The following is a 57671-nucleotide window of genomic DNA, read 5'->3' on the forward strand; positions in this document are numbered from 1 at the left end:
TCATCAATGCGCGGCATCACCTGCAACTGCACGACTACCCTGCCCTGCACGCCTGGAGCATCGACCAGCGCGAGGCATTCTGGCAGGCCATCGTCGATTTCTTCGAGATTCGCTTTCACCAAGCCCCCGACGCGGTATTGGTGGAGGGTTCGCAAATGCCCAGCGCCCGATGGTTCCCAGGCGCCACGCTGAACTTCGCCGAACACCTGCTGCGCCGCCGTGATGACACCGTCGCCGTGGTGGCGCTCGACGAAAACGGCGGTGAGGAACAACTGACCTGGAGCGAACTTGCCGCCCATGTCGCCGGCCTGCAAGCGAGCCTGAAAGCCGTTGGCGTAACACAGGGCGACCGGGTGGCCGCCTGCATGCCCAACACCTGGCAGACCCTGGTGGGCATGCTCGCCACCACCAGCCTGGGGGCGATCTGGTCCTGTTCGTCGCCGGATTTCGGTACCCAGGGGGTTATCGACCGCTTCGGCCAGATCGAGCCGAAGGTATTGATCACCTGCGCCGGTTATCGTTATGCCGGCAAGGTCATCGACCAGCGGCCCAAGGTCAACGAAGTCCTCGAGCGACTGCCGTCGTTGCAGCAGTTGATCGTGCTGCCCTATGCCCGACCCGATGCAAGCGTCGACGATTTCAAGACCCGGGCCAACGTCGCATTGTGGGACGCGTTTTATCAAAGCGGCGGCGAACCGCAGTTCACTGGCGTGCCCTTCGATCATCCGCTGTACATCCTCTACTCCAGCGGCACCACCGGCGTGCCGAAGTGCATCGTCCACGGCACCGGCGGCGTGTTGCTGCAACTCGTCAAGGAACATGGCCTGCATGTCGACCTCGGCCCCGAGGATCGGCTGTTCTACTACACCACCTGCGGCTGGATGATGTGGAACTGGTTGGTGTCGGCCCTCGCCGTCGGCAGTGCGGTGGTGCTCTATGACGGCTCACCGTTCCATCCCAGCCCCGAGCGCCTGCTCGACCTGATCGACCAGCAGCGCATCAGCGTGTTCGGCACCAGCCCCAAGTTCCTGGCCTCACTGGAGAGTCAGGGCTTCAAGCCTCGGCAAAGTCACGACCTGGGCAGCCTGAAGACCATTCTGTCCACCGGCTCGGCCTTGGCGCCCCATAGCTACGATTACGTGTACCGCGACTTCAAGCCCGACGTCTGCCTGGCCTCGATGTCCGGCGGCACCGACATTGTCTCGTGCTTCGTCAACGGCAACCCGCTGTCGCCGGTGCGTCGAGGCGAGATGCAGGGCAAGAGCCTGGGCATGGCCGTGCAGGTCTGGAACGAGGCCGGCCAAACGGTCATCGGCGAAAAAGGTGAGCTGGTGTGCACCCGGCATTTTCCGGCGATGCCCATTGGTCTATGGAACGATCCACGACAGGAGAAACTTCGCGCGTCCTATTTCAGCCAGTTTCCCGGTGTGTGGGCCCAAGGCGACTACGCCGAAGAACTGGCCCACGGTGGCTTCCTGATCCATGGCCGCTCCGACGCCGTGCTCAACCCCGGTGGCGTGCGCATCGGCACGGCGGAAATCTATCGGCAGGTGGAGAAGGTCGAGCAGGTGCTGGACAGCGTCGCCATCGGCCAGCAATGGCAAGGCGATGTGCGGGTGGTACTGTTTGTGCGCCTGCGCGATGGCGTGATGTTGGATGAGGCCTTGGAGCAGCAGATCCGCCAAGTCATCCGGGCCAACACCACGCCACGGCACGTGCCGGCGAAAATTCTGGCGGTGACGGACATTCCCCCGGACTATCAGCGGCAAAGTCGTCGAACTGGCGGTGCGCAATGTGGTGCATGGCGAGGTGGTGAAGAACACCGATGCCCTAGCCAATCCGGAGGCGCTGGAGCAGTTTCGGGGACGACCAGAACTGGCCACTTAAGCGCAGCAACTCCCGTGGCGAGGGGATTTATCCCCGCTGGGCTGCGAAGCAGCCCTAAAACCTGACATCTCGGTGTGTCAGACGGAGTGAGTTGACTGAACGTGGGACTGCTTCGCAGTCCAGCGGGGATAAATCCCCTCGCCACAGGGGCGGTGCCCACCACAATCAATCCATCAACCCCCACTCACCCGCCGCCGGATCGGCGGGTGGCGCCGCGCCCGACTCGGCATGCAACTTCAGCCGCAAGCGCAGGTTGTTCGCCGAATCAGCGTTTTTCAGCGCTTCTTCCTCATCGATGGCTCCCCTCTGCCACCAGGTTGAACAAGGCCTGGTCAAAGGTCTGCATGCCCAACTCTTCGGACTTTTCCATGATGCCCTTGAGCTCGCCCAGCTCATTGCGGCGGATCAGGTCGGCCACCGTGGGCGAGCCTAGCATTACCTCCACCGCCGCACGACGCTGGCCGGTACGGGTGCGCACCAGGCGTTGGGAAACGAAGGCCTTGAGGTTGTTGCCCAAGTCGTTGAGCAACTGCGGCCGACGCTCTTCCGGGAAGAAGTTGATTACCCGGTCCAGGGCCTGGTTGGCGTTGTGGGCATGCAACGTGGAAATCACCAAGTGCCCGGTGTCGGCAAACGCCAAGGCATGCTCCATGGTTTCCCGGTCGCGGATCTCGCCGATCAGTACCACGTCCGGCGCCTGGCGCAGGGTGTTTTTCAGGGCGGCATGAAAACTGCGGGTGTCGACACCGACCTCCCGCTGGTTGATGATGGATTTCTTGTGCCGATGGATATACTCCACCGGGTCTTCGATGGTGATGATGTGGCCGCTGCTGTTGCGGTTGCGGTAATCGATCAGCGCCGCCAGGGAGGTCGACTTGCCCGACCCCGTCGCTCCGACGAACAGCATCAGCCCTTGCTTCTGCATGATGGTATCGAGCAGCACCCGTGGCAGTTTCAGGTCTTCGAAACGCGGGATGTCCAGCTTGACGTTGCGTATCACCATGGACACGTCATTGCGTTGTTTGAAGATATTGACCCGGAAACGCCCGACGCCGGCCAGGGAGATCGCCAGGTTCATTTCCAGCTCCCGATCGAACTCAAGGCGCTGTTCGGCGTCCATCAAAGACTCGGCGAGCCTGGCAATGTCGCCGACCTTGCATGCTTCATTACCCAAGGGCTTGAGCACGCCCTCGAAACGCGCGCACGGTGGCGCCCCCGTGGACATGTAAAGGTCGGAACCATTCTGGCTCGCCAGGATTCGCAACAACGGATCGATTTCCATGGACTGAAACTTCCGCGAGACATCAATGAAACAAGCCGAGCCGAACATGAAACCCGTCAGACCAACCTGCACTTACCTTTCCCTGAGGATAGTAGACGCCGTGGCACAGACACGACAGCCAGGGATTGCATGATGAGCGCGACACCCGCCGGCAGCGATACACAGCGCCTGCTCAGCCAAGTGGACTGGGCCATGACCCCGCTGGGCACTGCCCAAACCTGGCCCCAGAGCCTGCGCACCGCCGTGGACATCGTGCTCCACTCGCCCATGCCGATGGCCTTGCTGTGGGGACCGCAACTGTCGCACCTCTACAACGACGCCTTCGGCCGCCTGACCGGTGACAAGCATCCCCGGGCGTTCGGCCAGCCGACCCATACAGCATGGCCCGAACTCAAAGGCGCGACCGAAGGGATTTATCACCGCGTGTTGCAAGGCCAGACGCACACCTGCCGTGATCAACAATGGCGCGTGCCCTTCGCCGGGCGCCTCTGCGATGTCTGGCTGGACCTGACCTACAGCCCGGTGCGCGACGAAAGCGGCACCGTCGCAGGCATCCTGGTCACCGCCATCGAGACCAGCGAACGGCGCCGCCTGGCCATGGAGTTCGAACGACGCTCCGAGGCCAGCCTCAAGGCCCAGCACGAAAGCGAAGAACGCCTGCAACTGGCCCTGGCCGCCGCTGACGCGCTGGGCACCTGGGACTGGGACATCAGTGAAGATCGCTTTATTGCCGATGCACATTTCGCCCTGTTGCATAGCGTCGATCCCAGCCTGTCACGCCAGTTGCCCATCAGCGCCTACCTCGAAGGCGTGCACCCCGAGGACCGGGCGATGGTTGCCCGCAGTATCAAGCACTGCATCACCCACGGCACCGAATACGCCGAGGAATACCGGCTGTTGCAGCCCGACGATCAATTGCGCTGGGTGTACGTGCGTGGTCGCTGCTACAAGGATCGCCACGGCCGGCCCAAGCGCTTTCTTGGCGCCGCCCTGGACCTGACCGAACGCAAGCGCACCGAGCAAGCCCTGCGCCAGAGCCAGACCGAGCTGCAGCTGATCATCAATGCCATGCCGATCCTCATCAGCTACGTGGACCGCGAAGAGCGTTTCCGGCTGAACAACAGCGCCTACCTGGACTGGTACGGCCTGACCCCGCAGGAACTCTACGGCAAGAGCATCCGCGAAGTACTTGGCGAAGAGGCCTACGCCGCCCGCGCCCAGCAGATCGCCGACGCCCTGGCCGGCAAACCGTGCAGCTTCGCCGTGCAGTCAAACCATCGCGACGGTCGCCCACGCCATGCACTGATCAACTACCTGCCTCGCCAGGGTTCGGACGGCACAGTGAACGGTTTCTACATCTTTGTGATCGACGAAACCGAGCGCAAGAAAACCGAGGAAGCCCTGCGCAACCTCAACGAAACACTGGAAGAACGCGTCATCGCCCGTACCCACCAACTGGCCGAAGCCAACCAACGGCTGCAAAGCGAGATGTTCGAACGCGAGCGCGCCGAAGAAGCCCTGCGCCACGCCCAGAAAATGGAAGCGGTGGGCCAGCTCACCGGTGGCATTGCCCATGACTTCAACAACATGCTCACCGGCATCCTCGGCAGCCTCGACCTGATGCAACGCTACATCGCCGCCGGTCGCGCCGCCGAGATCGGGCGCTTCACCGAAGCGGCGGTGTCTTCGGCCAACCGCGCCGCCGCCCTGACCCATCGGCTGCTGGCTTTTTCCCGGCGCCAGTCCCTGGACCGCAAACCGCTGGACGCCAATGACCTGGTGCGCTCGCTCGAAGACCTGCTGAGCCGTACCACCGGCGATCACATCGTGCTGCGGCTGCAATTGACCCACGAGCTATGGCTGGTCAGCACCGATGCCAGCCAGTTGGAAAACGCCCTGCTCAACCTGGTGATCAACGCCCGCGATGCGATGCCCGACGGCGGCGAATTGATCGTCGAAACCGCCAATGTCTATCTCGACGGTACTGACATCAACAGCCTGGAGCCCGTGAAGGCCGGGGACTATGTGATGATTGCCGTCAGCGACAACGGTAGCGGCATGACGCCCTCCGTGCGGGCCAAGGCCTTCGATCCGTTCTTCACCACCAAACCCATCGGCCAGGGCACTGGCCTGGGCTTGTCGATGATCTACGGGTTTGCCCAACAGTCCGGCGGGCACCTCAACCTGGACAGTGTGCCGGGCGAGGGCACGCGAGTGCAGCTGTACCTGCCGCGCTTGCACATTTCCCCCGCCCAACAACCCGCCACACCGGAAGCGATCGACGCACCGCCGGCCATCGCCGGAGAAACCGTGTTGCTGGTGGAGGATGAACCCGCCGTGCGCATGCTGGTGCTCGACCTGCTGCAGGCCCTGGGCTACACCGCCCTGGAAGCCCGGGACGCCGTGACCGCGCTGCCCGTGCTGGAATCGGACCAGCGCATTGACCTGCTGGTGACCGATGTCGGGCTGCCGGGCATGAATGGCCGGCAACTGGCGGAAATCGCCCGCCAGCACCGGCCCGGGCTGAAGGTGCTGTTCATGACCGGTTACGCGCAGAAAGCCGCCGAACGCCAGGGCTTCCTCGAACAGGGCATGGATATGGTCGCCAAACCGTTCACCCTCGATCTGCTGGCCAACAAGATTCGGACGATGATCAACCATGACAGCTGACTTGAGGCATAATCGCCGCCCCGTCGCACCGCTCAGGTCACCGCTGCAATGAAAGCCCAAGCCCGCCATATCCTGGTGAAAACCGCCGAAGAAGCCGAACAGCTCAAGCAACGCATCGCCAAGGGCGAAGCCTTCGATGTGCTGGCCAAGAAATACTCCACCTGCCCCTCCGGCAAGCGCGGCGGCGACCTGGGTGAAGTGCGGCCGGGGCAGATGGTCGGCGCGATTGATGCGGTGATTTTCAAGAAGCCGCTGCGGGTGGTGCATGGGCCGATCAAGAGCAAGTTCGGGTATCACTTGGTGCAAGTGTTCTACCGGGATTGAATTTAACTCCAGACGCCCTGTAGGAGACACTTGTGGGAGCGAGCCTGCTCGCGATGGCGGTACATCAGCCGATGCAAATATGGTTGATCCGACGCCATCGCGAGCAGGCTCGCTCCCACAGGTTCTGTGTATCCTGCGTTACCGAGGCATCAACGCCCCAGGCACCTGGATCACCTGGCTCGCCAGCAGATGCCCGGCCTCGGCGGCCTCCTGCGGACTGCCGCCCAGCAAGCGACTCGCCAGGTACGCGGCGCTGAAGGAATCCCCCGCCGCCGTGGTGTCCACCACCCGTTCGACCCGCTGGGCAGGCACTTCATAAAACTGGCCATCGCAACGGATCAGACAGGCCTCGGCACCGCGCTTGAGCACAACTTCCGGCGTGCCAAACTGCGCATAGGCGGCGAACACCGCCTCACTGTCGGCATAACCGAACAGCGCCTGCTCGTCCTCCACCGTCAACAGCGCCAGCTCCACGTAGGGCAGCACGCCGCGATAAGCCGCGCGGGCCGCTTCGACCGAGGCCCAGAGCCTTGGCCGATAGTTGTTGTCGAACACCACCTGGGCCCCGCGCCGACGCGCTTGGACCAGGGTTTCGATGAGCTTGAGCCGCCCCTGCTCGCCGAGCACCGCCAGGGTGACGCCGCTGAAATACAGCACATCGTAATCCAGCAACGCGGCCAGGATCGGCCCGGCGGCCGGAGTGGTAAAGCAATCACGTACCGCCGCCTCGTTGCGCCAGTACAGGAATCGCCGCTCGCCCGTCGCATCGGTCTGGATGCAATACAAACCCGGCAGGCGTCCAGGCAAGCGCTGGACCCGTTGCAACCCGATGTTTTCTTCGGCCCAGCGCTCACACATGGCGTCGCTGAAACTGTCGTCGCCCAGGGCAGTGACGTAATCCACCGCGCCGCTGTCACCCAAGGCGCGGGACAGGTACACCGCCGTGTTCAGGGGTGTCACCGCCGAAGCTTTGTTGCAGGCTGCCATCGGCGCGTTGTTGCAGTTCGATCATGCATTCGCCGATCAGGGCGATGCGGGGTTTCTGGGTGGGATTGCTCATAGGTGATCCTGATATTCGGTGGTGTCTGGCAGGGCGCCATCGCGGGCAAGCCTTGCTCCCACAGGGGATCCTGGGTGAACACCCATTTTGTGTTCACAGTCGATCAGTGTGGGAGCAAGGCTTGCCCGCGATGGCCACGACTCGGTCCAAAGGCTAGAAACACGTCTCCATGCTCTCCACCACCCGCAACTGCTCATCCACCAGACAACCCACCCGCCACTTGTCGAAGGTCAGGCACGGATGGGAAGTACCGAACGAAATGATGTCCCCGACCCGCAACTCAACCCCCGGCGCCACACTCATGAACGCATGCTGGTCCATCACCGCCGTCACCTTGCAACCGCTGACGTCTTCCCCCCGCCGCCGAATCCGATCCGGGCTTGTAGCGCTTGAGCGGCACCGGCAATCCGGCGTCGTAGGCCACGTCGCGCTTGCCCAGGGCGATTACCGCGAAACCCGGCTCCGGCAGCGATTGCACATGGGCCCAGACTTCCAGGGCCGGGCGCAGGCCTTCGTGCAGGTCGCTGCGACGCTCCAGCACGCAGCACTGGGCTTCTTTGTAGATGCCATGGTCATGGGCCACGTAACTGCCGGGACGCAGCACACTGAGGAAACGCCCGTGGGCATTCTGGGCCTCGAAGGATTCGGCGATCAGGTCGTACCAGGCCGAACCCGAGGCGGTGATGATCGGCTTGTCGATGGCAAACGCGCCGCTGTCCTGCAACTGCACCGCCAGCCGCACCAACGATGCAGCGAACGCGCGGATGCCGCTGATGGCATGGTCACCGTGGATCACCCCTTCGTAGCCTTCGATACCGGTCAACGCCAGCGCCGGTTGCGCCCGGATCGCCTCGGCCAGGGCCAGCACCTCGGCCTCGGTCCGGCAACCACAGCGACCGCCGACCACCCCGTACTCGATCATCACGTTCAGCTTCACGCCACGAGCGGCGAAGAACGCCCCCAGGTCAGCCACGTTGTCGGGATGATCGACCATGCAATGGAATTCGAACGTCGGGTCGGCCAGCAGATCGGCGATCAACGCCATGTTCGGCGCGCCCACCAATTGATTGGCCATCAGTACCCGACGTACGCCGTGGGCATAGGCTGCATGGGTCTGCACAGCAGTGGCGAGGGTCAGGCCCCAGGCGCCAGCGTCGAGCTGGCGGCGAAACAGCGCCGGGGTCATGCTGGTCTTGCCGTGGGGCGCCAGTTCGGCACCACTGCCGGTGACGAACGCCTGCATCCAGCGGATATTGTGCTCCAATGCCTGGCGATGCAACACCAGCGCCGGCAGGCTGACGTCCCGTAGCAAATGTGCACCGACGGTGGCGGCACCTTTCTCGACGCTGGCATTAGGAATGGCGGATGACATGTTCGAACTCCTCGCACACGGCCGCTAGTGCCGTGGCTGTCTATTCATTGATGCGCCTGGCCAGGTTGTTGGCGCTTTCGATCAGCACCCGGCGGTAGTCGGCGTAATTGTTCTTGGCGTCGGCCCGTGGGGCGACGATGCACAGGGTTGCGATGGCCACGCCATTGGGGTCTTTGACCGGTGCGGCGAAGCAATGAGTGAAGGTGTCGGCGACACTGTCGAAAGAGAAAAATCCATCGAGGCCGGCCTGGCGGATTTCCTTGAGGAATTGCTCCAGGGGCAGGCGCTCGCCATCCGGCAGGATGAAGTCGTCGGGGTCGATCAGGTCGACGATCTGCTGGTCACTCAAATGCGCCAGCAGCAGGCGTCCGGACGCCGTCCACGGGATCGGCGCGTTCTCACCGATGTCCGATGAAATGCGGAAATGCCGCTCGCCTTCCTTCATCAGCGCGACGGTGTATTTGCGCCCGTTGAGCAGGCACATCTGCGCCGTTTCCCGGGTCTGGCGCACGATCTCCTGCAACGCCTGGTCAGCCTCGCGGCTCAAATCGAAATGCCGCAGGTGTGCCTGCCCGAGAAAATACAACTGGCGGCCCAGGTAGACGTGGCCGTCCTTGCCCACGGGTTCGAGGATGCGTCGCTCCAGCAGCGACGCCACCAGTTCATAGACCGTGGACTTGGGGCTGCCGATGCCACTGGCAATATCATTCGGGCGCAGCGGCTGGCCGATTTCCTTGAGGAAGTCGAGGATATCGAACGCCCGATCCAATCCCCGGGCCCGGCGTTTGATGGTGTCTTCGGTCATGTTTTCGGTTCCCATTCAATTGGCCGGGAGTTTAACCAGACTGCTGCGCCGCCTGATAGATCGCTATCGCGGGCAAGCCATGCTCCCACAGAAGAATGTGTTCCCTTGTGGGAGCAAGGCTTGCCCGCGATGAGGCCCCCGTAGTTCAGGCCTTTTTCTTGTAGGCAATGCAATCGATCTCGACCTTGCAATCGACCATCATGCTGGCCTGCACGCAGGCCCGGGCCGGGGCGTGTTCCGGACTGAAGTACTCGCCGAACACCTTGTTGAAACTCCAGAAGTCCCGCGGATCTTCCAGCCACACGCCACAACGCACCACGTCCTTGAGCTCGTAACCGGCCTCTTCGAGAATGGCGACCAGGTTCTTCATGGTCTGGTGGGTCTGCTCGACGATCCCGCCGACAATGATCTCGCCGTTCACCGCCGGCACCTGACCGGACACGTGCAGCCAGCCATCGGCCTCGACGGCGCGGGCGAATGGCCGTGGCTGGCCGCCGCCTGCGGTGCTGCCGGTGCCGTATCGGGTAATGCTCATGGGTTATCTCCTTATTGAATGGAAAGTTAAAAACGCGTGTTCTTGAGAAATTCCGCCAGACGCGGCGATTGCGGCCGCTCGAACAGTTCTTTGGGTGGCCCTTGCTCTTCGATCCGGCCCTGGTTCATGAACACGATCTTGTCGGAGACCTCGAAGGCAAAGCGCATTTCGTGGGTCACCAGCAGCATGGTCATGCCGTCTTCGGCCAGGCCCTTGATCACGTTGAGCACCTCGCCGACCAGTTCCGGATCCAGGGCCGAAGTGACTTCGTCGAACAGCATCAGGCTGGGGTTCATGGCGATCGCACGGGCAATGGCCACACGCTGTTGCTGGCCACCGGACAACTGGCCGGGAAAATGATTGCGTCGCTCCAACAGGCCAACCCGCTCCAGCCATTTCTCGGCCAGGGCCACCGCTTCGTCCTTGGGCAGCTTTTTCACTTTGAGCAGGCCCAGGGTAACGTTCTGCAACGCGGTCAAATGCGGGAACAGGTTGAATTGCTGGAAGGCCATGCCGGTCATGGCGCGGTGCCGGGCGATGACTTTCTCGGGGTGACGCACGCGCTTGCCGTCGATGTCGTCATAGCCGATGGACTCACCGTCGAGCATGATCTGCCCACCCTGGAATTCTTCGAGCATGTTGACGCAGCGCAGCAGCGTGGTCTTGCCCGAGCCGCTGGAGCCGATCAGCGTGACCACGTTGCCGCGCTGCATGCTCAGGTCCACGCCCTTGAGCACTTCCAACGGGCCGTATTGTTTGCGCAGACCGCGAATGTCCAGCAGCGGCTGGGTGTTGGAGAGCTCCGTATTGGAGAGATTCGAAACGTCAGTCATGGCAAGGCCACCCGCTTTTCAATGTGCCGCCCGAGCAATTCGATGGCGTAATTGATGATGAAAAAGAGAAAACCGGCGAACAGATAGAACTCCAGGGTCATGAAGGTCCGGGCGATGATCTGTTGGGTGCTGAGCAGCAGTTCGGCGACGCCGATCACCGATAGCAGGGTCGAGGCCTTGACGATCTCGGTGGAGGAATTGACCCAGGTCGGCAAGATCTGCCGCAACGCCTGGGGCAACAGCACATAGCCCAGCGACTGATAGAACGTCAGGCCGATGGCCTGGCTCGCCTCCATCTGCCCACGGGGCAATGCCTGCAAGGCGCCGCGCACGATCTCGGCGACGTGGGAGCCACAAAACAGCGTCAGACCCAGGACACCGGCCTGGAACGCGCCGATCTGCCAACCCAGCGCCGGGGCCATGTAGAAACAGGCCAGCACCAGCACGAACACCGGCGTGCCGCGGATCAGGTCGACGTAGAAGCGAAATGGCGCACGCATCCAGGTTCGCCCGTAAGTCAGCACCAGCCCGGCGACCAGGCCGATCAAGGTGCCCAACAAAATCGCCAGCACCGAGCACTGCACACTGGTCAGGAAACCGGCCCACAGGGTGTCCCGGGCGACCCACAACTCATGCAACCAACTGGGGGATTCGTACATGGAACACTCCTAACGGCGGATCGCCAGGCGCTGCTCGAAATACCGCAGCACCATGGCAATGAGGTAACAGGCCGCGACATACAGCGCTGTGGTCACCAGCCAGGTTTCGATCACCCGGTAACTTTCCACGTTGATCTTGCGGGCGTAATAGGTCAGCTCCGGCACGGCAATCGCCGCCGCCAGGGAGGTGTCCTTGAACAGCGAGATGAAGTTGTTCGACAAGGCTGGCAACACGTTGCGCAGCATCACCGGCACGGTGACGTAGGCCTTCACCTGCCACTCGCCCAGGCCGATGGCCAGCCCCGCTTCCCGCTGGCCCTTGTGAATGCTCAGCAGCCCGCCACGGAACACTTCGGTCAGGTACGCACCGGCGTACAGCGACAGGGTGATGACGAACGACGGCAGCTTGTCCAGGCGAATGCCCAGGCTCGGCAAGGCGAAGTAGATCAACAGGATCAGCACCAGGATCGGCGTATTGCGGATCACCGTGACATACACCGACGCCAGCACCCGCAACAGCCGATGCTTGCTCAGCAGCGCGAACGCCATCGCCAGGCCGATCACGCAACCGATGGCGATCGACACCAGCGCCAGGGACAGCCCCAGGCCGAGCCCCGCCAGCAAGGTGTCGAAATCGCGCCAGACGGCGGCAAAGTTCAACTGATAATTCATGGTCGACAGTACCTTCAACGGGGCGCCCGAAAGTGGCGCCCCGGGCTCACAGGGTCATTTGAATTCGACAGGGAAACCGATCGCTGGCGATGGCAGCTCGACGCCGAACCACTGTTTGAACGACGCCGCGTATGTCGGGAACTCCACGCCGGTCATGGCTTCATGCAAGGTGGTGTTGACGAAGTTCAGCCAGTCCTGGTCGCCGCGCTTGACCGCGCAAGCATAGGTTTGCGGGCTCCAGGCGTAGGCCGGGCTGCGATAGCGACCAGGGTTCTGCACCATCAGGTACTTGACCGAGGATTGGTCGGTGGCAGCGGCATCGGCACGGCCGGAGTTCACCGCCTGATACATCAGGTCGACGCTGTCGTACTGGTCGACCTTGGCCTTGGGCAGCGCCTGATGCACCAGTTCTTCGGCGTAGACGTTCTGCAGCACCGCCACGGTGACGCCGTCGCCGGCGGCCTTGAGGTCTTCGATTTCCTTGTACTTGCTGTTGGCCGGCAGCAGCAGGCCCACGCCTTCGCGGTAGTACGGCAAGGTAAACGCCACTTGCTGGGCACGGCTGGCGGTGACGGTGATGAACTGGCAACTCATGTCGACCTTGTCGGTCAGCAGGTTGGGAATGCGCGCATCGGAAGACTGCACCACGAACTCGACTTTTTCCGGGTCATTGAACAAGCCCTTGGCGACCATCCGTGCGATGTCGATATCAAAGCCCTGCAACTTGCCATCCGCTCCCTGGAAGTGCCACGGCGCATTGGTACTGCCCGTGCCCACGATCAATTTCCCGCGCTGCAGCACGCTGTCCAGCTTGCTGTCGGCCGCCTGGGCGACACCCACGGCGGCCGTCGTGGCCGCGAAGAGAAAAACACACGCTTTGAACAAGGAAGGTCGGCGTTGCATGGCAAGCACTCCAGAGTGAGTTTATTCCGCTATACCGGAACATGGTATGTAACAACGGAATAGACAGCAGAAAGTGTGCCACAGGTTTGATACCCATGGGGGGAAGAAATGGAAAGCGAATGAAATCAGAGGGATGGGAAAACGCAGGGAATAACGACGCCCGAAGGCCGAGGCTTGATTGCTACCATTGGCCACCGCGTGCGGGTAGCAAGGCCCCAAACCGGGGCTGGCGCACCGAAACGGCGCCGTTGTGGAATTGTAAATACATACCCTGTGGGAGCGAGCCTGCTCGCGATAGCGGTGTATCAGTCAATAATGCCGCTGACTGACCAGACGCCATCGCGAGCAGGCTCGCTCCCACAATGGTTCAGTGGTGTTCCTGGGCTATTTGCGCTTGTAGCTCTTGCTGCCACCAGGCGTGAGGCAATAGACCCCACCCCGCGGGGGCCGACGCAGTAATTGCCGCTGCCGCATTGGCAACCGTCGGCGGACTTGAGCAACGACTGCGGACGGGCCTCGTTCCGAAGCCCCAGCACAGCGGAACAGGACCTCTTCGAAGCACTGATGGAGCCGTCGTTGCACAGAAAGGTATCGCCGTCACACCCGGCAATCCCGCCCTTGCGCCCCGAGCACGGTTGATTGCCGGCGATGGCCGAAGAACACAGGGCCAACAACAGAACCGCAACACTGGTGCGAAGTAAAGCAGACGGTCCGTGACAGAGATTCATGGCAGCTTCCAGGCTGATAGATGGCTCTATGCTAGCACCGCATCATCCACCGCGCCTAACGCCCGCAAAACCTCACCCTGGACAGCATCCGCAGATCCCCCTCGCGGTAATAGTCATCGCTCCAGCTGTCATCCACCGCCAGCGGCTTGACCTGCTTGAGGGCGAGTTTTTTCGCGAAGTAGCGAAAACGGTAATGCTCATAGAAACGCAGTAGCTCCAGCCCGTAGCGGTCGGCCAGGTCGGTATTGCCCTGAATGATCAGGTAATTCTCGTCGTTGCCGCTGCTGGCCGCGGCGCTCAGGTTATGGCTGCCGCTGAGGATGGTCGGCGTGTCGCTAGTGAAGTCGGTGACGATGGCTTTGGTGTGCACCAGCAGGTTGCCCTTCTGGCCTTTCATGGTTTCCTTGAGCCAACCTTCCAGGCCGGTGTTGAGCAGCGCGGTGGCGGCGAATTCGGCGGTGCGGTCGGCGTGAAAGCCGGTGATGCGGCTCTTGGTGTTTTGCAGCCCGTAGCGCAACACGTCGTCATTGGGTGCGCCGAGCAAGGCGTCGAGAATGCGGTCGGGCAACACAAAGGCAGTGACGAACAACAGGTCCTTTCGCGCCCCTTTGATGATGTCGACGAAGCGATCCAGATCGCCCTCCCCGGTGCGCGGCGAGAACCCGGCGAACAACGCCTCTTGCGGGGCCATGGCATTGTTTTGGGTCAGCCACTGGCGAGTGGCATCGACGTCCTGGGGCGCGGCCCAGATTTGCTCGAATACCTTAAGGTAGCTGCTGCTCACCCGAGGGTCGTCCAGCACATGAACCACGTTGGCCTGGCGGTAGACACCGTTGGCGGTGAAGTTGGTGCTGCCGCACAGCACGGCTTCGGGTTGTCGTGAACCGCTGCCCTCCACCTTGCTCAGCACGATGAACTTGTTGTGGAAAATGTTATGGGTGACTCGTCCGCGCTTGTTGGCTGCTGGCATTTTCTCGAGGCTGGCTTCGTTGCGCGCCGTGGTGTCGTCCCCCGGCTCGGCGTGGTACAGCACTCGCACCTGGGCGCCGCGAGCGTGAGCGGCGGTCACCGCGTCGACGATCACCGGCAGTTCGTATTCATAGATGGCGACATCCAGCGCCCAGTTGGCATCCAGCGCCCGATCGATAAAACCGGTCAGGCGCCCCAGTAAGCCATTTTCCAACCAGCGACGCGGCGCGTCGGGCCAGTCATCGATGGACAGGTGCTTGTTGGCGCCGATCAGCGCGTCCACTTCAGGAAACTTGCGCTGGAACGCCTGGCTGGCGGCCACGGCACGATTGAAGATCACCCGCTGATTGGCCGGCTGCCCGTCGTCACTGGTGACCGTGACTTCCAGGGACTCGCCCAACTGCGGTGCATCGGGGCTGCCGTAGGCCAGGTGCACGCGGTAGTGGATCGTCACGCCGGGGTTGACGGCGTAGTCGGCCCAGCGAAATTTCTGCAACGGTGCCTTGTCGCTGGGAGTGGCGTGGAACTGGGGGAAGGTGTGGGCCTTGTCAGGAAAGGTCAGGCTGTTGAACAGGAACAGCCAGGGTTTGTCGCCCTGCTGCTTCTCGATGGCAAAACCCAGCAAGCCCTTGCGCCGGGGTTCGGCCAGGTCCATGGCGAGCAGCACACCGTTGGTGCCGGCATAGGCCTTGACCCGAAAATCGTCCTGGGCGTTGGTGACGAGTACGCGCATGGTTCACTCCTGTGAGGGGGCCGCCTGAGCATAGTGCAGTGATGCGGGTTAAGGGGGCAGATCCGGGATCGAGGTGACGCTCATCGCGAGCAGGCTCGCTCCCACAAGGGGCCATTGGTGGTAAGTCGTCATGTGTTCAAAACACAATCCATGTGGGAGCGAGCCTGCTCGCGATGAGGCTCGATCCAACACCGTAAATCTCAGCTAGATAGCCCTTCATCGATATGCCGATACTCCGCCCCCAACTGCCCCGCCAGTTGCCGGGCCCGACCCAGGCGAATCGGGCCGCGCTCGATGTCGATCAACAGGCACGGGCAATCCAGGCATGGCAGTGCCAGCCCTTCTTTCACTCGCCCATCCGTCATCACCAACACCCGCTGCTGCTCCGCAGGGAAACGCTTGCGTCGCGCCGTCAACCACCGCCCGGCCTCGTTCAGCGCCGCCAGCAACGGCGTACCGCCACCGGCGCCCAGGCCATCGAGCCAGTTGCGCAGGCCGGCGGAGGCCTTGAGCCCTTGCACCCGCCAGTTCGGCGCAGTGCCGCTGGCCGTCAGCAGGGCCAAGCGGGCGCGTTGTCGGTAGGCGTCGTCGAACAGTTGCGCCAGCAAGCCTTTGCCATCGCTGAGGGCTCGATGCCGACGGGTCGAGGCCGAGGCATCGACGATGACCAGCCACAGCTCATGGGCCGAGCGGTGGCGACCGTGAAAACGCAGGTCTTCATGCAGGCGTGGACGGCCATTGAGTAACGTGCCCGGCCAGTTCACCACACCACTGGTCGTCGCTTTGCTCCGGCCCTGGCGCCCCTGGTCGAGCCGTCCGGCACGGGGTCTGGCATTCGCCCCCGCCGGTGAACGGGGGCGAATGCCTAGGGCTTTTTTGGCCAGCTCGGCACTTCACGCCGGGCACCCGTCGGCAATGCCTGGGCCGGCAAATCACCCCACTGGCCCTGGCCTTCGCTGGGCTGAGCCGTTGCATTGACAGGTGTTTGCGGCGCCTGGGACGGTGTCGGTGCCGAATGCCCGCGTCGACGGTGACGCAAGGCAAACTCGGCGACAGCATCGATGTCTTCAGCGGCGATGACATCCGCTCCACGCCAAGCGGCATGGGCCCGGGCAGCCCTTAGCCAGACCAGATCGGCGCGCAAGCCATCGACCCCGGCGGCAAAGCAGCGCTCGGTAATCTGCGCCAGCGCCGCGTCATCCAGGGCAATCGCGGCCAAGCGGTTGCGCGCCTGCTGGCAACGTTCGCGCAGCTGCTGCTGGGCCATCTCCCATTCCGCGCAGAACCCCGCCGGATCACTGTCGAAATCCAAGCGGCGCCGAATGATCTGCCCGCGCTCGGCGGGTGCGGTGTGACCGTCGAGAGCCACGTTCAGGCCGAAACGGTCGAGCAATTGCGGACGCAGTTCGCCCTCTTCCGGGTTCATGGTGCCGATCAACACAAAACGCGCCGGGTGTCGGTGGGAAATTCCGTCGCGTTCGATCAGGTTGGTGCCGCTGGCGGCCACATCGAGCAGCAGATCCACCAAGTGATCGGGCAGCAGGTTCACTTCATCGACGTACAACACGCCGCCGTCGGCCTTGGCCAGCACGCCGGGAGAGAACTGCGCGCGCCCTTCTCCTAAAGCTGCGTCCAGATCGAGGGTCCCCACCAGCCGCTCTTCAGTGGCACCGAGGGGCAAGGTGACGAACTGACCACTGGCCAGCAGATCCGCCAGGCCTCGGGCCAACGTGGACTTGGCCATGCCTCGCGGGCCTTCGATCAGCACGCCACCGATTTTCGGATCGATGGCGGCCAGGCACAGGGCGAGCTTCAAGTCATCGGCGCCGACCACAGCGGAGAGCGGGAAATGGGGGGTGTCGGTCATATTGAATGTCTCATGAAATGTGCGAGGTTCCCTGTGGCGAGGGAGCTTGCTCCCGCTGGGGCGCGAAGCGGCCCCCAGAATCTGAGGTCCCAGTGCTGTTTCAGAATGACGACTGCTGCGCAGCCGAGCGGGAGCAAGCTCCCTCGCCACAAATGCGCGCCTGTCATCCTCATGTCAGTTCTCTTCTTCTATGTCCAACAACAAACTCTCCAGCGCCTGGCGATACTCGCCCGGCTCCTGCCACATCCCCCGCTGCTGCGCTTCGAGCATGCGCTCGGTCATGTCCCGCAGGGCATCGGGGTTGTGCTGGCGGACGAAATCCCGGGTGTCCGGGTCGAGCAGGTAGGCATCGGCCAGCAAGGCGTACTGGTGATCGTCGATCAATTGCGTGGTGGCGTCGAACGCGAACAGGTTGTCCACCGTCGCCGCCAGTTCGAACGCACCTTTATAGCCGTGACGCTTCACGCCGTCGATCCACTTCGGATTCGCCGCGCGGGAGCGGATGACGCGGTTGAGTTCTTCCTTCAGGGTGCGGATCTTTGGCAAATCCGGCTGGCTGTGATCGCCATGGTAGCTGGCCGCCACGTCGCCACTGAGGGTCTCCACCGCGGCCAGCATGCCTCCCTGGAACTGGTAGTAATCGTTGGAATCGAGCAGGTCGTGCTCGCGGTTGTCCTGGTTCTGCAACACCGCCTGCACCTGGCTCAAGCGCCGGGAGAACTGCTCCCGGGCGACAGTGCCTTCATCGCTGGTGCCGTAGGCGTAGCCGCCCCAGTTCAGGTACACCTCGGCCAGGTCTTCGCGGCTCTGCCACAAGCGCCCGTCGATCGCGCCCTGCACGCCCGCGCCATAGGCACCAGGCTTGGCGCCGAAGATCCGCCAACCGGCCTGGCGAGCCGCAACCTCTGGTTCGAGCCCCGAGGCCAGCAGGGCTTCGCGCTCGCCACGCACCTTGGCCGCCAAGGGGTTCATGTCGTCCGGCTCATCGAGGGCGGCGACAGCCTGCACCGCCGCATCGAACAGGCGGATCAGGTTGGCGAAGGCGTCACGAAAAAAACCTGACACCCGCAGCGTCACATCGACCCGCGGTCGGTCCAACAGGCTCAACGGCAGAATCTCGAAATCATCGACCCGCTGACTGCCGGTGGCCCACACCGGACGCACGCCCATCAGCGCCATGGCCTGGGCGATGTCGTCGCCGCCGGTGCGCATGGTGGCGGTGCCCCACACCGAGAGGCCGAGCTGACGCAAGTGGTCACCATGATCCTGCAAGTGCCGCTCAAGGATCAGGTTCGCCGATTGGAAACCGATACGCCACGCCGTGGTGGTGGGCAGGTTACGCACGTCCACGGAGAAGAAGTTGCGCCCGGTGGGCAACACATCCAGGCGGCCACGACTCGGCGCGCCGCTGGGGCCGGCCGGGACGAAGCGCCCGTCCAGGGCGTCGAGCAAGCCGCGCATTTCCGCCGGGCCGCAGGCGTCCAGGCGTGGGGCCACGACGGATCGCAGGTTTTCAATGATGCTGCTGACCGCCTCCCAACCCGAGACATTCAATTGTTCGACCGCGCCATCCAGGGCCTGCTCGATCAACTGCGCAGCGAACAACTCCAGGCGCTCTCGGGTATCGCCAGCGGTGCGCCAAGGCTCGGCGCTGACCCGGCGCAACGCCTCGGGACAGTCGCCAGTCCAGGGCTCGGCCAAGGCACAATCCAGCGGATCGAAACCCAGCCCGAACGCCTTGGCCAGCGCTCGCAGCAGGCTCGACTGCGCGCCCTTGCCATCGCCACGGGGTATGCGCAGCAACGCCAGCAGCGTGTCGATACGCAGGCGACCGCTGGGCGACTCACCAAAAATATGCAGGCCATCGCGGATCTGCGATTCCTTCAAATCACACAGATAGGTGTCCAGGCGCGGCAGCCAGATCGCTGCGTCGGCATCGCTGTCGAGCGCGGCATCGAGTTGCAGCTCGCGGTCGATGTGCGTCTCACGCACCAGGTTCAGGATGTCCCGTTGCAGTTCCCGGGCGCGGCGCGGATCGAGCAATTGCGCTTCGTAGTATTCGTCGGCCAACAGCTCAAGGTTACGCAATGGACCGTAGGTTTCGGCGCGGGTCAGCGGCGGCATCAAGTGGTCGATGATCACCGCTTGAGTACGACGCTTGGCCTGAGCGCCCTCACCCGGGTCGTTGACGATGAATGGATAGATATTCGGCAGCGGTCCCAACAATGCATCGGGCCAGCAACTCTCCGACAGCCCGACGCCCTTGCCCGGCAGCCATTCGAGATTGCCGTGCTTGCCGACGTGGATAACCCCGTGGACGCCGTAGGTGTGGCGCAACCAGAAATAAAACGCCAGGTAACCGTGGGGTGGCACCAGGTCAGGATCGTGGTACACCGCGCTTGGATCGACCTGATAACCCCGGGCCGGCTGGATGCCGACGAAGGTCAGGCCCAGGCGCAGACCGGCGACCATCAGGCGCCCGTCGCGGAACATCGGATCCTGCTCGGGCGAGCCCCAACGCTCCAGCACCGCCTGGCGGTTGGCCTCGGGCAATGCCTCGAACAGGGCCTGGTAAGCGTCGAGGGCCAGGCTCTGGTGACACGGGCGCAAGTCGAGGCTGTCCAGGTCGTTGCTGACGCCACCGAGCAATTGCTGGATCAGCGCGGTACCGCTGGTTGGCAGTTCGCCCGGCAATGGATAACCCTCGGCCTGCATGGCGCGCAGGATATTCAGCGCCGCCGCCGGGGTATCCAGGCCGACACCGTTGCCGATTCGCCCGTCCCGGGTCGGGTAGTTGGCAAGGATCAGCGCCACGCGCTTTTCGGCGTTGGGCAGGCGCGCCAGGGTGGTCCAGCGCCGGGCCAGTTCGGCGACAAAATCCATGCGTTCGGGCACGGCCCGGTAACAGACCACATCGCTCTGGCTGCGCTCGCTGCGCCAGGCCAGGTCCTTGAAACTGATGGGGCGGCTGATGATCCGTCCGTCCAACTCCGGCAAGGCAATGTGCATCGCCAGGTCCCGCGGGCCCAGGCCCTGTTCGCTGGCGCGCCAGCCGGGTTCGTTGTCCTGGGCACAGATCGCCTGGATCACCGGGATGTTGCGGCGAAACGGCCGCAGGTGCGGCGCTTCAGGGCTGGATTGGGCGAAACCGGTGGTGTTGAGAATCACGCCGGCTTCGACCTCATCCAGCCAATCTTCCACCAGCGCGAGGCAACCGGGTTCCTTGAGGCTGGCCACGGCAATCGGCAACGGATTGAGCCCCGCCCCTTGCAGGCGCTGGCAGAACACGTCGATGAACGCGGTGTTAGCCGCTTGCAGGTGGGAGCGATAGAACAGCACCGCCGCCACCGGTAGATCGGCCTGCCAGTCGGCTTGCCAATCGCCGAGGCTGGCGTTGGTGTTTGCGGGGTGATAGATCGCCGTGCGCGGCAGGGTTTGCGGTTCCCCCCACGGATAATCGCGGCCGAACCATAGGCTGCCCAGGTTGTGAAACAGGTCCAGGGCATTGCCCAACCCGCCCTGGCGCAAGAACTGCCAGAGCCGGTCGCGATCCTCGATGGGCACGTTGCTCAGGTCGCTGAGTTCCGGGTCCGGGCGATCGTCCCCCGGTACCAGGATCAGCTTCACCCCACGCCCGGCCAGCTCCATCAGGCGCTCGATGCCGTAGCGCCAATAGCCGATACCGCCGTGCAGCGACAACAGGATGACCTTGGCGTGGCGCAGTACATCCTCGAAGTACAGGTCCACCGAGGCGTGGTTCTGCACCTGCATCGGGTTGGCGAGACGAAACTCCGGGTAATCGTCCGGCAATTGCCTGGCCGCCTCGGCCAGCAGCGCCAGGCTGGAGTCGCCGCTGCACAGGATCACCAGTTCAGCGGGGGTTTGCCCCAGGTCGGCAATGTTGTCGTCCGATACAAAGCCGCCGGGCTGGGTCCTGAGCAGGTGCATGGCTTAGGCGCTGAGGGCGGCGCGCAACTGCGCTTCAAGCAGCGCGGCATCGAGCGCCTGGCCGATCAGCACCAGCCGGGTGACCCGCGCTTCGTCGGCGCCCCACTGGCGGTCGAAATGCTTGTCGAACCGCGTACCAACGCCTTGGATCAGCAAGCGCATCGGCTTGTTCGGGATCGCCGCGAAACCCTTGACCCGCAGCACGCCGTGCTGGACCACCAGTTGCGTCAGCGCGTCCAGCAACAGGCTTTCGTCGGCCTGGGGCAACTCGATGGAAATGGAATCGAAGGCGTCATGATCATGGTCGTCATCGTCACCATCGTGGTGATGGTCGTGATGGCTGTGGCGGCCGTCGATGTGCTCTTCGGAACCGGCGCCCAGGCCGATCAGCACGTCCAGCGGCAGGCGACCGCTGCTGGCTTCGATGACCTTGACCGCCGGCGGCAGCTCTTCGGCCACTTCCAGGCGGACTTTGGCCAGGTCTTCCGGACTGATCAGGTCGGCTTTGTTGAGGATCACCAGGTCGGCGCTGGCCAGTTGATCGGCGAACAGCTCGTGCAACGGTGATTCGTGGTCCAGGTTCGGATCGAGTTTGCGCTGGGCATCGACCTGGTCAGGGAAGGCAGCGAAGGTACCAGCGGCCACGGCCGGGCTGTCGACCACCGTGATTACCGCATCGACGGTGCAAGCGCTGCGGATTTCCGGCCATTGAAAGGCCTGGACCAACGGCTTGGGCAGGGCCAGGCCGGAGGTTTCGATGAGGATGTGGTCGAGATCGCCGCGCCGGGCCACAAGTTCGCGCATCACCGGGAAGAACTCTTCCTGCACGGTGCAGCACAGGCAGCCGTTGGCCAGTTCGTAAACGCGGCCGTTGGCTTCTTCTTCGGTGCAACCGATGGAGCACTGCTTGAGGATCTCGCCGTCGATGCCCAGCTCGCCGAACTCGTTGACGATCACAGCGATGCGGCGGCCCTGGGCGTTGTCGAGCATGTGCCGCAGCAAGGTGGTTTTGCCCGAGCCGAGGAAACCGGTGACGATGGTGACGGGAAGTTTGGCCAGTGTTTTCATCCGATGCCCCTTGGCAAAGTGGCGGGCAAACGGGACGACAACCGCAGGCAAGGCACGCGCGGAAGATTTCGCCACCGGATCACCCCGCCCGGTTGTAGTGAGAATCTGTGTCGAGGCAGGTCTCCTGGCTGACGGCGGGCCAGTCATTGACTGGCGATTGCTGCGCCTTCCCGTGCGCCTGTTGTAATGGGCATGCACAGTGGCCTTGCAGAAACAGCACCGTTCACAGTTGCGGGGGCAGCCGCGGCTTGGACCGCGTTCCCTTCTTAGCTTCGGCACAGGCCGAAGAACCTCGAAGGCGCAAGGCTACGCAGGGTGTGGGGGGCGGGTCAATCTCCAGAGCGTTCTGCGGTGCATGGGCTGCCGTCATCGCGAGCAGGCTCGCTCCCACAGTTGATCTTTGTTGAACATAACTGTTGTGTCCGACGCGATTCATTGTGGGAGCGAGCCTGCTCGCGATGGGTTCAACTCGATGTCAATCTGGAAACCCCTGCCAATTGACGCCCCGCCCCCGCCCATGCTCTCCTGTGCGCCTAGTTTTGGGTGCCCTTCACAGGGTGAAACGGGAAACCGGTGAATCGTGTGCTTTACTTCAAAGCCACGTCAGTCCGGTGCTGCCCCCGCAACGGTAAGCGAGCGAAGCGTCTGAACCACTGTGTCTTTCGACATGGGAAGGTGACGCTTGCAGGCCAGGCACAAGCCCGGCCCCTCGCAAGCCCGGAGACCGGCCCATGACTCATGCATCAACAAACCCGCGGTGGGCGGGCGCTGTTCGAACCTTGGCGGGCTTTCGCCCGGGGTTTCATTGCGCTCGTATCACCCACTGAACAAGAACAGAGGGAAGCGCCATGTCGACTATCAGCAGCACCGCCCGCACCGCCAGCAGCACCACCACCCTGAGCCAACGCCTGAGCGCTGCGATCTTCGCCTCGATCCTGGGTGCCGGCCTGGTCTATTTCGCCGGTTTCTCCCACATCGAAGCGGTGCACAACGCGGCCCACGACACCCGCCACAGCGCCGCCTTCCCGTGCCATTGAGAACCGACGACATGATCAAGCGTATCGCGCAGACCGCCGGTTTCAGCGGCTTGCTGGCCGCCCTGCTGCTGACCCTGCTGCAAAGTTTCTGGGTATCGCCGCTGATTCTCCAGGCGGAAACCTTCGAGAAGGCCCCGGCGACCGAGGTCCATGAACACGCCGACGGCGTGGCTCACACCCATGATGCCGAGGCCTGGGAACCGGAAGATGGCTGGCAGCGCGTGCTGTCCACCACCGGCGGCAACCTGGTGGTCGCGGTGGGTTTTGCCCTGATGCTGGCGGGCCTGTACACCTTGCGCGCCCCGACTCGCACCTCCCAGGGCCTGCTCTGGGGCCTGGCCGGTTATGCCACCTTTGTCCTCGCGCCGACCCTCGGCCTGCCGCCGGAACTGCCTGGTACGGCGGCGGCCGATTTGGCCAAGCGGCAGATGTGGTGGATCGGCACCGCGGCGTCCACGGCGGTGGGCATTGCCTTGGTCGCCTTCGGTCGGCATTGGCTGCTCAAGGTGCTGGGGGTGGCGACGTTGCTGGTGCCCCACGTCATTGGTGCGCCGCAGCCCGAAGTCCACTCGATGCTGGCGCCCGAAGCGCTTGAGAGCCAGTTCAAGATTGCCTCGCAGTTGACCAACGTCGCGTTCTGGCTGGCCCTGGGCCTGATCAGCGCCTGGCTGTTTCGCCGCGATAGCCAAGCCCACCACGACGCATGACCACCGCGCCGATCCTGGTGATCGGCCTGGGCTGCCAGCGCGGCTGCCCGGCCAGTACGCTGCGGGCCTTGCTCGATGAGGCGTTGCTGGCCCACGGCATCGCACTTGATCAAGTGCAGGCCCTGGCGAGTATCGACCTCAAGCGTGACGAACCGGGCCTACTGGAACTGGCCGGGCAACTGGCACTGCCACTGACGTGCTTCAGCGCCGAGCAGTTGGCCGGTTACCAGGGGCGACTCAGTCACCGCTCGGAGATCGCCTTCGAGCGGACCGGTTGCTACGGCATCGCTGAAAGCGCCGCCCTGGCCCTGGCCGACCAATTGGGCGCCACGTCCGCAACGCTGCTGATCGCTCGCCAAAAAGGCCCCAAGAGCACGTTGGCATTGGCGGTTGTGGAGTAAATCCCGATAATCCGCCCCCAGGATCATGAGCGATTTTCATCTGGGCAACGCTCACCCACCTTCTACAGGAGCCGGTCATGACCGTTTACTTCATCGGCGCCGGCCCCGGCGACCCGGACCTCATCACAGTCAAAGGCCAACGACTGATCCGCAACTGCGCGGTGATCATCTACGCCGGCTCCCTGGTGCCGACGGCCGTGCTCGAAGGTCATTGTGCAGAACAGGTGATCAACAGCGCCGAGCTGCACCTGGAACAGATCATCGAATTGATCAAGAGCGCCCATCTCAAGGGCCAGGACGTGGCCCGGGTGCATTCCGGCGATCCGAGCCTGTACGGCGCCATCGGTGAGCAGATTCGTTGCCTGCGGGAACTGGACATCCCTTTCGAGATCATCCCTGGCGTCACCGCGACCTCAGCCTGCGCCGCCCTGCTGGGCGCCGAACTGACCTTGCCGGACATCTCCCAAAGCCTGATCCTCACCCGCTACGCAGACAAAAGCCCGATGCCTGCTGGGGAAGAACTCAGCAGCCTGGCGCAGCACGGGGCGACCATGGCGATTCACCTGGGGGTCAATCATCTGGAAAAGATCGTCAGTGAACTGCTGCCCCACTACGGCGCCGATTGTCCAATCGCGGTGATTCACCGGGCCACTTGGCCGGATCAGGATTGGGTGCTGGGGACGCTGGCCGATATCGCCGAGAAGGTTCAGGCCAAGGGTTTTCGCCGTACGGCGCTGATTCTGGTGGGGCGCGTGCTGGGTAATGAGGTGTTCAGCGAATCGTCGCTGTACCGCGCCGGACATGCGCATCTCTACAGGCCCTGACTCGATCAGCAAGAGCCAACCGGGATCCCCTGTGGGAGCGAGCTTGCTCGCGATAGCGGTGGATCAGCCAGCAGCGATGTTGAATGTGCCGACGCCTTCGCGAGCAAGCTCGCTCCCACAGGGATTGGCGGCGGTCGGATCTGCGCCCATAAAAAAACGGTGCTCACGGGCACCGTTTTTTATATCCGCAGCGAACACCTATCAGTAGTAGGCGTTTTCTTTCTGCGTATGGTCGGTCACGTCGCGCACGCCCTTGAGCTCTGGAATGCGCTCGAGCAAGGTGCGCTCGATGCCTTCCTTCAAGGTCACGTCAGCCTGGCCGCAGCCCTGGCAGCCGCCGCCGAACTGGAGCACGGCGATGCCGTCTTCCACCACGTCGATCAGCGAAACCTGGCCGCCGTGGCTGGCCAGCCCCGGGTTGATTTCGGTTTGCAGGTAGTAATTGATGCGCTCGTTGACCGGGCTGTCGGCATTGACCATCGGCACCTTGGCGTTCGGCGCCTTGATGGTCAACTGGCCGCCCATGCGGTCGGTGGCGTAATCGACCACCGCATCGTCCAGGAACGCTTCGCTGAACGAGTCGATGTACGCGGTGAAGCTCTTGAGCCCCAGCGCGGTGTCTTCGGCTTTCTCTTCCCCCGGCTTGCAGTAGGCAATGCACGTCTCAGCGTACTGGGTGCCGGGCTGGGTGATGAAGATGCGGATCCCGATACCCGGGGTGTTCTGCTTGGACAGCAGGTCGGCCAGGTAATCGTGGGCGGCATCGGTAATCGTAATAGCGGTCATGGGAACTCCTCGCAGGCTTGCCCGCAGTTTACGCCAATCGACGCGCCGGACAAAGTCCCAGTATTTTTGTCGGGAAAGCAGCCAGCGGCGACGGGTTCCGTCGCCGGGCCTCCCGATCAGAGGTTCTGGTAGCGATTCATGTCCAGCACGCCGCTTTCCACCGGCTCCGTCTCCTGGATGTACTGGTTCAGGTCATGGAAGTAGTACCAGAACTGCGGGTGGCTGCGGCGAATGCCCCAGCGCTCGACAATCCGCTCGAACGCCGGCGCATCCTGGGCGTTTTCCATGGCATCGACGAACGTCGGCACTTGCCCGGCGGGGATGTTGAAGATGAAATTCGGGTAGCTGCTGAGCACGCCCGGATAGACCGTCAGCGTGTCCAGACCCGGCTGGTAGCGTGCCTCCTCGCCCAGCAGGAACGCCACGTTGCTGTGGGCACGGTTGCGCAGCAGGCTGTAGACCTCACGATGGCCGCTGGCGGTTTCGATGCGCAGCAGGGTCGCTTCCGGCAGTTGGTCGATCACCTTGAGCCCCGCCGCCGGGCGCGACACCAGCCGACTGAGGGCCTGCTCGGCGTTTTGCAACGTCGGATCGATGTTCGGCCGCGAGCAGTAGGCGCCGTCGCAACGGTTGATCGGATCGGGCCGCGCATTCAGGTCGCCATAACGGGCCAGCAGTTGCCGGGCGAAATCGCGCTTGGGGTCGCGTTCGTCGAGCTTGAGGGCGGTCGGCTTGTCGTCGTCGATGGACTCATAATCGAGCCACATCTTGAACTTGCCGCCGGCCTGATACCAGTCGTCGAGATAGCCTTCCCGGGAGTCGGCCGGCATCAGGCGCAGGAAATTCTGCTCCGCGCCGTTGCGGATCAGGTCGAAATACAAGCGGGTCTGGGCCTGGTGGGAGACGTTGCCGAACACATCGAAATTCACTGCCAACTGGTAATAGGTACGCTCCAGCAACGGGAAATCGAACAGCCACATCGTCTGCGGCACCTCCCCGATCAACCCCTTGGTGACCGAAGCACTGTCGAAATGCCGGAAAATGCTCAACAGCGCATTGTCATTGCCAGCCCATAGCGTCGACCAGCTCGGCGCCGGAAGCTCGGCGTAATTGTCGCGGCGCAAGGCTTCGTACTCGTTGCGTTTGTCCCGGTAGTCGAGCCAGAGGCTGAGGACGCTGCCCACGTCATCGTTCTGCCCCGGCATCGCCAGCAACGGCGTGGCCTGGCCGCGGTAGTTCGGGTCGGTGATGTACAGGTCGTGTTCGGGAGCCTGGAACAGCGCCCAGAAATTGTCACGGATTACGTCCGTGGCGATCTGTCCCCGGCACACCGGTCCGCGAATGAAGGTGCGCACGAAATACTCGGCGTTATCGAGCATGAACTGGTAGCGGGCCTGCGCCGGAATCGCTTCAAACGTGGAAAACGGATTGGCCCGGCGCTCCGGCCCATAGCCCGGCAAGGCGCTGACCTGCCATTTGCCGCTGTAGAACAGGCTCTTGATCCGCGCCATCTTCGCCGCGCTCAAGCCATAGGTGATGTGGGTCTTGTGCACGATCACCCCTTGCACCGGCCAGAGCCGGTAATAGATGCGGGTGCCGGGATCGTCGTTCGGACGGCGGGTGTTGATCAGGTCGATGGGCTGGCCGGTGGGCGTGCGCGAACGCACCCATTGAAAGAAATGCCCCGGTTCGCCGTCCTTGAAATAGATATGCGCCAGAAACCAGTGCTCGAACAGCCAACGGCCCACCAGGCTCTCCCGGGCACCCGGGGCGTTGAGCAGGTTTTCCCATTGCACCACTTGCAAGGCTTCGGCGGCGCTCGGGGCCAGGGCCTGCTGATCGATGGGAGCGCCGGCGGCCAGCCAGCGCTGCAGGGTCTGGTATTGCTGGTCGGTCAGGCCGGTGACGGCCAAGGGCATGCCTTCCCTGGGATGGGCGCCTGCGTATTCGTCGAATTGATCCGGCAGCGCACAGCTGTTTTCCCGATTGAGGCCCAGCACGATGTCTTCCGGCAGCTTGGCGTTGGGCTGCAGCGGCGTGCGGTGGCCCAACTCCAGCATGCGTGCCATCAGGGCCGCCTGGCTGCCTTGGGCGTCGAGCACCGAATAGAAGCCCTTGCGCTGCCAGGCGCGCTGCCCGGAGGCGTCATAGAACAAACGGGTCGGATCGGCAGCCTGACGGCGCTCGCCGTCATACACCGACAGCTTGCTCGCCCCCCGTGCCGCGCCTTCGCCGCTGCCCAGGTTCAACTGGCAGGCGGAATCGTAGCAGGCATGGCAGGCCACGCATTTTTCCGTGAAGATCGGCTGGATGTCGCGTGTGTAGGAGATCGCGGGAGCGGGACTCCCGGCGGCTGCGGCAATAGACAACAGCAGCAACAGACTGCCGAATAAGACGCGGTACGGCATGTCTCGGGTCCCTAAGAGATAGTCCGGCGATTCTACCGGGCCAGCATCGCCTTGCAAACATGAGCGATATTCATGCAAAACCCCATCATGATCAAATCCTGCACAGGTTTGCTATCATCCCGGCCTTCGTAATGGTCTTTTTTTCCAGGTAGTCCTATGTCCGATCGCAGCGCTCGCCTTTATCTTCTCCAGCAAGCCCTCAAGGAACGCATCCTGATCCTCGACGGCGGCATGGGCACGATGATCCAGAGCTACAAGCTGGAAGAACAGGACTATCGCGGCAAGCGTTTTGCCGACTGGCCGAGCGACGTCAAGGGCAACAACGATTTGCTGGTGCTCAGCCGTCCCGACGTGATCGGCGCCATCGAAAAAGCCTACCTGGATGCCGGCGCCGACATCCTGGAAACCAACACCTTCAACGCCACCCAGGTGTCCCAGGCCGACTACGGCATGCAGGGCCTGGCCTACGAGCTGAACCTGGAAGGCGCGCGCCTGGCCCGCAAGGTGGCCGACGCCAAGACCCTGGAAACCCCGGACAAACCGCGCTTCGTCGCCGGCGTGCTCGGCCCGACCAGCCGCACCTGCTCGCTGTCGCCGGACGTGAACAACCCCGGCTACCGCAACGTGACCTTCGACGAACTGGTGGAGAACTACACCGAGGCCACCAAGGGCCTGATCGAAGGCGGCGCCGACCTGATCCTGATCGAAACCATTTTCGACACACTGAACGCCAAGGCGGCGATTTTCGCCGTACAAGGGGTCTACGAAGAGTTGGGCGTTGAGTTGCCGATCATGATCTCCGGCACCATCACCGACGCCTCCGGCCGCACCCTCTCCGGGCAGACCACCGAAGCGTTCTGGAACTCCGTGGCCCACGCCAAGCCAATCTCCGTGGGCTTGAACTGCGCCCTGGGCGCCAGCGAATTGCGCCCGTACCTCGAAGAGCTGTCGAACAAGGCCAGCACCCATGTCTCGGCCCACCCGAACGCCGGCCTGCCCAATGAGTTCGGTGAATACGATGAGTTACCCGCCCAGACCGCCAAAGTCATCGAGGAATTCGCCCAAAGCGGTTTCCTGAACATCGTCGGCGGCTGCTGCGGCACCACCCCGGCGCACATCGAAGCCATCGCCAAGGCCGTGGCCGGCTATGCACCGCGACAGATTCCGGAGATCCCCCGGGCCTGCCGCCTGTCGGGCCTGGAACCGTTCACCATCGATCGCAGTTCGCTGTTCGTCAACGTCGGCGAGCGGACCAACATCACCGGTTCCGCCAAGTTCGCCCGGCTGATTCGCGAGGACAACTACACCGAAGCCCTGGAAGTGGCCCTGCAACAGGTCGAGGCCGGCGCCCAGGTGATCGACATCAACATGGACGAGGGCATGCTCGATTCGAAGAAGGCCATGGTGACCTTCCTCAATCTGATTGCCGGCGAACCGGACATTTCCCGCGTGCCGATCATGATCGACTCGTCGAAATGGGAAGTGATCGAGGCCGGCCTCAAGTGCATCCAGGGCAAGGGCATCGTCAACTCCATCAGCATGAAGGAAGGCGTCGAGCAGTTCATCCATCACGCCAAGCTGTGCAAGCGCTACGGCGCCGCCGTGGTGGTGATGGCCTTCGACGAAGCCGGCCAGGCCGATACCGAGGCACGCAAGAAGGAAATCTGCAAGCGCTCCTACGACATCCTGGTCAACGAAGTCGGCTTCCCGCCGGAAGACATCATCTTCGACCCGAACATCTTCGCCGTCGCCACCGGTATCGAAGAGCACAACAACTATGCCGTGGACTTCATCAACGCCTGCGCCTACATCCGCGATGAGCTGCCCTACGCGCTGACCTCCGGTGGCGTGTCCAATGTGTCGTTCTCGTTCCGCGGCAACAATCCGGTGCGCGAGGCGATCCACTCGGTGTTCCTGCTCTATGCGATCCGCGCGGGCCTGACCATGGGCATCGTCAACGCCGGCCAACTGGAGATCTACGACCAGATCCCGGTGGAGTTGCGCGACGCCGTGGAAGACGTGATCCTCAACCGTACCCCCGAAGGCACCGACGCCCTGCTCGCCATCGCCGACAAGTACAAGGGTGACGGCAGCGTCAAGGAAGCGGAAACCGAGGAGTGGCGCGGCTGGGAGGTGAACAAGCGCCTGGAACATGCGCTGGTCAAGGGCATCACCACCCACATCGTTGAAGATACCGAGGAATCGCGACTGTCTTTCGCCCGGCCGATCGAGGTCATCGAAGGCCCGCTGATGGCCGGCATGAACATCGTCGGCGACCTGTTTGGCGCCGGCAAAATGTTCCTGCCCCAGGTGGTCAAGTCCGCCCGGGTGATGAAGCAGGCCGTGGCCCACCTGATCCCGTTCATCGAGGCGGAAAAAGGCGATAAGCCGGAGGCCAAGGGCAAGATCCTCATGGCCACGGTCAAGGGCGACGTCCATGACATCGGCAAGAACATCGTCGGCGTGGTGCTCGGTTGCAACGGCTATGACATCGTCGACCTGGGCGTGATGGTTCCGGCGGAGAAGATCCTGCAGGTAGCCAAGGAGCAGAAGTGCGACATCATCGGCCTGTCCGGCCTGATCACCCCGTCCCTGGATGAGATGGTGCATGTGGCGCGGGAGATGCAGCGCCAGGACTTCCACCTGCCCTTGATGATCGGCGGCGCGACGACGTCCAAGGCCCACACGGCGGTGAAAATCGAGCCCAAGTACAGCAACGACGCAGTGATCTACGTCACCGACGCCTCCCGCGCCGTGGGCGTGGCGACCCAATTGCTGTCCAAGGAACTCAAGCCGGCATTCGTCGAGAAGACCCGCCTGGACTACATGGACGTGCGCGAACGCACGGCCAACCGCAGCGCCCGCACCGAACGCCTGAGCTACCCCGCCGCCGTGGCCAAGAAGCCGCAGTTCGACTGGAGCAGCTACCAGCCGGTCAAGCCGACCTTTACCGGCGCCAAGATGCTGGACAACATTGACCTGAACGTCCTGGCCGAATACATCGACTGGACGCCGTTCTTCATTTCCTGGGACCTGGCCGGCAAATACCCGCGCATCCTCACCGACGAAGTGGTCGGCGAAGCGGCCACCGCGCTGTACGCCGACGCCCGGGCGATGCTGCGCAAGCTGATCGACGAGAAGCTCATCAGCGCCCGTGCGGTGTTCGGCTTCTGGCCGGCCAACCAGGTGCATGACGATGACCTGGAAGTCTACGGCGACGATGGCAAGCCACTGGCGCGCCTGCATCACCTGCGCCAACAGATCATCAAGACCGACGGCAAGCCGAACTTCTCCCTGGCTGACTTCGTTGCCCCCAAAGACAGCGGCGTGACCGACTACGTCGGCGGTTTCATCACCACCGCCGGCATCGGCGCCGAAGAAGTCGCCAAGGCCTACCAGGAAGCCGGCGACGACTACAACTCGATCATGGTCAAGGCCCTGGCCGACCGCCTGGCCGAAGCCTGTGCCGAATGGCTGCACCAACAGGTGCGCAAGGAGCACTGGGGTTATGCCCAGGACGAGAGCCTGGACAACGAGGCGCTGATCAAGGAGCAGTACACCGGCATCCGCCCTGCCCCCGGCTACCCGGCCTGCCCGGATCACACCGAGAAAGCTACCCTGTTCCGCCTGCTCGACCCCGAGGCCAGCGAACTGAAGGCCGGACGCAGCGGCGTATTCCTCACCGAACACTACGCCATGTTCCCGGCGGCAGCGGTCAGCGGCTGGTATTTCGCCCATCCCCAGGCGCAGTACTTTGCCGTGGGCAAGATCGACAAGGACCAGGTCCAGAGCTACACCGCACGCAAGGGTCAGGACCTGAGCGTGACCGAACGCTGGCTGGCACCGAACCTGGGTTACGACAACTAAGTCCGCAGCAATTGACTATGCTCTCCACATACGACCTTGTGTATGGAGAGCATCATGGACGAACCGACCGAAAATAAGGCGCCCACCCTCTGGCAAATGCTGCACAGCGTGGGAGCTGCGGCCTTTGGCGTGCAAAGCGGGAAAAACCGCGCCCGCGACTTCACCCATGGCAAGCCGAGCCACTTCATCATCCTCGGCATCCTGTTTACGGTGATTTTCGGGTTGACGTTGTATGGGATCGTCAATCTGGTGTTGTACTTTGCGGGCGTATAGAACGTATCTGCACAGTATGGAACCAGATCTCTCTTTCGAACCGAAACAGTCATATTCCCCGTCTCGCCAGCCTCGATCTGAGCCGCTCTAGCGCCGCCCCAGCGCATCGAGCGAAAAGGCATAGCGCTCGCCATCCGGGTGGGACACCAGGCTGAAGCGCTTGAAGTCCAGGCGGTAGTCCTTGGCAGGATTCATGTTCAGCCACGCGCGGGCGCGGGCCGGATCGAGCGATTGCATCAGGTCGAGCTGCTGGTTGTAGCCGCCATGACGCGCGAGATCGACGCCCTGGGCATGATCATGGAGCATGACCATGGCCCAGCCGCCCAGGCTGAAATGCCCGGTGAACAGGACGCTCAAGCGCCCGTCGATACGAGCCTGGAGCGCCGCCCTGGAGCTGTTCATCGCGCTGAACAACACGTCCTTGCCTGGCTGGCGACCGGCCTCCTCGAATGCCTGCATGGCGCCCAGGGCCATTTCATCGTTGGCCGACCAGACCAGCGCGGTCTGTGGATAACGCTTGACCAACTGGCTCGCCTGCTCATAAGCCCGCTCGCGATTCCACTCGCCATAGACCAACTGGCGCAGATGCACTTGCGGGTGCTCGGCCAGCGCCCGCTGCAAGCCTTTCTCGCGCAGTTGCGCCGAAGGGGTGAGTTTCTTCCCGGAAAATGCCAGCAAGTCGAGGGTCTGCCCAGGCGCCAGCGGCCCGTACTGACGCAACAGCTCCTTGAGCATCAGGTAGCCGCTGCGCTCATCGTTGGGCACCAGGCTGCCGAGCAACTCGGCAGGCAGGGTACCGCCCTCCGCCAACAGGCGACTCTGATCGCTGGTCAACGTGTTGTTCACCAGAAACAGCTTGACCCCACTGCCCTGCGCCAATTGCAGGATTCGCGGGGCGACATACTGTTCGTTGACCAGCACCAGATAATCCGGACGGTCTTGCGCCGTAATAACCTCGCGCGCCTGGCGAATCATGAGCTGGGGGTCGCGTTCGGCATATTCCACACGCAGCCGCAAGCCCAGTCCGCTGGCCGCCGCTTGCATGAATTCGGTATAGCTGACCCAGAAGGTTTCGGTGGAATGCCCCGGGTTAAGGAATACGACTGAAGGAGCCGCCGGCCTGGCAGCCACAGCCTCGATCGAAGAAGACGCCGCATTGGCGGCTTGGGCGTGCGCCCAGAATGACAGGCATAACAGCCCCAGTAGCCTGCAGATAAACTTCGACATCCCGCCCGCCCCAAACAATACGCCACCCAGTATAACGACCCGGGTGGCGAACGGGCACATGCACGCGAGACCTTCATGTAGCCTGCAACGACTCGAACTTATTGATGACTGACCCAGAACACTGCGGTGCCCACCACCAGGATAATCAGGAACAGAATGGCCCAGGCATCAACGGTACTGTCGCTTTTCCTTGCTTTGGTCGGATTGCTCATTGCATCGCCTCTTGTCGGTTTTGTAGGTGATTGCATAGGGACTCGTCCACAGTTAAGACGATGATTGCCCGCACGACAAATGTGGGTTAGGCAATAATCAATCTCATTAGTCGATTTGGTTCTTTACATATACTCAAACATCACTTTTGCGCATAACTCAAAACAGGTATCGTGCACCGGCTCCTCTAGGAGTGCGCGGCCGTGCGCGCAGAATTGCCGAGGCAGAACCCGATTCCAGCGAGCCAACATGCAGCTGTTTCTGATCGGCCCAAGCCTGAGACCGAGACTTATATGTACGTATATGACGAGTACGATCAGCGGATCATCGAGGACCGCGTCAAGCAGTTCCGTGATCAGACCCGACGCTATCTGGCAGGCGAGCTGAGCGAAGAAGAATTCCGCCCTCTGCGCTTGCAGAATGGCCTGTATATCCAGCGCTTCGCCCCGATGCTGCGGGTGGCCGTGCCTTATGGCCAACTGACCTCGCGTCAGGTGCGCAAGCTGGCGCAAATCGCCCGCGACTACGACAAGGGCTATGCCCACATCAGTACCCGGCAGAACGTCCAGTACAACTGGCCTGCCCTGGAAGACGTGCCGCAAATCCTGGCCGAGCTGGCGACCGTGCAGATGCACGCAATCCAGACTAGCGGCAACTGCCTGCGCAACGTCACCACTGACCAGTTCGCCGGTGTCGCCGCCGATGAACTGATCGATCCGCGCCCGTGGTGCGAGATCGTCCGCCAGTGGACCACGTTCCACCCGGAATTCGCCTACCTGCCGCGCAAGTTCAAGATCGCCATCAACGGCTCGAGCTCGGACCGTGCGGCCATCGAAGTCCACGACATCGGCCTGGAGACGGTCTACAACGCGGCCGGTGAGCTGGGTTTCCGTGTGCTGGTGGGCGGCGGCCTGGGGCGTACGCCGGTGGTCGGCGCGTTCATCAACGAGTTCTTGCCGTGGCAGGACCTGCTGAGCTATCTCGACGCCATCCTGCGGGTGTACAACCGCTACGGCCGTCGCGACAACAAATACAAGGCGCGGATCAAGATCCTGGTCAAGGCCCTGACGCCTGAAGTGTTCGCCGAGAAGGTCGAAGCCGAGATGGCTCACCTGCGTGGCGGCCAGACCACCCTGACCGAAGCCGAAGTGCATCGCGTCGCCAAGCATTTCGTCGACCCGCAGTACAAAGCGCTGGGCAACCAGGACGCGGAACTGGCAGCCCTCGACAAAGAACATCCCGGCTTCGCCCGCTGGCGTACCCGCAACACCCTGGCCCACAAGAAGCCGGGCTACGTTGCCGTGACGCTGTCGCTGAAACCGACCGGCGTCGCGCCGGGCGATATCACCGACAAGCAACTGGACGCCGTGGCCGACCTGGCCGAGCGCTATAGTTTCGGGCAACTGCGCACCTCCCACGAGCAGAACATCATCCTGGCGGACGTTGAACAGAGCCAGTTGTTCACCCTGTGGGGCGAGCTGCGCGAGCAAGGTTTCGCTACGCCGAACATCGGCCTGCTGACTGATATCATCTGCTGCCCTGGCGGTGACTTCTGCTCGCTGGCCAACGCCAAATCGATCCCTATCGCCGAATCGATCCAGCGTCGCTTCGACGACCTGGACTACCTGTTCGACATCGGCGAGCTGGACCTGAACATTTCCGGCTGCATGAACGCCTGTGGTCACCACCACGTCGGCCACATCGGCATCCTGGGCGTGGACAAGAAAGGCGAAGAGTTCTACCAGGTCTCCCTGGGCGGTAGCGGTAGCCGCGACGCCAGCCTGGGCAAGATCCTCGGCCCGTCGTTTGCCCAGGAAGACATGCCTGACGTGATCGAGAAGCTGATCGACGTGTACATCGAACAACGTACCGAAGACGAGCGTTTCATCGACACCTACCAACGTATTGGCATCGACCTCTTCAAGGAACGCGTCTATGCAGCGAATCATTAAGAACAACGAGGTCATCGACGAAACCTGGCACCTGCTGCCCAAGGACGCGACCCTCGATGGCATCTCCAATTGTGACGACCTGATCGTGCCCCTGGCCCTGTGGCGCGATCATGCCCACGCCCTCAAGGCCCGCGACGGCGGCCTGGGCGTGTGGCTGGACGCCGACGAGGAAGCCGAGGAAATTGGCGAGGATGCCAACCAGTTGCAGGTCATCGCCCTGAACTTCCCGGCCTTCACCGACGGGCGCAGCTACTCCAACGCCCGCCTGCTGCGTGACCGTTATGGTTTCAAGGGTGAATTGCGGGCAATTGGCGACGTCCTGCGCGACCAGCTGTTCTACATGCGCCGCTGCGGCTTCGACGCCTTTGCCTTGCGCGCTGACAAAGACCCTTACGAAGCCCTCGAAAGCCTCAAGGATTTTTCGGTGACCTACCAGGCCGCCACTGACGAGCCGCTGCCGCTGTTCCGTCGTCGCTGACACCTGAGACATGAAAAAGCCCTGACCCGGGTTGTACCGGTTCAGGGCTTTTTTGTTTCCGATGACTTGAACCCACCTCGCTCCCACAAAGGGATGGCGGTGACTCGGAGCTTCAGCCCACCTCAGAACCACTGTGGGAGCCTGCTCGCGATAGCGGTGGGCCAGCTTGCATCTATGTTGAATGTGTCGCCGCTATCGCGAGCAGGCTCGCTCCCACAGGGGTTAGCGGTGAACCCGCTCCCGAATTACCAGAAACGCTGCTGGGTAAGGCGGCTCCACCAACTCAGCAGCACCCGATCAACAGATCCGCTGGCCGCCATACCGATGCGTTCCTGCAGGCTTTTGCGTTCGGCGTAGTGCAGGTGGTACAGCTCGGCACTCTTGGCCCGCTCGGCCAGGTATTCATCGCTGGTTTTCAGCTCGTCCACCAAGCCCTTGCCCTGCGCCGCGACACCCAGCCAGACTTCACCGGTCGCCACTTCATCGATAGCCAGTTGCGGGCGGTAGCTGGACACGAAGTTCTTGAACAGTTCATGGGTGATGTCCAGGTCTTCCTGGAATTTCTCCCGGCCCTTCTCGGTATTTTCGCCGAACACCGTCAACGTGCGTTTGTATTCGCCAGCGGTCAACACTTCGAAATCGATGTCGTGTTTCTTCAACAGGCGGTTGACGTTGGGCAATTGCGCGACGACGCCGATGGAGCCCAGGACCGCGAAGGGAGCGCTGATGATCTTCTCGCCGATGCACGCCATCATGTAGCCGCCGCTGGCCGCCACCTTGTCGATGCACACGGTCAGCGGCACGCCGGCCTGGCGGATCCGCGCCAGTTGCGAAGAAGCCAGGCCGTAGCTGTGGACCATGCCGCCGCCACTTTCCAGGCGCAGCACCACTTCATCCTTCGGCGTCGCCAGGGTCAGCAGCGCGGTGATTTCATGACGCAGGCTCTCGGTGGCCGAAGCCTTGATGTCACCGTCGAAATCCAACACGAACACCCGCGGCTTGGCCGCCGACTTGTCCTTGTGCTTCTTCCCGGCCTTTTCAGCCTTGCCTTCGGCCTTGCGCAAGGCCTTGAGCTGATCCTTGTCGAGCAACGTCTGTTCCAGGCGCTCGCGCAGCCCCTTGTAGAAATCGTTGAGCTTGCTCACCTGCAACTGGCCGGCCGACTTGCGCCGCCCCTTGCTGCGCAACGCAGCAAAACTGGCCAGCACCACCAGGATGGCGATCACCAACGTCACGGTCTTGGCCAGGAAACCGGCGTATTCGATGAAAAACTCCACAGCAACTCCTTAAATGCAATGCGCCACTGAACGCAGGCGCGTAACGGCCCCAGCATACCCATGCGTCTGCGCCGCGACCAGCCAAGAAACCTGTGGTTACCTTGATGCGAGCGAGACGGGGCAAGGCTGCAACGGGCATTTCAAACAAGCGTATGTTTTTTCATTGACAGCTCACCGCCATCCCCATAACCTCGCCAAACCTTCAACGTACCGGGATGACGCGGACGTGGGCAGTATCTATCTGATTCGACATGGCCAGGCCTCCTTTGGTGCGGACGACTACGATGTCCTTTCGCCCAATGGCGTACGCCAGGCGCAAGTGCTTGGCGGCCACCTCGCAGAACTCGGTGTCGTATTCGATCGCTGCCTCTCGGGTGACCTGCGTCGTCAACAGGATACCGCCATCGGTGCGCTGGGCCAGATGTCCGCCGCCGGATTGCCGGTTCCCGGGCTGGAAATCGACGCCGCGTTCAATGAGTTCGACGCTGACGCGGTCATTCGGGCCCTGCTGCCGGACATGCTCCCCCAGGAGCCCGAGGCGCTGAATATCCTGCGCAACGCCGCGCAGAATCGCGCCGAATTCCAGCGCATCTTCGCATTGATCGTCGAGCGCTGGCTCAGCGGTCGATATGACCCGCCAGGGCTCGAAAGCTGGCTGGGTTTCGTCGAGCGGGTCCAGGCGGGCCTGCAGCGCATCCTGGAGCAAGCCGACAACAGCCATAAGATCGCCGTGTTCACCTCCGGCGGCACCATCACTGCCCTGCTCCACCTGATCACCCAGATACCGGCCCGACAGGCCTTCGAACTGAACTGGCAAATCGTCAACACCTCGCTCAACCACCTGAAATTCAGGGGCCGCGAGGTGGCCCTGGCTTCCTTCAACAGCCATGCCCACCTGCAACTGCTGAAGGCCCCGGACCTCATCACCTTTCGCTGAGTCCGGATTACTGTAGACCCTTGCTGTACCACCCAAATAAGGATCGAAACCATGACCTCCGTAGCCGACGCCGTACAAGCCATGAAAGCCAAGTTCAACCCAGCCGCCGCTGCCGGCCTGGACCTGGTATTCGGTTTCCGCATCGACGATACCAAGAATTTCTCGCTGATCGTCAAGGACAGCACCTGCGAACTGCAGGAAGGGGAGAACCCGGACGCCCAGGTGACCCTGGTGATGGACGGCGAAACCCTTGAGGGCATCGTCAGCGGTGAAACCGACGGCATGCAAGCGTTCATGGGCGGCAAGCTGCGCGCCGAAGGCGACATGATGCTGGCCATGAAACTGTCCGAGCTGTTCCCAAGCTGAGACTGCGCTCGCGTCTTCGCGGGCCTTTTTGGCTGCAAACGAATCCCGCCCCGTGGCGGGATTCGTGTTTTTGCCCTCCGATGATTCCGCGCAACACACGCAACCTTGACCCTCGTCAGTAGCCACTCGCCCCACAACCGCTAATTTAGCGCTTCCATCAAAGCCAGGGACGGCTCATCGGGAGCCTGCGTCCGTTCATCTCAAGGAAGAGAATTTCATGCCCGCACTGAAGATCATTCTGCTATCGACCGCGTTCAATGGTCTGACCCAACGCGCCTGGCTGGACCTGCGCAAGGCCGGCTATCACCCCAGCGTGGTGCTGTTCACCGACCCGGCCTCGGTCTGCCGACAAATCGAAGAAAGCCGCGCCGACCTGGTGATCTGCCCGTTCCTCAAGGACCGCGTACCCGAGCAGTTGTGGCGCAATCCACGGCGCCCGGTGGTGATCATTCATCCCGGAATTGTCGGCGATCGCGGCGCCAGCGCCCTGGACTGGGCCATCACCCGACAACCCGAGCGCTGGGGCGTCACGGCATTGCAGGCGGTGGAGGAAATGGACGCCGGGCCCGTGTGGGCCACCTGCGAGTTCAACCTGCCCGAAGGCCTGCGCAAATCGGAGCTGTATAACGGCCCGGTCAGTGACGCGGCCATTCGTTGCATTCGCGAAGTGGTGGACAAATTCCGTGCCGGCTTCGTCCCGGTGCCGCTGGATTACAGCCGTCACGAGGTGATCGGGCGCCTGCAGCCGAACATGACTCAGGACGACCGCACCTTCAGCTGGCACGACAGCACCGGGTTCATCAAGCGCCGCATCGACGCCGCCGACGGTCAACCTGGTGTGCTCGCGAGCCTGGCCGGTGAACAGTTTTACCTGTACGACGCCCATCCAGACGTTCGCCGCGGCCTGCCCGGCGAACTGCTGGCCGTACGCGACGATGCGGTGCTGGTGGCGACAGGGGATGCAAGCCTGTGGATCGGCGCCCTGCGCCGCAAGCCGCAGCCCGGCGAACAGACCTTCAAGCGACCGGCACGCCATGTGCTCTCGCAGCTCCTTGACGGAATCCCGGTGCTCGACAGCTCCCTGGCCCGCCAACCGTTCAGCGATGAGGCCTATCAGCCCATTCGCTATCGGGAATGCGGCCATGTGGGGGAACTGACGTTCGAGTTCTATAACGGCGCGATGAGCACCGAACAGTGCCAGCGCCTGGTACAGGCGCTGCGCTGGGCCAAGTCCCGGGACACCCAGGTGCTGTTGATTCGCGGTGGACGCGGCAGCTTTTCCAACGGCGTACACCTGAACGTGATCCAGGCCGCCACCGATCCCGGCCTGGAAGCCTGGGCCAACATCCAGGCCATCGATGACGTCTGTCTGGAGTTGTTCCGCGCCCGGCAACTGGTAGTCAGTGGCCTGACGGGCAACGCCGGGGCTGGCGGTGTCATGCTGGCCCTGGCAGCCGATATCGTGCTGGCACGCAGTGACATCGTGCTCAACCCCCATTACGCAACCATGGGCCTGTATGGCTCCGAGTACTGGACCTACAGCCTGCCCCGGGCGGTCGGCCCGGACCAGGCCTGGAAACTCACCCAAGACTGCCTGCCCATCAGCGCCCTGCAAGCGTTGCGCTACGGCATGGTCCAGGAAATCGGACCACGGTGCCCCGACGAGTTCAGCCTATGGCTGTTGCAACGGGCCAACAGTGCGCTGCTCGATCCAGCCTATGAAACCCTGCGAGTTCGCAAGACCGAACGCAGCCTGCCGGCGATCCAGGCGTGTCGCGACGGCGAACTCGCGCAGATGCGCCGCGACATGGTGGACAATCGCCATGGCTTCGCCGAGAAGTGCCGCAGCTTCGTGCTCAAGCACAAGGCCTGCCGCACACCCGAACGCCTGATCGCCCCTTGGGCGCGAATGGCGGAGGCGCAAGCCATTCCATGATTCCCGGTATCGGGGAGGCGTGGCAGCTCTTACAATGCCCGCTTCCCCCGCATCGGCCTGACCATGGACATCGACCTCGCCCGCACCTTCCTGGAAATCGTCCGCCACGGCAGCCTAGCCGCCGCGGCCGACAAGCTGCACGTCACCCAGACAGCGATTACCGCGCGGGTGCAGAAGCTTGAGAGCCAGCTCGGCTGCGCGCTGTTCGTGCGTAACCGTGCCGGTGCGCGGTTGACCGCAGATGGCGAGGCCTTTGTGATCTACGCCAATCAACTCGTGCAAACCTGGGAAGCGGCCCGCCGGGACCTGCCATTGCCTGAGGGCTATCGCAACGTCCTGCATCTGGGTGGCGAGGTCAGCCTGTGCAACCCCTTGATGCTCGCCTGGGCCGGGGAACTGCGGCAGAAGATCCCCGGCCATGCCCTGCGCATGGACATCCGCGACGGTGAAAAGCTGCTGCAACAGCTGGAACTGGGCTTGCTGGATGCGGCGGTTGTGTACCAGCCCGAATATTGGCCGCGCCTGCAAGTAGAACAACTGTTGGAAGAAAAACTCATCCTGGTACGCCTGGCCACCTGTCCCGAGCCCTACGTGTACATCGACTGGAGCGCCGACTTCCGTCGCCAGCACGACACCGCCCTACCGGACAAGGCCAAGGCTGCCGTGACGTTCAACCTCGGTCCCCTGGCCTTGCAGTACATCCTGGAGAACGGCGGCAGCGGCTACTTTCGCACTCGGGTGGTGCAGAGCTACCTGGACAGCGGCATCCTGGAACGGGTGCCCAAGGCACCGGAGTTCAACTACCCGACCTACCTGGTCTATTCCCGGGACCGGGATTCGGCGGCGTTGCAGCAGGCGTTCGAAGTGCTGCGCGAAATCGTCAAGGCCGGCAGCGACTGGTCCCAGCGCTGGGATCCGCTGACCTGATGGATTTTCGAATGGTGTTGTAAAACCCATTGTGGCGAGGGCGTTTGCTCCCTCGCCACAGGCTCATCGACATAGTTCAGGGCCCTTCATAAAGGCCCCTCACAAGCAGGCCAGCCTGACGGCTACCTCAATTTCTCCGCGATCTTATCTTTGACCAACAAGCGTTTCTTCTTGAGTGTCTCCAGGGCATCGTCGGACAGTGCCGCCGATGATGGCTTCTCGGCGTCGACCACCTCGGCATCAAGTTGGGAATATTTTTGAAGTAACGAGTCGAGCCTTGGATCCTCGCTGCGTTTTTGCTGGATGTGGTCTTTTGTGCAGTTGAGATCCTGGCACAAATCGTGGGACACCGGCATGGAACACCTCCTTCAGTGGGTCGGTGGCAGACGCCTTTACGGCGCTCGTCGATGATCAGGATGGCCTCGTCGACGGGGTTCTGTCGACCGCCAATCCGACCAGCGGTGACCGTTCGTCGTAACGGGATATCTTCCAATCAAACCTTTGTTGGCGCGCCGCTCTCCATTGAACAGAGACGAAACGAATCGCTCTTTCAACCTGTGTGGAGACTTATCAATGGACGGATTTACCTGGCGTCAACTCAGCCTGGCAGTTGCCCTGAGCACCAGCATGGGCTCGGCCTGGGCCGCGACTTCCAATGACTTCGTCGACAACGCGGCAGCCGGTGGCATCGCGGAAATCGAAACCAGCAAACTGGCCCTGGAAAAAAGCGCCTCGGCGGACGTCAAGACCTTCGCCGAGAAGATGATTAGCGATCACACCAAGGCCAATGAAGAGTTGAAAGCACTGGCGAAAAAACACGACATCGAAGTGCCAGACGACACTACGCTGGTGAAGAAGGCCAAGGAAAAGATCCTCGACCTGCGGGACGAGTCCTTTGATGCAGCCTATGCCAACAACCAGGTCAAGGCTCACGAAGAAACCATCGCCCTGTTCAAGAAAGAAGCCGAGACCGTCACCGACGATAAAAAGGCTGGCAATACCGAACTGAAGGCGTTTGCCCAGAAGATGCTGCCAGACCTGGAGCATCACCTGGAAGGGGCCAAGAAACTTCAGGCGGCTCACCCAAGCAAGTAATCCTGAAGCATCGAATAAGGCCGTCTCCATGAAGATGGCCTTGTTCAAGGCCTAAGAACACCTCCAGTCACCCGCATCCGCCGATGCGCCAGCACTCTCGAGTCGCCTGTTTTCGGGTTGAATGGCGGGATGTCTGGCCATGGCTGCTCTATCCACTGGTCTATTTCATCTATGCCCTGGTGCGGGGGCACTTTATCGGTTCATACCCCTACCCTTTCATCGAAGTGGACACACTGGGTTATCCACGGATGTTCATCAACGCGGTGATGGTGCTGCTGGGATTCATGGGGGTGTCACTGGTGCTGGTTGCGCTGGATCGCTGGAAAGGCAAGCGCTGGGGCGCCACAGCCGCCGTCCGCCCAGTCACTCATCGCTCTGGGCGGGTCACACTCGATGTTCCACGAATCGGGTAACGGCTAGCCACCGTCGGTGTCGATATCAGCATCAGTGCTGTCATCGGACTTTGGCCGGTCCGGGTCAGGCTTGAAGCCGGGGCTGAAGGTATTGTCATTGTCTTGATGATGTTGCTTCTGATCGACCTCGCTGTCGGCGCTCTGGGCCTGGTCCGTCCCGGCGGGGCTGACTGGCTGGGCGCCGGTCGAGGTGGTCGGCACCTGGGGATCGATGGCCGGGTCGTTACGTGGGGTCGGGTTTTGTGTCTGGCCTTGTTGCTGGGTGGTGGCAGGATCGTCGTTCATAGGCACCTCGTTCTTGGCAGGGCCGGATGGATGACCGGTCTTGTCATTCGAAAGTGACGCAACGGCTTCGGTTCCATTTGTTTACGCTGCCGCGCTCAGCGCCCCAGCACGGTTCTCACCATCCGGGTCAGCGCGTCCGGGCCGTAGGGTTTGCTCAGCAAATGAGTGTCGGGGCTCAACTGGTGGTCCCGGGAGATGATGTCCCGGGTGTGGCCCGAGGTGAACAGCACCGGTACCGGTGGTGATTGCACCTTGGCCCAAGCGGCGAGGTCGGAACTCTTGATCAGCCCGGGCATGACCACATCCGTGAAGATCAGGTCCACCGCGCGCCCCTCCAGCAGCAGTTTCATCGCCTCGTCACCATTGGCGGCGGTGAGGGTCCGGTAACCGGACTGCTCCAGCAACTCCACTGACGCACCGCGCACCTCTTCGTTGTCCTCCACCACCAGAATCATCTCTTGCCCACCCAACTGGAGCAGGTCGTGTTGCGCCTCTTCACCGGCTTCCGGCTGGAGACTGCGGGGGAAATACATCTGCGCCCGCGTGCCCTCTCCCAGGCTGCTGGAAATCTCGATATGGCCGCCGCTCTGCTTGACGAACCCGAACACCATGCTCAGCCCCAGCCCAGTGCCCTGGCCATCAGTCTTGGTGGTGAAAAACGGCTCGAATACCTGATTCAAGACATCGGGCGGCATGCCTACGCCGCGATCGATCACCGACAATCGCACATAGTCGCCCGCCGGAATGCCCTTGCCGACACAGGACGACTCATCGAGCACAATGTTCTCGCCGATCAGGCGAATGGTGCCCTCGCCGTGCATGGCATCGCGCGCATTGATCGCCAGGTTCAACAGGGCATTTTCCAGTTGATTGCGATCGACGTGGATGCACCAGGGCTCATCGGGCAAAGACACTTCGATCTGGATGGTTTCGCCCAGGGCCCGTTGTAGCAGTTCACCCATGCCATCGTAGATGCGCCGCGGGTTGTAGACAGCCGGTGACAATGGCTGGCGTCGAGCAAAGGCCAGCAGTTGCGATGACAACTTCGCACCACGCTCCACGGCTTCAAGGGAGGCACTGACCCGCCGTTGCACGTTGGCATTGTCCCGCTCGTGCCGGGCCAGCAAGTGCAGATTGCCGGCAATCACTTGCAGCAGGTTGTTGAAGTCATGAGCCACGCCGCCGGTGAGGCCGCCAATGGCCTCGAGCTTCTGCGACTGACGCAACTGCTCCTCTGCCGTCAGCCGCGCCTGCACCTCGTTGGCGACGCGCTGTTCCAGGTCGCGGGTGAATTTGAGCAGCGAAGCTTCGGCTGTCTTGCGTTCGTTGATGTCAATCAGTACCCCCGGGAAACGCAGGGGTTTGCCCGACGCATCGAACTCACACCGTCCGCTGGCCTGTACCCACAGGTAATCACCGCCCAGGCGACGCACCCGATATTCAGCGCTGTAGGGCGTGCCAGTACGCAAGGTCAATTCGACCCGCTGGTTCACTTCTTCCAGGTCATCCGGATGGATGCTCTGGCGGGCGATCTCGATCGGCAGTGCGTCCAGTGGAGTGTCAGGCGGGTAATTGAAGGTACGGGCGAAACGCTCATCGCCGGACAGTGTGTCAGTCCGGATATCCCAGACAAACGATCCCAGCAAGGGCCCGGCCGAGAGGGCCAGCTGGATACGCTCATTGACGGCGCGGTAACTGCGTTCAGCTGTTTGCCGGGCCCGCTCGGTCAGCACATGTTCGGTGGTCTCCACCACCACCGCCAACACACCCGCCGGGGCCTGGTCATCACCGGGCACCGGGCTGTAATAGAGGTCCATCCAGACATCTTCGGGCTTGCCATTGCGTAGCAGCACCAGCTCCTTGCTGCGGTAGGACAAGGTGCCACCGGCCAGGCAGACGTCCAGGACATGGCGATTGAACTCGGCCACTTCCGGCCAGCCCAGCTCCACGGCGCACCCCAGCAGGTACGGATGACGACCGCCAGCGAACTCGGCATAAGCATCGTTATAGATCATGAAGCCCTGGCGCCCCCACAACATGACCATCGGCAAGGGCGAAGCCAGCAGCACCTGGACAGCGTTGTGCAAACTGGCGGACCACTGCTCGATAGCGCCCAGTTCGGTCTGGCTCCAATCGAACGCCCGGATACGTCCGGCCATCTCACCGCCCCAACCGGGACAGCCGTGATTCTGGGATAAGAACTGCATGGGTCGACTCTGAACCTCAAGAATGCTTGCAGGGAACTGGTATACCACGAGTGCCTTGCGCTCAGAGCTTCGAGCGTTGGGTTGGCGTTTGGTTTCATGGGGAGATGATGACGACGACCTGTCTGGATCGGGACTGCTTCCCGTGGCGAGGGGATTTATCCCCTCGCCACAGGGGTTGCGGTATGGCTGCCGGCGTTAGTGGAAATCGCGACTGCGAACATTGATGCCCGCCAGCAACTCGGTCAGGTCGCTCAAGCGCCCGGCGATCAAGTGGCGGACCTCGCCGACGCTTTCCCAGCGCCCGTCGACCCTGAGCAATTGCGCGCCCACCAGGGTCTTGCGCTGGCGCTCGGCCAGGTCGCGCCAGACCACCACGTTGAGGTTGCCGAACTCATCTTCCAGGGTGACGAAGGTCACGCCGCTGGCGGTGCCCGGGCGTTGGCGGCCGGTGACCAGCCCGGCGACGCTGACGTTGCGGCCATGCTCCACCGCCTGCAATTCCCGTGAGCTGCGGCAGCGCCGGGCGCGCAGTTCGGGACGCAGCAAGGCCAGCGGATGGGGCCCCAGTGTCGTGCCCAGCATGGTGTAATCGGCAAACAGGTTTTCTCCCACTGTGGGTGTTGGCAGGGCTACGGGCGGTTCCTCCTGGCTGGGCAGGCCGGCGAACAAACCCAGTTGTTTCTGCACCCCGGCCACTTCCCAGCGGGCCCGATGACGATCGCCAGCCAAGCCCTGCAAGGCGCCGGCGTCGGCCAGTTGCGCCAGGGCCCGGGCATCGAGTTGCGCGCGCTCGCCCAGGTCGGCCACGTCGCTGAACACTCGCTGCCGGCGGGCCGTTTCGATACGTCGGGCATCCTCTTCGCGAAAACCCTTGACCAGTCGCAGGCCCATACGGATCGCCGGTTGCCGGCCTTCCAGGGGTTCGAGGCTGCAATCCCAGTCGCTGGCGCGCACGTCCACCGGACGGATCTGCAATTGATGTCGGCGAGCGTCCTGGAGGATCTGGTCCGGGCTGTAGAAACCCATGGGCCAGCTGTTGATCAGGGCACAGGCGAACGCCGCCGGCTCGTGGCACTTGAGCCAACTGCTGGCGTAAGTCAGCAAGGCAAAACTGGCGGCGTGGGATTCGGGGAAACCGTAATTGCCGAAGCCCTTGATCTGTTCGAAGATCTGCGCGGCGAATTCGGCGGTGTAGCCGTTTTTCTTCATCCCCTGGGCCAGGCGTTCCCGATGCGGCTCCAACCCACCGTGACGTTTCCAGGCAGCCATGGAGCGCCGCAACTGGTCGGCTTCGCCGGGGGTGTAATCGGCCGCGACGATAGCGATCTGCATGACCTGTTCCTGGAACAGCGGCACGCCCAAGGTGCGTTCGAGCACTTTTTCCAGCGCTTCAGAGGGATAAGTCACCGCCTCTTCTTTGTTTCTGCGCCGCAGGTACGGATGCACCATCCCCCCCTGGATTGGCCCGGGCCGCACGATCGCCACTTCGATGACCAAATCGTAGAACCTCTTGGGTCTGAGCCGAGGCAACATCGACATCTGCGCCCGGGATTCGATCTGGAATACACCGATGGTGTCGGCGCGACTGATCATTTCGTAGGTCGCCCGATCGTCCTTGGGCAACGACGCCAGGACATAGCGCTCGCCCCGGTAGCGCTCGATCAAATCGAAACAGCGGCGAATCGCACTGAGCATGCCCAGGGCCAGGATGTCCACCTTGAGCAGCCCGACCGCGTCCAGGTCGTCCTTGTCCCACTGGATGATGGTGCGCTCGGCCATGGCGGCGTTTTCCACCGGCACCAGGGTGTCCAGGGGTTGTTCGGAAATCACGAAACCGCCAGGGTGCTGGGACAGATGCCGGGGAAAACCGATCAATTGCTGGGTCAGGCTCAGCACTCGGCGCAACACCGGGCTGTCCGGGTCGAAACCGCCTTCACGCAAGCGCTCCACCGGCGGCGCCTCGTCACTCCAGCGGCCACAGCAATCGGCCAATGCGTTGACCTGGTCCGGCGGCAGGCCCAGGGCCTTGGCGACATCGCGCACCGCCCCGGCGCCGTGGTAGCTGCTGACCACCGCCGTCAATGCCGCACGATGGCGACCATAGCGCTGGAACACGTACTGCAGCACTTCCTCACGACGCTCATGTTCGAAATCGACATCAATGTCCGGCGGCTCGTTGCGCTCCCGGGACAGGAATCGCTCGAACAGCAGGTTGGTCTGACTCGGGTCGATTTCGGTGATGCCCAAGGCGTAGCAAACCGCCGAGTTGGCCGCCGAACCGCGTCCCTGACAAAGGATGTTTCGGCCGCGGGCGAAGTTGACGACGTCCTGCACGGTGAGGAAATAACTGTCGTAGCCCAGTTCGGCGATCAGCTCCAATTCATCGTTGATTTGCCGCCGGACCTTCTCTTCCACGCCGTCCTCCCAGCGCTCACGCATGCCGCGCTCGGTCAGTTCCCGCAGCCAGGACGCCGGATCATGGCCGTCAGGCACCAGTTCCCGTGGGTATTGATAACGCAGTTGGCTGAGGTCGAAGGTACAGCGCCGGGCGATGAGCAGCGTCTCGTCGAGCAAGGCGCGAGGATAGAGATCGGCCAGATCCTTGCGGCTGCGCAGGTGGCGCTCGCCGTTGGGGTGCAGGCGCTGGCCGGCCTCGGCCACTGTGACATGGTGGCGGATGGCAGTCATGGTGTCCTGCAAGGCACGACGGCCACGCACGTGCATGTGCACATCGCCACTGGCCACGGTCGGAAGATCCAGGCGCTCGGCCAGCACCAATGAGTCAGCCAACCGGCGGCGGTCGTCCTGCCCGCAGTGCAACTGGACCGTCAGCCACAGGCGCCCGGCAAAGATCGGCTGGAGCCAACGCCCGTGTTCCTCGGCGTCTTTGCCCTCGGCTACCCACAACGCCAATAGCCCTGGCAAAGGCTGGTCGAAGTCTTCGCGCACGATGCGGTAGTGGCCCTTCTCGCTGCGACGCCGGGCGCGGGTGATCAGCCGGCACAAGGCTTGGTAACCCTCCAGATCTTGCACCAGCAACACCAGTTTCGGACCGTCCTCGACCTGGATTTCGCTGCCGACGATCAGTTGCAGCTCCAGCTCCCTGGCCGCCTGCCAGGCCCGAACGATCCCGGCCAGGGTGCATTCGTCGGTGATCGCCAGGGCCTGATAGCCCTGTTGTTTGGCGCGACGGCACAACTCCAGGGCACTGGAGGCGCCGCGCTGGAAGCTGAAGTTCGACAGGCAATGCAGCTCGGCATACTCAACGCTCATGCGAACCAGCCCTGCAGCCACAGCAGCCCGCCCTCGCCCGCCGGTCGATAGGCCCAGCCTCGTTGTCCACTGCGGGTTTCGATCAGGTAGTAGTCGCGACGCACATCCGCACCGTCCCACCAACCGGACTCGATGCGCTCGGGGCCCATGAGGATTCGAGCCTGGCTTTCCTGCAATACCTGGGCCTCATTTAGCAGCCAGCCGGGACGCTGCACGCCATCGCGCACCGGGCAGGCCTGGGGCCGGGGCTGGGCTGTCATTTGCCAGGCGCATTCAGGCCGATGGTCATCGCGAAATCCCAGGCCCTGCACCGCGTCATCCCCCAGCCGGGCCCGCAGGCGTTCACGCAGTTGCTCCCAGGGCAATGACTGCTGCGGGCGTTCATCGAACAATTCCAGGCGCTGGGGCACGAAGCTCGGCAGGTCTTCGGCACACAAGCGAAAGCCGCGCACCGGGGCCTCGACCTGCACCTGCTCCAAGCGGCCACGGGCCAGTTCGAAGAGCATCGCCGGATCCCGTTCGGCGCTGAGCAGGCCGACCTTGATCAGCGTGTCCGGCAACCCAGCGTGTTCCAGATGCAGGTCAAAACGCTGCACACCGCTGTCGCGACCGCAGAGGAAGGCCGACAAGTCACCGGTCAAGCGGCGCAACGGGAACAACAGCGCCTGATGGGATTGCACGTCATAGTTGAGTTCGATGCGCACATCGAAACGGTCTGGCGGCAGGTAGAACGACAGCGCCAGGGTGCGACTGCCGGTCAGCGCATCGAGGTGCTTGAGCACCTGGGCCTCGAAGCGCCGTGCCAGGGTCTGCCGAGGCAAGGCCTGGACCTGGCTCAGGCGGCGCAGGCCCATGCGCGACAACGCCGTGGCGACGTCGGGTTCCAGGCCGATCCGCTCCACGGGCATGTGCCCCAGGTACTGTTGCAAGGTCTCGGCGTCGGGCACCACCAAGGCGTCATAGGCATTGGCCAACACCCGCGCCGCCACCGGATTGGGCGCTGCGACGATGCGATGCCGAAACCCCAGCTCGGTCAGTTCGGCCCGCAAGCGCGCCTCGAATACCGGCCAGGGCCCGAACAGGCCCAGGCTCGACTCGATTTCGAACAGCAGCGTACGCGGGTAATGCACGCTGACCTGGGAGCTGAAACGGTAGGCCCAGGCTGCCAGGAACTGTTGCCAGTGTTCGATCTGCGCCGCATCGTATTCGGCGGTGGCAAAGCCTTTGCTCAAGGCCTGGGCGGCGGTCATGGTCTGACCGGGACGCAAGCCCAGGGCCCGTGCCGGCGCGTTCACCGCTTGCAGCACCCGGCGCTGGGCCGGACCGCTCAGCAGGGCCAGGGGCTCGTCAGGATCGGGGCGCTGACGCAGCGCGGCGTCCAGCGCCAATTGCGGAAAAAGAATACACACCCAGCGCATCGCAACCTCAATGCCCTGTCTGTGGGGAAAAAGCGATCGGTGCCGAACGGGCCAGCCCGCCCCGGCACTTGAGCACGCGCAATTGCGCTGGCCGGGTATCGATGGCAATGCGCAAGGCCGCCGGCGACGGGTTGATGGCTTCCTGGATCGAGCGCCAGGCGAACGCCAGGGTCTGACCGGTTTCCGCCGCCACTTGCAAGCGGCGCAAGGCCCGGTCGTCCGCCTGGCGAGGCCAGCACAGCACCGCGCCACAACTGCCCGAACGCAGGCATTGTTCGGTAGCCCACAGGGCCTCGCGTTCATCAGCCTGGATCACCGACATTTGGCGCAGGTCGATACCGGCGCTCTGCCAGGCCTGGGGATAGGGCACGAACGGTGGCGCCACCAGCACAATCCGCTCCCCCGCCACCGACAGCCGCGCCAGGGTCGGCCACACCAGTTGCAACTCGCCCACGCCTGGGGCGGCGATGAGCAGCTCCGTCAACGCCGCTTCCGGCCAGCCGCCACTGGGCAATGCCGCGTCCAGAGCAGCATGGCCAGTAGGTTGCGGGCTGGCGGCCGGCGGCGCAGGCCGGCCCTTCCAGACCTGGCCGCCGTTGAACAGCGTGTCCAGAGCAACGACCGCGCCCATCAACCTTGCCTCACCAAGCCGCAGAACACCCCTTCTATCGCCAGGTCCTGATCGGCCTCGACGATGATCGGATGGTAGGCCGGGTTGCGCGGCAGCAAACGCACTCGCTCGCCGATGCGCTCGAACCGCTTGATAGTGACTTCACCGTCCAGGCGCGCCACGACGATCTGCCCGTTAGAGGCCTGGGGCGTGCGCTGCACGCCTACCAGGTCACCGTCAAGAATGCCGTCTTCGATCATCGAGTCGCCCTGGACCCGCAGCAGGTAATCCGGCGCCTTGGTGAAAATCGCCGGGTCCAGCATCAGGCGGCTGTGAACCTCGGCGTCGGCGCCGATCGGCAGCCCGGCAGCCACTCGCCCCAGCACCGGTACGTCGAGCAACTCGGGCCGTGGCGGCTGGTTCAGCAAGCGAATGCCTCGAGCCTGGTGCGGATTGACCTCGATGAAACCGGCCTCGGTCAACGCCAGCACATGCTTGCGCGCCACGCTACGGGAAGCAAAACCGAACGCCTCGCTGATTTCAGCGAGGCTGGGAGGCTGACCCTGATCGGCGATGCGCTCGCGGATGAAGGTCAGGATGGCGGTACGGCGGGGGGTGAGAGTCGTCATGGAGTACATTTGTACTCTTTAAGGATTTTTCTGACAAGCGCCGCCAGTCAGTTCACCGCTCGGGGCCGCTGCGCAGCCCAGCGGGAGCAATCTCTGGCCACAGGTATCAACACTTTTCCTCAAGTGAACGGCATGACCCTGTGGGAGCGAGCCTGCTCGCGAAAGCATCAGCCCATTCGACATCCATGCAAGCTGACCCACCGCCATCGCGAGCAGGCTCGCTCCCACAAGGGATCTGTGGAGAGTTGGACTTTTGCTACAACCCCGCCAGATAAGCCCAGGGAAAAATCCCCCGCTCATGCCCATCACTGAACACCAATTGCACCCCATACCCCTGGGCATTGACCTCAACCACCCGAACCCGCGTATCAACCTGAACCGTCAGCCCCTGCAAACGAAACGCCCGGCACTGAGAACAAGGACACTGCCGGCGTAACTGAGCATGATCCAGACGCTGTTCACGCCCATCGGGCCAGTCAAGCCTCAGTTGCCCTGTGCCCTGGGAATTACCAATCGCCAGCGGACTCATTGCAACTGCCCCAGGGCAATGCGCACAGCCTTGCGCACTTCCGGGTCGCCATCGTCCCGCGCTGCCTGCAACGCCGGGATGGCAGCGTGATCGGTCAATTCGCCCAAGGCCAGGGCCGCCTCCTTGCGCAAATTGCTGATCCGATGGCCCAGGGTCTCGATCAAGGCCGCCAACGCCGGAACATAGCGCAAACGCCCCAGGCTGCGGGTCGCCCGCAAACGCACTTGCCAATAATCATCGGCCAGCGCCTCGACCAGGGCCGGGCCGGCATCGGCGTGACCGACCTTGCCCAGGGTGGTGGCGGCTTCTTCGCGCACCGCCCAGGCCGGATCCCGCAGCGCCTGGCGCAGCGCCGGCAAGACCTGTGCGTCCGAAGCCAGGCCAAGGGCGCCAGTGGCGGCGCGGCGCACCTCGGTGTCTGGATCATCACTGGCCAACCGGGCCAGGGCCGGCAAGGCGTCGAGGTGCTTGAGCCAACCCAGCACGCCGACCGCCTCGCGCCGCACGCTGGCATCGCCGTCAGCCAGGGCGATGATTGCAGCCGGTGCCGCGTCGAGCAGGCGTAACTCGCGCAAGGCCCTGAACGCCGCGACGCGCACACCGGCATCCGCATGGGCCGTCCAGGGCAGGATCACCCTTCCTGCCGCCTCACTCTTGAGCAGGCTCAGGCTCTGGGCGGCAGCGGCCTGCACGCTCGGCGACGGATCCGTCAGGGCCACGCACAGGGCCGCCACCACCGGTGCGTCTTCCCAGGCTTCGAGCAATCGTGCGGCCTCGGCGCGCACCTCGGCACTGGGGTCCTCGGCCAGGCGATCCACCAGCCACAGCAGGCCTTCAGGTTCCTCAAGGTCGGCCAGCTCGATCAGGGCGATGCGGCGCACGCCAGGGTCCTCGTCGGTCAGGCGCGGTTGCAGGGCGAGGATGTCGTCGTTATCAGTGTCTTCGAATAGAGAGGTCATAGGGCAAATCGCGGCAAGGAGGTTTCAGGGGGAAGCCCGAGTGGGTTGAGGCGCGGCAACTGCCGGCCGTCTTCATGGCGCAGCAGCTCGAGGCAGTGGCCCTTCAAGCGGGAGAATTCAGGGCTGGTCACCAGTGCGGTCGTGCGTGGCCGTGGAAAGTCCAGGCGCAGATCCTCGATGATCCGACCGGGACGCGGGCTCATCACCAGCAAGCGGTCGGCCAGGAACAGCGCTTCGTCGATGTCATGGGTGACGAACACCACGGTGGTACGGATGCGGGTCCAGATGTCCAGTAGCAGCTCCTGCATGTTCAACCGGGTCAAGGCATCCAGCGCGCCGAAGGGTTCGTCCATCAGCAGCAGCCGTGGACGGTTGACCAGCACCCGGGCGATCTCCACTCGTTGCTGCATGCCCCCGGAGAGTTGGTCCGGCCAGTGCCCGGCGAAACCTTCCAGGCCCACCAGCGCGAGGATTTCATCGGCGGCCCGGTGCCGTTCGACCTTGCCCAGGCCGCGCATCTTCAGGCCGAAGGCGACGTTGTCACGCACGGTGCGCCAGGGAAACAGCGTGTGTTGCTGGAACACCATGCCGCGTTGGGGCGACGGGCCACAAACGCTCAAGCCGTCGACATTCAAGCTGCCGGTGCGCGGTTGCAGATGCCCGGCCAAGGCCCCAAGCAAGGTGGATTTGCCGCAACCGGACGGCCCGAGGACACAGACGAACTGGCCCGCCTCGATCTGGCAATCGAGCCCTTGGACCGCTTCGAAGGCCTGGGCGCCCTGGCCCAGGACAATGGACAACTGACGGATATCGATCCGTCCTTCGGGGGTTTGCATCACGCTCATCAGGCTTTTCCTCGTGGTCGGTGCCAAGGCGTGAACAGCCCGCCCAGGCGCTTGATCAACAAGCTGCTGCCCATGCCCAACACACCGATCAGCAACATGCCGACGACGATGTCGGCGTAGTTCTGCACGGTGTAGGAAGCCCAGGTGTAGTAGCCGATGCCGTACTGGCCGGCGATCATTTCCGCCGTCACCAGGCAGAACCAGGACGTGCCCATGCCGATGGCCAGGCCGGTGATGATGCTCGGCGCGGCGCCCGGCAGGATCACCTCCAACAGGATCGCCCGGCGCCCGGCTCCCAGGCTTTTCGCCGACGCGATCAGCCGCCGGTCCACTCCTTCGACGCCGTGCACGGTGTTGAGCAGGATCGGGAACAGCGCGCCGGTGAAGGTGATGAACACCATCGATAGCTCCGACGAAGGAAACATCAGGATCGCCAGGGGAATCCAGGCCACCGCCGGGATCGGCCGCAGCACTTCCAGCGGCGGCAGCAACAGGTCTTCGGCCCATTTCGAACGGCCGATGGCCAGGCCCAGGGCCACGCCGATCAACAACGCCGCGCCGTAACCGGCAAAGACCCGTCCCAGGCTACTGCCCAGGTGCCGGGGGAGATTGCCGGAGTCCCCCAGACCCAGCGCCGCCTGGACCACCGCCAATGGGGTCGGGACGTTGGCGAAGGTCACCAGGCCGAGGTCCCAGTGGCCGTTCGCGGCGAGTTGCCAGAACAGCAGGCAGAGCAACAGGGAAGCGGCTCGCGGGAGCCAGCGTTTGGGTGATGGATACACTGATATCTTCCTCAGTTATGGAGATCCCTTGTGGGAGCGAGCCTGCTCGCGATAGCGGTGTGTCAATCACATCAACTTCAACTGATCTGACGCCATCGCGAGCAGGCTCGCTCCCACAGGTTTTGCTTTCACTCGAGTCAGGTCAGCGGGCAGCAACCGCCTGGATGGTGGCCTCGCTGAAGTCCAAGACCTTGCCACCCTGGGCCGTGGCGAACTGCTGGGCCTGGCCCTTGAGCAGGAACGCGCTGAGCTGGCCCTTGGCGTCACTGGCGAACCACGCCTGTTCGGCCAGCAGCTTGATCCCGCTGTCGCTGGCCTGGGCATAGACGGCGCGGATGCCCTTGCCCTCCTGCTTGAGGCTCGCCAGCGCGGCGAAGGCCGATTGGGCCGAGGCGTAATGGCGCACTTTCGGCTCGCCGCGTACCCAGATCTCGGCCACGCGACTGAAATCGCTGATGGCTTTGCCGGTCAGGGCATCGGTCGTACTTAGCGGTGTCTGGGCGTAGTTAGCCAGTTGCGCGGTGTAGTCCAGATTCGACGCCTTGAACGCGGCGCGGATGTACTGGTCATCGATGAAGGTATTGAGGTCCAGGCCACGATCGGCTTTCTTCAGCAGCTTGAGGGTATCGATAGCGGTGCCGACCGCTTGGCGGTACTCCGGTTTCCAGGTCAGGTCGCGGGTCTGTACGCCCAACGGCCCGTGGAACAGGTAATTGACCTCGGCATCCACGCCGGTGACCTTGGCGATCAACTCGCTGTACTTCTCAGGTTCGGCGCTCAGCAACTGATTGGCCTCGATGCTCGCGCGCAGGTAAGCGACGACGATTTCCGGGTATTTCCTTGCGTAGGCCTGATCCACCAGCGCACCGTGGAACGTCGGCGCGCCGGCCTGGGCACCGTCGTAGATCTTGCGGGCGAAACCGCGGCTGGGGAACAGTTCGGCGAACGGCACGAAGTCGGCGTGAGCGTCGATCTTGCCGGCTTGTAACGCGGAGCCGGCCACTTCCGGCGGCTGGGCGATGATATTGACGTCCTTGAGCGGGTCCCAACCCTGGGCCGCGACGGCACGCAGCAACATGCCGTGGGCGGTGGAGGCGAACGGCACGGAAATGGTCTTGCCCTTGAGCTCAGCCAACGACTGCACACCCGATGCACTCGGCACCACGATGCCGTTGCCACTGCCCCGGGTGCTGCCCGACAGCACGCTGATGAACAGGCTGTGCTTGCCGGCGGTTTCGAACGCCACGCCGTTGAACGCCCCGGGGAAATCGGCCATGGCGCCGAAGTCGAGCTTACCGGCGACCATCTCGTTGGTCAGCGGCGCGCCGCTGGTGAAGTTTTTCCACTGGATGTCGTACTGGGCGTCCTTGTAGGCGCCGTCGTGGGGCAAGTATTTATCCAACAGGCCCAGCTCCCGAATCAGCAACCCGCCGGCGGCGCAGTTGATGGTGGTGTCCTGGGTGCCGATGGCGATACGGATGGTTTCTGCCTGAGCAGGCAAGGTCAATGAAGCCAGTACCAGACCGGCGAGTGCTGCACGCAATAACATGGGTGTGTCCCCTCGAATCATTTATTGGATGTTCGTCTCCGCCGCGATCAGGGCGCGGTGGGAAACGAGGGGTGTTCTGAATCTGCGTCCGGGGGTGGCCGGATGGCTTTTGTGGTGTTTGGGCTGGCCCTATCGCGAGCAGACTCGCTCCCACATTTTTTCAGCGTTCACCACAAATCCATTGTGGGAGCGAGCTGCTCGCGAGGGCGTCCTGTCAATCAACGCAGCAAGTACGGAATCTCGACTTTCACCGCCCCCGTCGGGCAGTCCTTTTCACAGGGCATGCAATACCAGCATTCGTCGAACGCCATGTAGGCCTTCTGGGTCGCCGGGTTGATCGCCAGCAGGTCCATGGGGCAGACATCGACGCAAACGGTGCAGCCCTTGTGGGCGATGCATTTGTCCTCGTCCACGGTGACGGGGGCATTGGAGCGGAAAAAGATTTCCTGGGGTTGATAAGCCATGGGCGGTCTCTCTGGGTGTAAGGTTCACGCCGCGTCAGCGCCGACCCGCAGCCGGTCGTAGGCCTGCAGTTCGTCGGCATCGAGGGCGATGATGTAGGGCTCGACGGCTTTCTTGAATGAGGTCATCGCGCCGTCTTCGCCCTTCTTCAAGTGGCAATGGCAGAACCAGTCGCTGTCGTTGCGTTGCGGATGATCGACCCGATAGTGGTACAGGCCCCAACGGCTTTCGGCGCGAAACAGCGAGGCGCGAGCGGCCATTTCGGCGCAGTCGCGGATGACGCTGACCTCCATGGCGCGCATCAATTCATGAGGGTTGTGGGCCTTGATCTGGTCCAGGTCGCGCTGGATATCGCTGAAGCGTTGCAGGCCGATCTGCATTTTCTTGGTGACCTTCGGCGGTTGCAGGTAATCGTTGACGAAGCGTCGCAGCTTGTATTCCACCTGGGCCGGCGGCAGGCCGTGCTCGCGGTCCAGGGGCGCGTAGACACGAGCCCTCTCCCGCTCGATCTGCCCGGCGTCCAGTGCCGAAAAATCCTTCCCGGCCACGAAGTCCGCAGCATTGTTGCCGGCGAACCAGCCATAGGTGAACGCACCGAGCATGTAGTTGTGGGGCACGGCGGCCATGTCACCGGCCGAGTACAGGCCCTTGACCGAGGTTTCGGCCCGCTCGTTGACCCACACGCCC

The 57671-nt window shown here is 63.0% G+C and carries 45 protein-coding genes, 5 pseudogenes and 2 riboswitches (2 of these 52 cut by a window edge); of the genes and pseudogenes, 17 read left to right on the top strand and 33 right to left on the bottom strand.

Translation table 11 applies throughout. From position 1 onward, the window contains the following. Positions 1 to 1887: pseudogene (locus GN234_RS07275) on the top strand (acetoacetate--CoA ligase); it begins 70 nt to the left of the window's first position. A gap of 165 nt (positions 1888 to 2052) precedes the next feature. On the opposite strand, the pseudogene GN234_RS07280 reads toward GN234_RS07275, so the two are convergent. Next, a pseudogene (locus GN234_RS07280) lies at positions 2053 to 3169 on the bottom strand (PilT/PilU family type 4a pilus ATPase). A gap of 132 nt (positions 3170 to 3301) precedes the next feature. Between GN234_RS07280 and GN234_RS07285 the strand changes: the two are divergent. Next, positions 3302 to 5839: a hybrid sensor histidine kinase/response regulator gene (locus GN234_RS07285; RefSeq protein ID WP_176688177.1), complete on the top strand. Its 2538-nt coding sequence runs from the start codon at positions 3302 to 3304 to the stop codon at positions 5837 to 5839. A 48-nt stretch (positions 5840 to 5887) separates the two neighbouring features. Beyond that, on the top strand, positions 5888 to 6163 hold the full coding sequence (locus tag GN234_RS07290) for a peptidylprolyl isomerase (RefSeq protein WP_019690952.1): 276 nt from the start codon (positions 5888 to 5890) through the stop codon (positions 6161 to 6163). 138 nt (positions 6164 to 6301) lie between these two features. On the opposite strand, the pseudogene GN234_RS07295 reads toward GN234_RS07290, so the two are convergent. The 14 genes and pseudogenes from GN234_RS07295 to cobW form a co-directional block, all read right to left on the bottom strand. Further along, positions 6302 to 7223 (bottom strand): annotated as a pseudogene (locus GN234_RS07295) (sugar kinase). 153 nt (positions 7224 to 7376) lie between these two features. Beyond that, positions 7377 to 8595 (bottom strand): annotated as a pseudogene (locus GN234_RS07300) (amino acid deaminase). Between the two features lie 40 nt (positions 8596 to 8635). Next, complete coding sequence (locus GN234_RS07305; RefSeq protein ID WP_109751849.1) at positions 8636 to 9400, bottom strand: IclR family transcriptional regulator; 765 nt, start codon at positions 9398 to 9400, stop codon at positions 8636 to 8638. Positions 9401 to 9545: 145 nt separating this feature from the next. Further along, on the bottom strand, positions 9546 to 9935 hold the full coding sequence (locus GN234_RS07310; protein WP_092198834.1) for a RidA family protein: 390 nt from the start codon (positions 9933 to 9935) through the stop codon (positions 9546 to 9548). 26 nt (positions 9936 to 9961) lie between these two features. Next, positions 9962 to 10768, bottom strand: coding sequence for an amino acid ABC transporter ATP-binding protein (locus GN234_RS07315; RefSeq protein WP_109751806.1), 807 nt, complete (start codon positions 10766 to 10768; stop codon positions 9962 to 9964). Next, positions 10765 to 11427, bottom strand: a complete 663-nt coding sequence (locus tag GN234_RS07320) for an amino acid ABC transporter permease (protein ID WP_109751805.1) — start codon at positions 11425 to 11427, stop codon at positions 10765 to 10767. Before GN234_RS07320 ends, GN234_RS07315 begins: the two co-directional genes overlap by 4 nt. Positions 11428 to 11436: 9 nt before the next feature. Beyond that, on the bottom strand, positions 11437 to 12099 hold the full coding sequence (locus GN234_RS07325; RefSeq protein ID WP_109751804.1) for an amino acid ABC transporter permease: 663 nt from the start codon (positions 12097 to 12099) through the stop codon (positions 11437 to 11439). A gap of 54 nt (positions 12100 to 12153) precedes the next feature. Continuing rightward, positions 12154 to 13002 (bottom strand): transporter substrate-binding domain-containing protein, encoded by an 849-nt coding sequence (locus tag GN234_RS07330; protein WP_109751803.1) that lies wholly within the window; start codon positions 13000 to 13002, stop codon positions 12154 to 12156. A 384-nt stretch (positions 13003 to 13386) separates the two neighbouring features. Beyond that, a pseudogene (locus GN234_RS30010) lies at positions 13387 to 13730 on the bottom strand (YdcA family protein). Positions 13731 to 13785: 55 nt separating this feature from the next. Then, on the bottom strand, positions 13786 to 15432 hold the full coding sequence (locus GN234_RS07335; protein ID WP_176688178.1) for a phospholipase D-like domain-containing protein: 1647 nt from the start codon (positions 15430 to 15432) through the stop codon (positions 13786 to 13788). A gap of 200 nt (positions 15433 to 15632) precedes the next feature. After that, on the bottom strand, positions 15633 to 16196 hold the full coding sequence (locus GN234_RS07340; RefSeq protein ID WP_176689564.1) for a vWA domain-containing protein: 564 nt from the start codon (positions 16194 to 16196) through the stop codon (positions 15633 to 15635). Positions 16197 to 16297: 101 nt separating this feature from the next. Then, positions 16298 to 17299, bottom strand: a complete 1002-nt coding sequence (locus GN234_RS07345; protein ID WP_176688179.1) for an ATP-binding protein — start codon at positions 17297 to 17299, stop codon at positions 16298 to 16300. 174 nt (positions 17300 to 17473) lie between these two features. Further along, positions 17474 to 21247, bottom strand: coding sequence for a cobaltochelatase subunit CobN (gene cobN / locus GN234_RS07350; RefSeq protein WP_176688180.1), 3774 nt, complete (start codon positions 21245 to 21247; stop codon positions 17474 to 17476). 3 nt (positions 21248 to 21250) lie between these two features. Further along, entirely contained in the window at positions 21251 to 22315 is a 1065-nt protein-coding gene (gene cobW / locus GN234_RS07355; RefSeq protein ID WP_109751797.1) for a cobalamin biosynthesis protein CobW, read from the bottom strand. Between the two features lie 97 nt (positions 22316 to 22412). Continuing rightward, positions 22413 to 22625, bottom strand: a riboswitch (cobalamin riboswitch). A 214-nt stretch (positions 22626 to 22839) separates the two neighbouring features. Then, positions 22840 to 23062, top strand: a riboswitch (cobalamin riboswitch). Between the two features lie 101 nt (positions 23063 to 23163). Here cobW and GN234_RS07360 point away from each other — a divergent pair. The 4 genes from GN234_RS07360 (at position 23164) to cobM (ending at position 25284) form a co-directional block, all read left to right on the top strand. Further along, complete coding sequence (locus GN234_RS07360; RefSeq protein ID WP_025214547.1) at positions 23164 to 23352, top strand: CbtB domain-containing protein; 189 nt, start codon at positions 23164 to 23166, stop codon at positions 23350 to 23352. Between the two features lie 11 nt (positions 23353 to 23363). Further along, positions 23364 to 24059, top strand: a complete 696-nt coding sequence (locus GN234_RS07365) for a CbtA family protein (protein WP_176688181.1) — start codon at positions 23364 to 23366, stop codon at positions 24057 to 24059. Continuing rightward, positions 24056 to 24460, top strand: a complete 405-nt coding sequence (locus GN234_RS07370) for a cobalamin biosynthesis protein (RefSeq protein WP_176688182.1) — start codon at positions 24056 to 24058, stop codon at positions 24458 to 24460. Before GN234_RS07365 ends, GN234_RS07370 begins: the two co-directional genes overlap by 4 nt. Positions 24461 to 24537: 77 nt before the next feature. Continuing rightward, positions 24538 to 25284, top strand: a complete 747-nt coding sequence (gene cobM, locus GN234_RS07375) for a precorrin-4 C(11)-methyltransferase (RefSeq protein ID WP_176688183.1) — start codon at positions 24538 to 24540, stop codon at positions 25282 to 25284. 201 nt (positions 25285 to 25485) lie between these two features. On the opposite strand, the gene nfuA is transcribed toward cobM, so the two are convergent. Both nfuA and GN234_RS07385 read right to left on the bottom strand, forming a co-directional pair. Further along, a complete protein-coding gene (nfuA, locus tag GN234_RS07380; protein ID WP_109751793.1) occupies positions 25486 to 26070 on the bottom strand; it encodes a Fe-S biogenesis protein NfuA in 585 nt (194 codons plus the stop codon). A gap of 116 nt (positions 26071 to 26186) precedes the next feature. Further along, positions 26187 to 28478, bottom strand: a complete 2292-nt coding sequence (locus tag GN234_RS07385; protein WP_176688184.1) for a fatty acid cis/trans isomerase — start codon at positions 28476 to 28478, stop codon at positions 26187 to 26189. Positions 28479 to 28634: 156 nt separating this feature from the next. On the opposite strand from GN234_RS07385, the gene metH reads away from it, so the two are divergent. Beyond that, the gene (metH, locus tag GN234_RS07390; RefSeq protein ID WP_176688185.1) at positions 28635 to 32345 is read left to right on the top strand and encodes a methionine synthase; all 3711 of its coding nucleotides are present in this window, start codon (positions 28635 to 28637) and stop codon (positions 32343 to 32345) included. A 54-nt stretch (positions 32346 to 32399) separates the two neighbouring features. Beyond that, positions 32400 to 32618: a DUF2970 domain-containing protein gene (locus GN234_RS07395; protein WP_063322005.1), complete on the top strand. Its 219-nt coding sequence runs from the start codon at positions 32400 to 32402 to the stop codon at positions 32616 to 32618. Between the two features lie 87 nt (positions 32619 to 32705). On the opposite strand, the gene GN234_RS07400 is transcribed toward GN234_RS07395, so the two are convergent. Continuing rightward, a complete protein-coding gene (locus GN234_RS07400) occupies positions 32706 to 33845 on the bottom strand; it encodes an ABC transporter substrate-binding protein (RefSeq protein ID WP_163854460.1) in 1140 nt (379 codons plus the stop codon). Positions 33846 to 34348: 503 nt separating this feature from the next. Between GN234_RS07400 and GN234_RS07405 the strand changes: the two genes are divergently transcribed. Then, positions 34349 to 36007, top strand: coding sequence for a nitrite/sulfite reductase (locus GN234_RS07405; protein WP_116831992.1), 1659 nt, complete (start codon positions 34349 to 34351; stop codon positions 36005 to 36007). Next, complete coding sequence (locus GN234_RS07410) at positions 35991 to 36485, top strand: DUF934 domain-containing protein (protein WP_058543993.1); 495 nt, start codon at positions 35991 to 35993, stop codon at positions 36483 to 36485. Before GN234_RS07405 ends, GN234_RS07410 begins: the two co-directional genes overlap by 17 nt. A gap of 245 nt (positions 36486 to 36730) precedes the next feature. Here the strand turns inward: GN234_RS07410 and sohB are convergent, their stop codons facing one another. Beyond that, on the bottom strand, positions 36731 to 37762 hold the full coding sequence (sohB, locus tag GN234_RS07415) for a protease SohB (RefSeq protein ID WP_134923730.1): 1032 nt from the start codon (positions 37760 to 37762) through the stop codon (positions 36731 to 36733). A gap of 226 nt (positions 37763 to 37988) precedes the next feature. On the opposite strand from sohB, the gene GN234_RS07420 reads away from it, so the two are divergent. The 4 genes from GN234_RS07420 to GN234_RS07435 all read left to right on the top strand — a co-directional run bounded on the left by GN234_RS07420 (position 37989) and on the right by GN234_RS07435 (position 41928). Beyond that, positions 37989 to 38699 (top strand): histidine phosphatase family protein, encoded by a 711-nt coding sequence (locus GN234_RS07420; protein WP_109751787.1) that lies wholly within the window; start codon positions 37989 to 37991, stop codon positions 38697 to 38699. 51 nt (positions 38700 to 38750) lie between these two features. Next, positions 38751 to 39065, top strand: a complete 315-nt coding sequence (locus GN234_RS07425) for an SCP2 sterol-binding domain-containing protein (protein WP_003182883.1) — start codon at positions 38751 to 38753, stop codon at positions 39063 to 39065. A 217-nt stretch (positions 39066 to 39282) separates the two neighbouring features. Continuing rightward, on the top strand, positions 39283 to 41001 hold the full coding sequence (locus GN234_RS07430; protein ID WP_176688186.1) for a hydrogenase maturation protein: 1719 nt from the start codon (positions 39283 to 39285) through the stop codon (positions 40999 to 41001). 63 nt (positions 41002 to 41064) lie between these two features. Continuing rightward, entirely contained in the window at positions 41065 to 41928 is an 864-nt protein-coding gene (locus tag GN234_RS07435) for a LysR family transcriptional regulator (protein WP_109751784.1), read from the top strand. Between the two features lie 122 nt (positions 41929 to 42050). Here the strand turns inward: GN234_RS07435 and GN234_RS07440 are convergent, their stop codons facing one another. After that, positions 42051 to 42284 carry a YdcH family protein gene (locus GN234_RS07440; protein WP_109751783.1) on the bottom strand — a complete coding sequence of 78 codons (234 nt, stop codon included), beginning with the start codon at positions 42282 to 42284 and terminating at the stop codon, positions 42051 to 42053. A gap of 217 nt (positions 42285 to 42501) precedes the next feature. On the opposite strand from GN234_RS07440, the gene GN234_RS07445 reads away from it, so the two are divergent. Then, positions 42502 to 43023, top strand: coding sequence for a DUF4142 domain-containing protein (locus GN234_RS07445; RefSeq protein WP_176688187.1), 522 nt, complete (start codon positions 42502 to 42504; stop codon positions 43021 to 43023). A gap of 83 nt (positions 43024 to 43106) precedes the next feature. Continuing rightward, positions 43107 to 43436 carry a Pr6Pr family membrane protein gene (locus GN234_RS30185; RefSeq protein ID WP_176688188.1) on the top strand — a complete coding sequence of 110 codons (330 nt, stop codon included), beginning with the start codon at positions 43107 to 43109 and terminating at the stop codon, positions 43434 to 43436. A 3-nt stretch (positions 43437 to 43439) separates the two neighbouring features. On the opposite strand, the gene GN234_RS07455 is transcribed toward GN234_RS30185, so the two are convergent. The 13 genes from GN234_RS07455 to GN234_RS07515 all read right to left on the bottom strand — a co-directional run. After that, the gene (locus GN234_RS07455) at positions 43440 to 43721 is read right to left on the bottom strand and encodes a hypothetical protein (RefSeq protein ID WP_109751780.1); all 282 of its coding nucleotides are present in this window, start codon (positions 43719 to 43721) and stop codon (positions 43440 to 43442) included. Between the two features lie 95 nt (positions 43722 to 43816). Then, on the bottom strand, positions 43817 to 45928 hold the full coding sequence (locus GN234_RS07460; protein ID WP_176688189.1) for a hybrid sensor histidine kinase/response regulator: 2112 nt from the start codon (positions 45926 to 45928) through the stop codon (positions 43817 to 43819). 195 nt (positions 45929 to 46123) lie between these two features. Continuing rightward, positions 46124 to 49222: an error-prone DNA polymerase gene (locus tag GN234_RS07465; RefSeq protein ID WP_176688190.1), complete on the bottom strand. Its 3099-nt coding sequence runs from the start codon at positions 49220 to 49222 to the stop codon at positions 46124 to 46126. Continuing rightward, positions 49198 to 50619, bottom strand: a complete 1422-nt coding sequence (locus tag GN234_RS07470; protein ID WP_163854475.1) for a Y-family DNA polymerase — start codon at positions 50617 to 50619, stop codon at positions 49198 to 49200. Before GN234_RS07470 ends, GN234_RS07465 begins: the two co-directional genes overlap by 25 nt. Positions 50620 to 50626: 7 nt before the next feature. Beyond that, positions 50627 to 51250, bottom strand: coding sequence for a translesion DNA synthesis-associated protein ImuA (imuA, locus tag GN234_RS07475; RefSeq protein ID WP_109751776.1), 624 nt, complete (start codon positions 51248 to 51250; stop codon positions 50627 to 50629). Beyond that, positions 51250 to 51867 carry a transcriptional repressor LexA gene (lexA, locus tag GN234_RS07480; protein ID WP_176688191.1) on the bottom strand — a complete coding sequence of 206 codons (618 nt, stop codon included), beginning with the start codon at positions 51865 to 51867 and terminating at the stop codon, positions 51250 to 51252. The genes imuA and lexA overlap by 1 nt, the downstream gene beginning before the upstream one ends. 247 nt (positions 51868 to 52114) lie before the next feature. Then, the gene (locus tag GN234_RS07485) at positions 52115 to 52387 is read right to left on the bottom strand and encodes a DUF971 domain-containing protein (RefSeq protein WP_163854477.1); all 273 of its coding nucleotides are present in this window, start codon (positions 52385 to 52387) and stop codon (positions 52115 to 52117) included. Beyond that, positions 52384 to 53346: a HEAT repeat domain-containing protein gene (locus GN234_RS07490; protein ID WP_176688192.1), complete on the bottom strand. Its 963-nt coding sequence runs from the start codon at positions 53344 to 53346 to the stop codon at positions 52384 to 52386. The genes GN234_RS07485 and GN234_RS07490 overlap by 4 nt, the downstream gene beginning before the upstream one ends. Continuing rightward, positions 53343 to 54191 (bottom strand): ABC transporter ATP-binding protein, encoded by an 849-nt coding sequence (locus GN234_RS07495; protein ID WP_176688193.1) that lies wholly within the window; start codon positions 54189 to 54191, stop codon positions 53343 to 53345. The genes GN234_RS07490 and GN234_RS07495 overlap by 4 nt, the downstream gene beginning before the upstream one ends. Continuing rightward, the gene (locus GN234_RS07500) at positions 54191 to 54973 is read right to left on the bottom strand and encodes an ABC transporter permease (RefSeq protein ID WP_109751771.1); all 783 of its coding nucleotides are present in this window, start codon (positions 54971 to 54973) and stop codon (positions 54191 to 54193) included. Before GN234_RS07500 ends, GN234_RS07495 begins: the two co-directional genes overlap by 1 nt. Before the next feature lie 142 nt (positions 54974 to 55115). Continuing rightward, positions 55116 to 56522: an ABC transporter substrate-binding protein gene (locus tag GN234_RS07505; RefSeq protein ID WP_176688194.1), complete on the bottom strand. Its 1407-nt coding sequence runs from the start codon at positions 56520 to 56522 to the stop codon at positions 55116 to 55118. A gap of 218 nt (positions 56523 to 56740) precedes the next feature. Further along, complete coding sequence (locus GN234_RS07510) at positions 56741 to 56986, bottom strand: 4Fe-4S dicluster domain-containing protein (protein WP_003180418.1); 246 nt, start codon at positions 56984 to 56986, stop codon at positions 56741 to 56743. Positions 56987 to 57010: 24 nt separating this feature from the next. After that, on the bottom strand, positions 57011 to 57671 hold the final stretch of the coding sequence (locus GN234_RS07515) for a fumarate reductase/succinate dehydrogenase flavoprotein subunit (protein ID WP_176688195.1). Its footprint extends 1070 nt past the window's final position; 661 of the gene's 1731 nt are visible here — the last part of the coding sequence; its start codon lies beyond the right edge, outside the window; it ends in the stop codon at positions 57011 to 57013.

Source organism: Pseudomonas bijieensis, from assembly GCF_013347965.1.
GTDB lineage: Bacteria > Pseudomonadota > Gammaproteobacteria > Pseudomonadales > Pseudomonadaceae > Aquipseudomonas > Aquipseudomonas bijieensis.

What these genes read in the sequence shown, in the direction of transcription:
- GN234_RS07315 (WP_109751806.1), bottom strand. Translation starts at nt 10,768, where the DNA reads ATGACTGACGTTTCGAATCTCTCCAATACGGAGCTCTCCAACACCCAG.
- GN234_RS07400 (WP_163854460.1), bottom strand. Translation starts at nt 33,845, where the DNA reads ATGTCGAAGTTTATCTGCAGGCTACTGGGGCTGTTATGCCTGTCATTC.
- GN234_RS07430 (WP_176688186.1), top strand. Translation starts at nt 39,283, where the DNA reads ATGCCCGCACTGAAGATCATTCTGCTATCGACCGCGTTCAATGGTCTG.
- GN234_RS07510 (WP_003180418.1), bottom strand. Translation starts at nt 56,986, where the DNA reads ATGGCTTATCAACCCCAGGAAATCTTTTTCCGCTCCAATGCCCCCGTC.
- GN234_RS07290 (WP_019690952.1), top strand. Translation starts at nt 5,888, where the DNA reads ATGAAAGCCCAAGCCCGCCATATCCTGGTGAAAACCGCCGAAGAAGCC.
- cobN (WP_176688180.1), bottom strand. Translation starts at nt 21,247, where the DNA reads ATGCACCTGCTCAGGACCCAGCCCGGCGGCTTTGTATCGGACGACAAC.
- GN234_RS07405 (WP_116831992.1), top strand. Translation starts at nt 34,349, where the DNA reads ATGTACGTATATGACGAGTACGATCAGCGGATCATCGAGGACCGCGTC.
- cobW (WP_109751797.1), bottom strand. Translation starts at nt 22,315, where the DNA reads ATGAAAACACTGGCCAAACTTCCCGTCACCATCGTCACCGGTTTCCTC.
- cobM (WP_176688183.1), top strand. Translation starts at nt 24,538, where the DNA reads ATGACCGTTTACTTCATCGGCGCCGGCCCCGGCGACCCGGACCTCATC.
- GN234_RS07360 (WP_025214547.1), top strand. Translation starts at nt 23,164, where the DNA reads ATGTCGACTATCAGCAGCACCGCCCGCACCGCCAGCAGCACCACCACC.
- GN234_RS07330 (WP_109751803.1), bottom strand. Translation starts at nt 13,002, where the DNA reads ATGCAACGCCGACCTTCCTTGTTCAAAGCGTGTGTTTTTCTCTTCGCG.
- GN234_RS07335 (WP_176688178.1), bottom strand. Translation starts at nt 15,432, where the DNA reads ATGCGCGTACTCGTCACCAACGCCCAGGACGATTTTCGGGTCAAGGCC.
- GN234_RS07305 (WP_109751849.1), bottom strand. Translation starts at nt 9,400, where the DNA reads ATGACCGAAGACACCATCAAACGCCGGGCCCGGGGATTGGATCGGGCG.
- GN234_RS07455 (WP_109751780.1), bottom strand. Translation starts at nt 43,721, where the DNA reads ATGAACGACGATCCTGCCACCACCCAGCAACAAGGCCAGACACAAAAC.
- GN234_RS07320 (WP_109751805.1), bottom strand. Translation starts at nt 11,427, where the DNA reads ATGTACGAATCCCCCAGTTGGTTGCATGAGTTGTGGGTCGCCCGGGAC.
- GN234_RS07505 (WP_176688194.1), bottom strand. Translation starts at nt 56,522, where the DNA reads ATGTTATTGCGTGCAGCACTCGCCGGTCTGGTACTGGCTTCATTGACC.
- GN234_RS07495 (WP_176688193.1), bottom strand. Translation starts at nt 54,191, where the DNA reads ATGAGCGTGATGCAAACCCCCGAAGGACGGATCGATATCCGTCAGTTG.
- imuA (WP_109751776.1), bottom strand. Translation starts at nt 51,250, where the DNA reads ATGGGCGCGGTCGTTGCTCTGGACACGCTGTTCAACGGCGGCCAGGTC.
- GN234_RS07370 (WP_176688182.1), top strand. Translation starts at nt 24,056, where the DNA reads ATGACCACCGCGCCGATCCTGGTGATCGGCCTGGGCTGCCAGCGCGGC.
- GN234_RS07325 (WP_109751804.1), bottom strand. Translation starts at nt 12,099, where the DNA reads ATGAATTATCAGTTGAACTTTGCCGCCGTCTGGCGCGATTTCGACACC.
- GN234_RS07470 (WP_163854475.1), bottom strand. Translation starts at nt 50,619, where the DNA reads ATGCGCTGGGTGTGTATTCTTTTTCCGCAATTGGCGCTGGACGCCGCG.
- GN234_RS07285 (WP_176688177.1), top strand. Translation starts at nt 3,302, where the DNA reads ATGAGCGCGACACCCGCCGGCAGCGATACACAGCGCCTGCTCAGCCAA.
- GN234_RS07435 (WP_109751784.1), top strand. Translation starts at nt 41,065, where the DNA reads ATGGACATCGACCTCGCCCGCACCTTCCTGGAAATCGTCCGCCACGGC.
- GN234_RS07460 (WP_176688189.1), bottom strand. Translation starts at nt 45,928, where the DNA reads ATGCAGTTCTTATCCCAGAATCACGGCTGTCCCGGTTGGGGCGGTGAG.
- GN234_RS07445 (WP_176688187.1), top strand. Translation starts at nt 42,502, where the DNA reads ATGGACGGATTTACCTGGCGTCAACTCAGCCTGGCAGTTGCCCTGAGC.
- GN234_RS07365 (WP_176688181.1), top strand. Translation starts at nt 23,364, where the DNA reads ATGATCAAGCGTATCGCGCAGACCGCCGGTTTCAGCGGCTTGCTGGCC.
- GN234_RS07345 (WP_176688179.1), bottom strand. Translation starts at nt 17,299, where the DNA reads ATGACCGACACCCCCCATTTCCCGCTCTCCGCTGTGGTCGGCGCCGAT.
- GN234_RS07425 (WP_003182883.1), top strand. Translation starts at nt 38,751, where the DNA reads ATGACCTCCGTAGCCGACGCCGTACAAGCCATGAAAGCCAAGTTCAAC.
- GN234_RS07440 (WP_109751783.1), bottom strand. Translation starts at nt 42,284, where the DNA reads ATGCCGGTGTCCCACGATTTGTGCCAGGATCTCAACTGCACAAAAGAC.
- GN234_RS07410 (WP_058543993.1), top strand. Translation starts at nt 35,991, where the DNA reads ATGCAGCGAATCATTAAGAACAACGAGGTCATCGACGAAACCTGGCAC.
- GN234_RS07485 (WP_163854477.1), bottom strand. Translation starts at nt 52,387, where the DNA reads ATGAGTCCGCTGGCGATTGGTAATTCCCAGGGCACAGGGCAACTGAGG.
- GN234_RS30185 (WP_176688188.1), top strand. Translation starts at nt 43,107, where the DNA reads ATGCGCCAGCACTCTCGAGTCGCCTGTTTTCGGGTTGAATGGCGGGAT.
- GN234_RS07490 (WP_176688192.1), bottom strand. Translation starts at nt 53,346, where the DNA reads ATGACCTCTCTATTCGAAGACACTGATAACGACGACATCCTCGCCCTG.
- lexA (WP_176688191.1), bottom strand. Translation starts at nt 51,867, where the DNA reads ATGTACTCCATGACGACTCTCACCCCCCGCCGTACCGCCATCCTGACC.
- GN234_RS07385 (WP_176688184.1), bottom strand. Translation starts at nt 28,478, where the DNA reads ATGCCGTACCGCGTCTTATTCGGCAGTCTGTTGCTGCTGTTGTCTATT.
- metH (WP_176688185.1), top strand. Translation starts at nt 28,635, where the DNA reads ATGTCCGATCGCAGCGCTCGCCTTTATCTTCTCCAGCAAGCCCTCAAG.
- nfuA (WP_109751793.1), bottom strand. Translation starts at nt 26,070, where the DNA reads ATGACCGCTATTACGATTACCGATGCCGCCCACGATTACCTGGCCGAC.
- GN234_RS07310 (WP_092198834.1), bottom strand. Translation starts at nt 9,935, where the DNA reads ATGAGCATTACCCGATACGGCACCGGCAGCACCGCAGGCGGCGGCCAG.
- GN234_RS07395 (WP_063322005.1), top strand. Translation starts at nt 32,400, where the DNA reads ATGGACGAACCGACCGAAAATAAGGCGCCCACCCTCTGGCAAATGCTG.